This window comes from Pseudomonas sp. B611 (assembly GCF_055407965.1).
On record NZ_JBUZST010000012.1, the window covers coordinates 55,309 to 112,979 of the forward strand.

A 57,671-nucleotide genomic window follows, 5' to 3' on the forward strand; every position below is an offset into this window, starting at 1 on the left:
CTGCTCGCTGTCGCGCAGGGATTCGCTGGCTTCGATCTGGTCGGTGATGTCCTTGGCCACGCCGATGATACGCGTGACTTGCGCGGCCTTGTCACGGGCCAGGGCCTGCTCGCGGATATCGAAGCGACGCCACTGGTTATTGCGGTGACGAAAGCGCAGCTGGCATTGCAGTTGCGTCGAATAGCCGGCCTGGCGCTGCTGTTGGCGCAGGTCGTGGTAGTGCTCGGCGTCTTCGGGATGGAGCAGGATTTCCCAGAAGTACTCGCCCATTTGCTGCAATTCGGCCTTGTTATAGCCGAGGGTGTGGCCCAGGTGGTGGTTGCTGAAAATCATGCGCTGGCTGATCACATCCTGCACATACAGGTGGTCGGGCACGGTGCGCACCACGTCCGACCAGAAACTCTCGCGCTCCACCAGCGACAGCTCGATCAGCTTGCGGCTGGTGATGTCGCTGATGCTCAGGATCACGGCCTTGAAGTCGTCCTGCTGCTCCGGCAGGCGCATCACCAGCCACAGGTATTGTTCGTTGCCGGCGACGTCGTTGAGCTGGATTTCCAGCTCCAGTTGCTTTTGCTCGGTCAGGACCGCTTCGAGCACCTGGTAGCCGATGGCCGTGGCGTTGCGCGGGCAATCATCGATCAGGCGTTCCCAGGCCTCTTCGCACGAGCTGACGTTGAGCAGGCGCACCGCGACCTGGTTGACCTCGGTGATACGCAGCTCCCGCAGCAGTTGCTGGCGTTGCTCGCGGTTGCCTTGCAGCCAGTCGCGCAGTTGTTCGCGGGTCTGCAGCCGGGCCTTGTCGAAGAACGTGTTGAGCCCGGACAGGTCGAGCACGCACAGGGCCACGCCAGTGCCTTCGAAAATGTCCTGGTAGCGCCGCCGACCCTCGTGCACCTGGCGCTGGCGACGGCGCATGTTGACCAGCACGAACACCGGGATCAGCGAGAACGCCAGGCCCAGCAGGCACTTGCCGATGAACGCCGGCAGCAGTTCTTCCAGCACGGCGGTGCGGTCGAACAGCCCGCGCAATTGCCAGTCGCTTTTACTCAGGGGGGTGACCAGCACGCTTTTGTTCAGTTCGTCCGGGGTCAGCGCCGACGCCCATTGCGCCGGCATGCCGCTGTCACGGCTGACCACGCGGTGATTCAGGCGGTTCTCGATGGCCCACATCGGCCGCTGGCCCTGGCCGTCCTGGCGGGTCAGGTTGACCAGGTAGTTGGGCGCCAGGCGCAGCGCCCAGTAGACCCGCGAGCCGCCGCTGGGCTGGTGCAGCAACAGGTAGATGATCGTACCGTCGCTGCTGTTGCTCAGGTAATAAGGCTGGGAATGGCTGCGCTGCACCAGCTCTTCAAGCAAGGCTGCGTCCTGGCTGTCGCTGGCGCTGTCACTGATCATGGCGCCGCTGGGGGCGAGCAGGGCGATGCTGCGCAGTTCCGGCAGAGAGCGCTGCAGCGTGTGCATCAGCGCTTGCTGTTGTTCGTTGTTGCGCGGCGGCTCGACCATCGGCAGCAGATTCAGGGCGATTTTTGCGCTCAGGGCCATGTTCAGGCTGATCTGCTCAGCCAGGTCGGCGCTGTAGTCGATGGTGTATTGCTGCTGGTTTTTCTGGTTTTGCTGCAACTGGTCCAGCAACTGCCAGAACAATAAGGCGAGCAACATGAGGACAAGCGTCGCCAATGCGCCTTTCAAGGTGCCGTGCAGGGGTGCTCCCGGCGCTATGTGGGCAGCGCGCAGAGGAGTGGGCGGCGTGACTTTGGACAAGCTGTGATCCTGCGGGTTGGCTGGACTGGCGTGCGACACGCACTATAAGCCGGACGCCGAAGGGCGGCTAGCATGCCTTGAGTTGTGGCAAAGTGCCAGCCCCGCTTGGCTGGACTGACCAAGCGCATTCAGGTAGCTTTGCCGGTTACGCGAGGGCGTTCCAGCCCCAGACATTCAGGCTTTTTTCCGCACGCAGGCATTGATTATCGTCAACGGCCCGCGCGGCGCATGGCCTGACACGGGCTTCGCCCGCTTAATTCATCAGTCACTGACGCTAGGTTCACCATGGCTCAATACGTCTTCACCATGCATCGGCTGGGAAAAGTTGTTCCGCCGAAGCGGGAAATCCTGAAAAACATTTCGCTGTCCTTCTTCCCTGGCGCCAAGATCGGCGTGCTCGGCCTCAACGGTTCGGGTAAGTCCACGCTGCTGAAAATCATGGCCGGCGTCGATACCGAGTTCGAAGGCGAAGCCCGCCCGATGCCCGAGCTGAACATCGGCTACCTGCCGCAAGAGCCGATCCTGGACCCGACCAAGACCGTGCGCGAAGTGGTTGAAGAAGCCGTCGCCGTGATCAAGAACGCCCAGGCGCGCCTGGACGAGGTCTACGCGGCTTACGCTGACGAAGACGCCGACTTCGACAAACTGGCCGCTGAACAAGCCAAGCTCGAAGCCATCCTGCAGGCTGGCGATGGCCACAACCTGGAGCGCCAGCTGGAAGTGGCCGCCGACGCACTGCGCCTGCCGGCGTGGGACGCCAAGGTCGAATTCCTGTCCGGTGGTGAGAAGCGTCGTGTGGCCTTGTGCCGCCTGCTGCTGTCGGCCCCCGACATGCTGCTGCTCGACGAACCAACCAACCACTTGGACGCCGACTCCGTCGCTTGGCTGGAACACTTCCTTCACGACTTCCCGGGCACCGTGGTAGCGATCACGCACGACCGTTACTTCCTGGACAACGTTGCTGGCTGGATCCTCGAGCTCGACCGTGGCGCCGGTATCCCTTACGAGGGCAACTACTCCGGTTGGCTGGAAGCCAAGTCCGACCGTCTGGCTGCCGAATCCAAGCAGCAATCGGCCCACGAAAAAGCCATGAAGGAAGAACTGGAGTGGGTGCGCAAAGGCGCCAAGGCCCGCCAGTCGAAATCCAAGGCACGTCTGCAACGCTTCGAAGAAATGCAATCGCAGGAATTCCAGAAGCGTTCGGAAACCAACGAGATCTACATCCCGGCCGGTCCGCGCTTGGGTGACAAGGTCATCGAGTTCAAGAACGTTTCCAAGGGCTACGGCGACCGCGTGCTGATCGACAACCTGTCGTTCTCCATGCCAAAAGGCGCGATCGTCGGCGTTATTGGTGGTAACGGTGCGGGTAAGTCCACACTGTTCCGCATGCTGATGGGCAAGGAAACCCCGGACTCCGGCAGCATCGAGATCGGCGAAACCGTGCAACTGGCCTGTGTGGACCAGAGCCGCGAAGACCTCGACGGCAGCAAGACCGTGTTCCAGCAGATTTCCGACGGTTCCGACCAGATCCGCATCGGCAACTATGAAATCCCGTCGCGTACCTACGTCGGTCGTTTCAACTTCAAGGGCGGCGACCAGCAGAAGTTCGTCAAGGACCTGTCCGGTGGTGAGCGCGGTCGCTTGCACCTGGCCCTGACCTTGAAAGAGGGCGGCAACGTCCTGCTGCTCGACGAACCGTCCAACGACCTCGACGTTGAAACCCTGCGTTCCCTGGAAGAAGCCCTGCTGGACTTCCCGGGCGCCGCCATTGTGATCTCTCACGATCGGTGGTTCCTTGACCGCGTCGCGACCCACATCCTGGCGTACGAAGACGACTCGCAAGCGGTGTTCTTCGAAGGTAACTACACCGAGTACGAAGCGGACCGTAAAAAGCGCTTGGGCGATGCGGCTGCCCAGCCGCACCGCGTGCGTCACAAAAAACTGGCCTGATTCGGGTTGGTGGTTTGAAAAAGCGGAGCCTTCGGGCTCCGTTTTTTTTTGCTCGTTCCCACGCTCTGCGTGGGAATGCAGCCCTGGACGCTCCGCGTCTGCTGTTAGAGGTGTGACGCGGAGCGTCACAGGATGCATTCCCACGCGGAGCGTGGGAACGATCATTTGTGAACACAGTAAATGTGGGAGCTGGCTTGCCTGCGATGGCGGTCTATATGTTGGTGCATGCCTCGGGGTGAAATCCCTGTTTAAGGGCAAAAAAAGGCCTCTATTTATATCAAATGCACCATTTAAATTCACAAAGGCGACATTTTGCCCTGTCGCAGTGCGACATGAATTGATAAAGTCCGGCCCAATCTCATTTAAAAACAATCAATTTGCCGAGACTTTTCCATGATCGAATCCGTCGAATCCTTCCTTGCCCGCCTGAAGAAACGCGACCCGGACCAGCCAGAATTCCACCAGGCCGTAGAAGAAGTCCTACGCAGCCTGTGGCCGTTTCTCGAGTCCAATCCGCATTACCTGACCTCGGGTATCCTGGAACGCATCTGCGAGCCGGAACGTGCGATTACCTTCCGGGTGTCGTGGGTGGATGATCATGGCAAGGTCCAGGTCAATCGCGGCTTCCGCATCCAGATGAACAGCGCAATCGGCCCCTACAAAGGCGGCCTGCGCTTCCACCCGTCGGTGAACCTGGGCGTGCTGAAATTCCTCGCCTTCGAACAGACCTTCAAGAACTCCCTGACCTCGCTACCCATGGGCGGCGGCAAAGGCGGCTCGGACTTCGACCCCAAGGGCAAGAGCGACGCTGAAGTCATGCGCTTCTGCCAGTCCTTTATGAGTGAGCTGTACCGCCACATCGGCGCCGACGTTGATGTGCCGGCCGGCGATATCGGCGTGGGCGCCCGCGAGATCGGCTTCCTGTTCGGCCAGTACAAGCGCCTGAGCAACCAGTTCACCTCCGTGCTGACCGGCAAGGGCATGACCTACGGCGGCAGCCTGATCCGCCCGGAAGCCACCGGTTTCGGTTGCGTGTACTTCGCCGAAGAAATGCTCAAGCGCGACGGCCTGCGGGTTGAAGGCAAGCGCGTGGCGGTGTCCGGTTCCGGCAACGTGGCGCAATACGCGGCGCGCAAGGTCATGGACCTGGGCGGCAAGGTGATCTCCCTGTCTGACTCGGAAGGCACCCTGTACGCCGAAAGCGGTTTGACCGAAGAACAGTGGTCGGCCCTGCTGGAGCTGAAAAACGTCCAGCGCGGTCGCATCAGCGAACTGGCCGAGCGGTTCGGCCTGGAATTCCGCAAGGGTCAAACCCCCTGGGAACTGGCCTGCGACATCGCGCTGCCCTGCGCGACCCAGAACGAACTCGACGCCGACGCCGCCCGCACCTTGCTGCGCAACGGCTGCCTCTGCGTGGCCGAAGGCGCCAACATGCCGACCACGCTGGCGGCGGTGGATATCTTTATCGAAGCCGGCATTCTGTTCGCCCCGGGCAAGGCCTCCAACGCCGGTGGCGTGGCCGTGAGCGGCCTGGAAATGTCGCAGAATGCCATGCGCCTGTTGTGGACCGCCGGTGAGGTGGACAGCAAGCTGCACAACATCATGCAGTCGATCCACCACGCGTGCGTGCACTACGGCGAAGAAAACGGCCGGATCAACTACGTGAAGGGCGCGAACATCGCCGGCTTCGTGAAAGTGGCCGACGCGATGCTGGCTCAAGGCATCGTCTAACGCTGCAACCAGGGCCTATTGCGAACGATAGGCCCTGGCGGCATCGCGGTCTTTTTCATGTTGCCAGGCGCGCTCACGGTCGTCCCAGTGATTGTCCTTGTAGTCGCGCAGCTCTTCGTTTTCACGCATGGCCTTGCACTGGCGAAAGCCGTCTTCCCACCCTTCGGCGTACTCGCGATCTTTCAGATAACGCGGGACGTTCTTGCGAAACTCCCCGGTAATCACGCCCGCGGCCTGGCGACCGCTGCTGCAGCCGTCGTCAAAGCCATCGGCGAATGCTGGCGGATAACCTTTGGCCAATAAATCCTCATGGGTTGATTGGCAACCGGCCAGCCACATCACCGCGCACAGCAATACCGCATACCGCCACATGACAGACTCCCTGGCCGGCTACCGGCTGATGGGGAGAAGTCTAGATAGAGAATTGTCGGGCCGGCGTGAAAGGGACGTGAGAAAGGCGTTGGGTGCTAGGTGGACAGCGCCGCACTTGACCTTGATCGTTCCCACGCTCTGCGTGGGAATGCCGCCGGTGACGCTCCGCGTCACGCCTTCTAGAACGGACGCAGAGCGTCCAGGGATGCATTCCCACGCAGAGCGTGGGAACGATCAAGACAAAGCCGCATGCTCAGCCAATTCCTGCTGGATAAATGCCGCAATCATGGCGCGATAGACCTGTTCGGTGACGTCCGGGTTGGCGCCCACGGTATTGGACAGGTTGCGCACTTTGGCGATGACCTGTTCAACCCGCTGCGGGGCTTTGACGCTGTCGGCGTCTTTTTTGAAGCGCGCGGCTTGAGAAACGTATTGGCCGCGTTCGGCGAGCAGGGTGACGATTTGCTGGTCGAGGCGGTCGATGTTGCTGCGGACTTCGTCGAGGGTGGTGCAGGTAACGGCCATGTTGTTGGATCTCCTGAGGTATCTCTGAATAAACGCGGACCCAATGTGGGAGCGGGCTTGCTCGCGAATGCGGTGTGTCAGTCGCTGGAGATGTTGACTGAACTACCGCATTCGCGAGCAAGCCCGCTCCCACACAAGCCTGTTCCCACATTTGGATTTGCGGTGGGCCTTAGTAGTGATACCACTTCACTTCCAGCATCACTTCATTCACCGGCGTCGACAAGTGGCTGTACTCACGCTGCGCGCTCAAGCGTACGCCCAGGTTGCGCGACAATTCCCACTGCTGGTTCAGGCTGAGACTACGGCGCACTTCACCATTGGTGAAAAAATCCCCTTTGGCCTCCAGGCTCAAATTACCCAGTGGATTCCTCCACAGCACGCCGGTATTGAACCCTGCCGCCGGTGAGATGGCTTCGTTGAAGTCATTGTTGTGTTCCACGCGCACGGTGCCGAGGGCAAAGCCGAGCATGTCGTCGCGCAGTTGCCAGGTGCCGCCGGCGCCGCCGTTGACGTGGGCGACCAGGGTTTCGTCGTCGTGCTTGCCCGGTACGCGCTCCAGACCGCCGGTGACTTGCCAGGACAACGGTTGCAACAGGGCGTTGCGCGGCGTCAGGGAGCGGATGGTGGCCAGGTCCAGTTGCTGCAATTGCCAGTGGTTGCCTTCGTACTGGCGCAGTTTCATTTGCAGGATCTCGATCTGTGCGCCGAGGGGGAAGCCTTCGGCGTTGTCGTTGAGGTCGTGGTAGGCCATGCGCAGGCCGTATTCGCCAAAGGCCTTGTCGCCGCGGGTACCGATGCCGGCTTGCCAGGTGCGCGATTCATGGCCGTTTTCCGGCAGGCCGGGCGGGGTGATCTGGAGGTCGGGCGCGGGGTTCTGGTTGATTGCGCGCAACAGTTCGAAGCTGCGTTGGGAGCGGGCGGGGTCGCGTTCCAGTCCATTGGCGCGGTAACGGCCGAGGCGGTAGGCGGCGTCGATGATCAGGGCCTGGCGGTCTTTGGCGAGGGCCTTGAACGTCGGGTCTTGCAGTTGCTTCTGGTCATCGCTGACTTTCAGCACCCATTGCTGTTCATCACTGTCCAGCGGCTTGGCACGCTCCAGCAACTCGCGTTCGCGGGAAGGGCGGTAGTCGATCTTTTCAACTAGGCCAGCATCCTTGACGGCTTTTACGGTGTCGGTGGGGATCGCGGTCAGCGGGAACTGTTCGGTCAGGCGCAGGCCTGGACGCGCCACTTGCAGCAGTTCCAGCAGGCGGTAGGAGCAGTTTTCGTCGAAGAAGAAATAGTCGAACTTGATCTGCTTGAGCTCCCACACGTGCTCGACCATGCGCTCGGTCTCGACCTGTGTGAGGTTGAGGCGGTATTCCCACAGGTCGCGGTTCTCAAGGCTGCGGTATTCGGAGAGTTTTTCCTGGTACGGCACCAGCGCGAACAGGCCGGGGTAGCCGCCCATCAGGCCTTTCCAGGCGTAGAGGATGCTGTTGTCGGAACCCTCGATATAGGCGCCGAAGTTGATCGCGTAGCTGAGCAAGGCGGTGTTGTTGCTTTGCACGTCGGCCTGGTCGATACGCAGCAGGGTGTGGCCGAACATCGACGACGGGCTGTTGAGGTAGGCCGCGGGGAAGATCATCACCGCGCTGTGGGGGGCGACGTCCTTGAACCATTGCTTGAATTCTTTGCAGTCCACGGCGGGCAGGTCGGTTAGGTGCAACTGATCCTTGAGCCAGCGGGTACGTGCGGGGTAGACGCATTGGGCGTGTTTTTCGCCAAGGCTTGCCGGCGCGTACAGCGCGTCAACGGTGGCCTTGAGTTCGGCGTCGGGGTGGTGCGCGCCATCCGCGGCGAGGAAGAACTTCTGGTCGCTGACGTAACTGCGCCAGCCACTGATTTTGCCGGCTTCGTAATGGCCCAAAGACAGCCAGAACGGATCGTTGGCCAGTTGCTGCAAACGTTGATCATCAAGATGCGGGGCCGCGTACAGCGGGGCGCAGGCGAAGAGTGCCATCCAGGCAAAGCGTTTGAGCATAGGAGCAACTTAAGTCGGGAAAAGTGAGACCCAAAAGGGGGGCGGGTCCAAAAATACAGCCCGCGCCTGGGGAGGCGCGGGCTGGTCGAGCTTAAGCTTGGGTTGCGTATTTCGCCAAGCGGGCATCGCTTTTCAGTACAGACAGGGTGTTGTTGTGCACGTCGTCAGCGGTCACGTCAGCCTTGCTGAAGATTTGCTGGAAGTGCTCGTGGGTCACGGCCGCGAAGTGCTCGCGATCTTCCGGCGCCACGCCCAGTACCACCGCGTAGGTGGTCAGCGCTTCGCCATTGCCCTTGGCCATGTCTTCGGACAGCTCGTTCATCATGCCATTCATGGCAATCCAGGACTTGCCGCCGTAGGTCAGGGCGCTGTTGGTGCTGCAACCGTTGGTGCCCGAGGTCATGCCGAAGGTGGCGTTACCGGACGTGCCGTTGGTGGTGGAGGCCAGGAAGTGGGCTGGCGTGCCGCGCTGGCCTTCGAACAGCATGTTGCCCCAACCGCAGTTCGGGCCACCTGGCGATTCTGCCATTGCATTGAGGGAGACAACGGTGAAGAGAGTACCGAGAAGGATCCGTTTCATAGCTTTTTTCTCTTTGTGTGCAAACCAATGGACAAGGGTTCAGGCGCATCGCAGCGCCCTAGGGGCCAGTTATTAGTCCAACCCGCGCAATTTGGAGTTTAGGCAGGTTCAAGGGGTTCCGTGGTTTTTTATAAAACAATCAGAGATGTCGTGCTTTTTTTTGTAGGACCCGATCCGCGCCCAAGCTTTCCCAACGACGTGCCTTGCCAGAGCGCGCAAGCGAGAGCCAGAATGCCGACATCTGCCCCGCCTGATGTAAGGAAGCCCGATGCCTGATCCTGTTGCTGCCAGCTTGCGTCTAGCGCCCGAAGCGCTGACTCGCCCTTTCTCCGCTGAACAGTTCAGCTTCTCGACCACCAATGATTTGGAGCCCTTTCGCGGTGTGCTTGGCCAGGAACGTGCGGTTGAAGCCTTGCAGTTCGGTGTGGCCATGCCACGCCCCGGTTACAACGTGTTTGTCATGGGCGAGCCGGGCACCGGCCGCTTTTCGTTCGTCAAACGCTACCTGAAGGCTGAAGGTAAACGCCTGCAGACCCCGTCAGACTGGGTCTATGTGAACAATTTCGATGAGCCTCGCGAACCCCGCGCCCTGGAATTGCCAGGCGGCGCTGCGGCGTCGTTCATCAACGACATCAACGGGTTGGTCGACAACCTGACGGCCACCTTTCCGGCGGTCTTTGAACACCCCACTTACCAGCAGCGCAAAAGTGCCATCGACCGCGCTTTCAACCAGCGTTACGACAAGGCCCTGGACGTGATCGAGCGCCTGGCCCTGGAAAAGGACGTGGCGCTCTACCGCGACAGCTCCAACATCGCCTTTACGCCGATGCTCGACGGCAAGGCCTTGGACGAGGCGGAGTTCTCGCAGCTGCCGGAAGCCGACCGCGAGCGTTTCCACACGGATATTTCCGAGCTGGAAGAACGCCTCAACGAGGAATTGGCCAGCCTGCCGCAGTGGAAGCGTGAGTCGAACAACCAACTGCGGCAGTTCAACGAAGAAACCATCACCCTGGCCCTACAGCCTTTGCTCGCGCCGCTGTCGGAAAAATACGCGGAAAACGCCGCAGTCTGCGGTTACCTGCAAGCCATGCAGGTGTACCTGCTCAAGACCGTGGTCGAGCAATTGGTGGACGACGCCAAGACCGACGCCCAGGCGCGCAAGTTGCTCGAAGAGCAATACTGCCCAAGCCTGGTGGTGGGCCATCCGGTCAACGGCGGCGCGCCAGTGGTGTTCGAACCGCACCCGACCTACGACAACCTGTTTGGCCGTATCGAATACAGCACCGACCAGGGCGCGCTCTACACCACCTATCGCCAGTTGCGTCCTGGCGCATTGCACCGTGCCAATGGCGGCTTCCTGATCCTTGAAGCCGAGAAAATGCTCAGCGAGCCGTTTGTGTGGGACGCCCTCAAGCGCTCCCTGCAATCGCGCAAGCTGAAGATGGAATCGCCGTTGGGCGAGCTGGGCCGCCTGGCCACCGTGACCCTCAACCCGCAGATGATTCCGTTGCAGGTCAAGGTGATCATCATCGGCTCGCGCCAGTTGTACTACGCGTTGCAGGACGCCGACCCGGACTTCCAGGAGATGTTCCGCGTGCTGGTGGACTTCGACGAAGACATCCCGATGGTGGACGAAAGCCTGGAGCAGTTTGCCCAGTTGCTCAAGACCCGCACCTCGGAAGAAGGCATGGCGCCGCTGACCTCGGATGCGGTGGCGCGGTTGGCCACCTACAGCGCACGGTTGGCGGAGCATCAGGGCCGTTTGTCGGCGCGTATCGGTGATTTGTTTCAGCTGGTCAGCGAAGCGGACTTCATTCGCCACCTGGCCGGCGACGAGATGACCGACGCCGGGCATATCGAGCGAGCGCTCAAGGCCAAGGCCACCCGCACCGGGCGTGTGTCAGCGCGGATTCTCGACGACATGCTCGCCGGGGTGATCCTGATCGACACCGACGGTGCTGCCGTCGGCAAGTGCAACGGGCTGACGGTGCTGGAAGTCGGTGACTCGGCCTTTGGCGTACCGGCGCGGATTTCCGCCACGGTGTACCCGGGCGGCAGCGGCATTGTCGATATCGAGCGCGAGGTCAACCTCGGCCAGCCGATTCACTCCAAGGGCGTGATGATCCTCACCGGTTACCTGGGCAGCCGTTATGCCCAGGAATTCCCGCTGGCGATCTCGGCGAGCATCGCGCTGGAGCAGTCCTACGGTTACGTGGACGGTGACAGTGCGTCGCTGGGCGAGGCGTGCACCTTGATTTCGGCCCTGTCGAAGACGCCGCTCAAGCAGTGCTTTGCCATCACCGGTTCGATCAACCAGTTTGGTGAAGTGCAGGCAGTGGGTGGCGTCAACGAGAAGATCGAAGGTTTCTTCCGATTGTGCGAAGCCCGCGGTTTGACCGGCGAGCAGGGGGCAATCATTCCCCAGGCCAACGTTGCCACGCTGATGCTCGATGAGAAGGTGTTGCAGGCGGTACGCGCCGGGCAATTCCATATCTATGCGGTGCGCCAGGCGGATGAAGCCTTGAGCCTGCTGGTGGGCGAGCCGGCCGGTGCGCCGGATGACGAAGGGCAGTTCCCGGAAGGCTCGGTCAATGCGCGGGTGGTTGAGCGCCTGCGGGTGATTGCGGAGATGATCAGCGAGGAAGACCTGAAGGAAGCGGAGAAGGAGTTGGCGCAGCAGGCGCTGGCTGAAGCCAAGCCAACCTGAGGGGATTTTGGCGCCGACGCTGGTCCCCTGTGGGAGATGTCGAGCTTTAGCGAGACTTCGAAAGCGGTGTGTCAGTCAATACATTTGCTGGCCGAAACACCGCTTTCGCGAGCAAGCCCGCTCCCACATTGGACCTGCGTTTACATGTCATGAAATTGACTCGGGTTTGGGGCCAACGCCCGTTGGTCCCTACAACCTTGGTTTCTCGCGGTTTTCTTCTATTCTCTGCTCAAGGGATCTCCACAGGAGTCGCAGGATAGAAACAGCCTCGCCGAGCGTTGAGGTTGAACACCGATCTACCGAGGGTCGCCGCCATGCCGCGCAGCCTTTGCCTTACCCGCCAGTGCCTGGGCCTGGTCACCCGTATCGAATGTTCCATTCGCCCTCTCGCCGGGGATAACGGGCTGTGGACCTTGTTGTTTGCCGCCGGAATGACCGGTGAACAGCCGTCCACCATCAAGTCACAAGGCCCGTTTCATGGGCCGTTCGTGGCAGAAACCATGCTTGAATCAATCGTCGACAGCCTCACGCTGCATGGCTATGAGCAGGCCGGCGATCCGCAGATCTGGAGCCTGCACATGCAGGCCCATCTGCGACAGCTCAATGGCGACACCCATCACTGAGCGCTATTTGCTCTCGGGCTTGTCCAACTTGACCTCGAAACCGTACTGCACGGTGTCCAGGTCGGTGCGCTGGTAGCTTTCCAGGATAGTCGGCTGGCCGTAGAAATAGTGCACGTCAAACATCGCCGTGCCGTATTCCTCGGCGCGGTGGCTGACGCCGAGGATTTCCTTGAGGTAATTGCCGCTGGCGTCCTTGGCATAGAAGCGCCAGCTGTCGGCGGGAAACTCTTTCTGGTCAACCACCAGCGCGTTGTCCTTGAGCGACAGGCCTTTGGGCAGCTTGGCGGTGTCAATCGTGGCTTTCTCGATGGTGGCCAGGAACAGCGGGATCGAACCGACCACAAACGCCGGGTTTTCCGGGAACAGGTTGAGGTCATAGGTGAGGGTGCCGCGAGCCGGGTTGAGCTCGAAGGCTTCCGTCGGCAGCTCGATGGGCTCGCCGCGCTCGCCCTTGTCGTCGGCGGTGAAAAAGGTGATGGGCGCTTCGCTGCTGTTGCGTTCGGCGCCGACCAGGTCGTCATTGAAGGTGAACGGGTGGTCGAACACGATATGCGCAGCGCTGGCGTCTTCGGTGGACTGGCTGATGGTGACGCTGTTTTTCAGTTGGTCTTCGGTCAGGGTCGCGTCTTTCAGCCAACTCGCGGCACCGTCGTCGTATACCGTGACGGGCATTGGCAAGGCTTGCACGGTTTTTTGCAGGCTGTTCTTGTCGAAGCGCAGTACCGGCAGGTCGAGGTCTTTGCGGGTGAGCGTGGCCTTGGAAAAATCCAGCACGCTGATCTGCAGGTTATCGATCACGCCATTGAAGTAGACCTTGGCGTAATGGCTGCTCTGCTTGTGTTCGAAGTCTTTTTGTTGGTCGACGAGCTTTTTCTCGAAGGCCTCGGACCAGGCCGTCTGTTTTTGCATCTCGGCCAATTGTTTCTCGTAGAACGCCACCTGTGCGGCGCTTTCGTTGATCGAGCCCGAGCGTGTGAGAAATTGCCCGGTGCTGTCCCGCGCCTCGACCAGCAGCGGGTTGGGCGACTCGTCACCAACCTCCGGGGCCAGGGGCGCGCTGTTGCTCATCTCGATCTCGGCGTAGTTCTTTTCCAGCAACAGCAGCTTGAGGGTGACGGTGCCTTCGGTACGTGTGCGCCCGACGTCCTGTTTGCTCAGGTCAAAGTTCAGGACCTTGCCCGGCGCGACCACTTCCACCGTGCCTTTGAGGTTGACGGGCTGCGGTTGGCTTTTGTTTTCAGTCTCGATGCCGTCGATGAACGGGTAGGTGACGGTCAAGTCATCGGGGTTGGTCAGGTTGGAACTGCTGGGGCTCAACTGGATGCCGGGGTCGGTTTCTGACCATTCCGGCTGGAAGGGGATGACTTTGTTGTTGCTCAACGTTACCGACTGCCATTCCAGCCCATGGGGGAACGGGAACTGGTCCGGGCTGTTGAAGCTGAAGGGGAAGACCGGCTGCAAGTCCGTCAGGTAGTCGGAATGGGAGGCTTTGCGCAGTACGAAAAGGCCATTGATATAGGTGTCCACCAGCGCCTGGGGCGTAGGGTAATGCGTTAGCAGGGCGAGGGAGTTTTCACCGTATTCGGCTTCGATGGGCTTGTCGGCGAGTTTGACCCGCGCCCGTTCCAGCAACAGCAGCGAACCGCCAAGGTCGGCGATGGCGTCGCGCAGCTTGGGGTCCTGGATGCTGTCCAGGGATTGTTCGAACTTAGCGGTTTTCTCTTCGAGGGTGGCTTGCTTCTGCTCATCTTTGGGGGCGCAGCCGCTGGCCATCAGCAACACTGCACACAGGCCGAAGCTGGCCAAAGGCGTTCGCACATCCATCATCTGAGTTTTCCTGTCCGACGTCATCGAGCCGATTTAATGGCCTCGACACTAGCAGAAAAATTCTCTTACAGATGCGCTCAGGTCAGTTTTCTCGCGGTTACAGGTGTTTGGTAGCGGCTGGTATACTCGCCGTCATTTCTAGCCCCGCTGTGTGAGATCCCATGGAACGCTTTATCGAAAATACTATGTACGCCTCACGCTGGCTGCTGGCGCCGATCTACCTGGGGCTGTCCCTGGGCTTGCTGATCCTGGCGTTGAAGTTCTTCCAGGAAATCATCCACGTCATTCCTAATATTTTCACCATGCTGGAAGCAGAAGTGATCCTGCTGCTGCTGTCGTTGATCGACATGGCGCTGGTCGGTGGCCTGCTGGTGATGGTGATGATCTCGGGCTACGAGAACTTCGTCTCGCAGCTGGATATCGATGAAAACAAAGAAAAGCTCAACTGGTTGGGCACCATGGACTCTTCCTCGTTGAAGATGAAAGTGGCGGCGTCCATCGTGGCGATTTCCTCGATCCACCTGCTGCGCATCTTCATGGATGCCAAGAACGTCGATCCACAGCACCTGATGTGGTACGTGATCATTCACATGACCTTCGTCGTCTCGGCGTTTGCCATGGGTTACCTGGACAAGCTGACCAAGCACTGATGCACCGCGCCAGCCTTATTGCTCGACGAAGTAGTAAGGCTGGCGGCCGATCGCCATCTCCTTGATCACCTTCACCGGCTCATTCAGCCCTTTGGTGTGATCCGTCAACGCAACGTTGCCGGGTTTGGCGGTAAGGAATGCGCGCAACTCGGGCTCGGTTTGCAGGAGCGGCACGTAGCCCTGCATATAGAACACCCCGGCCCCGGCAATCCGCTCGTTCGGCTGAAATATCGCCACCTCTCGACCTTCTGCTTGCAACGCCTGGAGCTGGCTGATCACCGGCACGAACGACTCACGCTTGTCGGCTTTGGGCGCAAACACGCTTGCAGCGACCATATAGCTGGCAATCAGTACGGCGAATACACCGCCGATCGCCTGCCGATGGTAGCGGTACAGGCCAGGCTTGCGCGCTTTCAACCATTGCAGCAGGACGAGGCCATACTCCGCCGCCAGCACCGCGGCGGCCGGTGTGAGCGACATCAAGTACACGGTGCGTTTGCTGGAAGCCAGCGTCAGCAGGGTGAACTGCGCCACCAGCCAGATGCAGAAAAACAGGTGGTAGCGATTGCGCACCAGGCTCTTACGGAAATGCCACAGGCCCAGGTACACCAGGATATTCCACGGCAGGAACGCCTCGGGCAGCTTGGCGATGTAGTAGTAGAACGGCTCGTAGTGCCCGGCCTCGACAAACGAGCCACTGAAGCGACCGACGCTGTTGGTCCACAACACTTCGCCGACGGCCTGCATGCCGCCACGCTGGAACAGGAACGCCAGCCAGATCATCAGAGGCACCAAGGCCAGCAGGGTGAACCGCCCGGGCTTGAGCCAGTCGCCGATGCGCAGGCGCTTGTCCATCACACCTGTCACGGCCAAGTACACAAAAATCACAATGCCCGGCATCGCCAGGCCCAGTACACCTTTGCTCAGGGTGGCGATCACCATGCCAGCAGTGAACAGCGCCCATGCGCCGGCCTTGGAGCCCTGGTTTTCCGGGCGCATCGCTTGGTAGAACGCCAGCAGCGCGGTGGTCACGCCAAGGCTGAGCAGCGAGTCTTCACCCACGCCGCGCGCGTTGCTCCAATAACTGGCCATGGTTGCCAGGATCAACGCCGCGCAAAACGCCAAGGTCTGCGGCCGGCCGAACTTGCGCAGCATCCCGTAGAACAGCATCACGCTGAACAACCCGGCGAACGCCGAGGCCAGGCGCACCGCCCAAGTGGTGCCGCCAAACAGGCGAATCGCCCCGGCATCAAGCCACAGGCTCAGGGGCGGTTTTTCCAGGAAGGGCTCGCGAAACAACTGCGGTACCACCCAGTTGTTGTCCAGGTGCATGGCCATCGCAATCCCGGCGACGCGGGCTTCGGTGGAGCCTTGCAGCTCATGGCTGCCCAACGCAAAAAAGAACAACACACAGACAAGCAGAAGCAGCAGAGGAACAGGACGCGTCATGGATTCTGGCTACCAGGGCGGAGGAGCGCTCGGGGAGAGCGGTCATTGCAATGGGCTAGTATCGGTCGGCGATTCTGAATATTTCGTGAACGGATGGGGAAATAGTGAAGGGGCAGTCCCTGCGCCGATCTGGCAACGCAAACGTCAGATGGGCACCGTGCCTATGACAAAGATTCCCAGCGGCCCGCTGAGCTTTTCCACCCGTACCCAACCCTGACGATCAGCGCCGTTTGTGCCGCAGATTTTGATGTCTTTGTGCAATTCCGTATCGAATACGTGGATGCCTTTGCAACTGCGATGGCCTCCTGTTGCGTATTCGTAGGTTGTCGCGCAGCTGCTGAATGTTCTGCTTGTAAGAAGAACGACTACGGCAAGCAGTGCGGACATGACCATGCCACTGGCTATAAGTGAGGCGAAAACAAACTTCATCCGATCCAGCGGCTTTTTACGCAGCAATTCACTCCGCCTGGTGCGCCACTGGTGCAACAGCCAGGCGATTGCCAGCAATGGCGATGAGATCAGGCAGATTTTTTCGGTCACTGGTTTGAAGTGTGCGGAGGGCCAGACAATGAATACCAAGCTCACGATCAGCGCTGCAAGCAGTACGAGGCCAATCAGGTAGGTGTAGGAGTTTCTATTCAATGCGACGCTTGTCCTTGTCGTTAAAGCTTGCTGGCGTTGTGTTCTGGAGGCTGGGGTAATGGGGCTATTGCGGCGGGATATTCTGCGCTGGTGAAGTGGCTAATCCAAATGCGGTGTGGGGGGAATCGATTATCCGCTGAAAAGTGGCGCTCCAAGCCTGCGTAAATGGCCTGGAATAGGGGTGAGCACCGTGGATTATCAACTGACCGCTGGGCGAGAGCTTGGGCCGCTCGCGGAACTCGTGACCCAAGTGTGTCTGGGTCAGCACTACCGTACTCCCCCGCGCCTGATTGGCGCAGACGAACGGGCACCGGCTGGTCTATTTCTCGCTCAGAGTAGAAATCTTTGCGGGCGGGAAATAGAACCAGATTTTCCGCGAAGGACGGTTGTTGTACGGGCGGAGGATGCTTCGAGAATTTGACGATCGCGCGACGCGAGCTGTTTTTTGAATTGCCCCGGATGTCAGACACAAAAAAAGACGTCCGTGAGCGTCTTTTTTTGTTGAAGTGGTGGGCCTGGATAATCTGAGCTAGTTACTTAAGTAATTGATATATAATAGTTTTAACGGTTTATTTTTTTGCTTGGAATACTCTTTGGAATACTGAGCGCCGTTGCAATGATTTAAGGCGTCATAGGTGGAGCAGACGTGGTTCCTCCTGATCCGGAGGACTCAATCACATCCCTTTAACGTTGGGGTCGTTCAATCCCTCCTGCTCTATCAATTCGGCTCTATGTTAGCCCGGTTTGTGGGCGACGTTATTTGTAGGTTGTAGCCTTATTTTATTTGGGTTTCTCGTTGAGATAATTTTTATCCCCCCACTTGTCCCCCCATGTACGCGCTGCGCAGCATGACGCTCAGTACGACGGCCTATTTTAATCATTCGTAATGTAGTGCTTGGGTACAGACGTTAGCGGCTTGCGTTTACCGCGAGGCTTGGTTGGTGAAAAAACCTATTCTGCGGAATCGTCGACAGGCATCGGTGATGCTTTCCACGTTATCGACAAGGCCCAGCTGCGGCGTTGTCGGATCAGCCGTTTGTTCAGACTTACGTCCGAACAGGCAATGACGCAACAGCGCGCTTTTTCTCTTCAAGATGAACAATCCGGCCCTTGTGTGACTCGTCTGCCCCTGCGAGCGTTACGAGCAGCTCACGGGGCATACCGCATCGATCAATGGTGGCCATTGCTATCGAGTGGACCGCGACCGTGATCAATAAGTCCGACACCAGATTAATCCGGAACTTGGGCATAACCGGATTGATGTGGCGCTGTTCCTGAGCGGCGTACTGATCGGATTGAAGGCTACTCAGCAACGGCATCTGCGTCAGACTAGAATCATGCAGGGGGCCATTCCACAGCGATGGCAGCGAAACAACCCTTGGGCTTGGCAGTTCATGCATGTGTGCTGGCTCCTGAACTACTTTCTGAAGGGATATTCTGATTGCTACCGGCTCACGGCCCTACTAGTCTAGAAGCGATTCGTAAACTCCTGATAATTGCGGACTCGCCCCAACATTCAACCATAGGCGTTCGAAGCCAATGGTTACTTAATCAGTAGACCCGCCTCCAAGCTGATTTGATCTTTATCCTAACGCCGTCGCTTTCTTCCTGATTGTCAAGGAGGGCAACGGTTCGCACTACACGGATCTTGTAGGTGCTCGAAGTCCCATTCTTTGATAACTCCAGCTCCTCGCCTTCTCTAGCACCTACTTCGCGAAAGTATTTTGTCATGTAGGTAATGCGATACTCGTTACGGGTTCCGCCGTCATCATGGAGCTTGTTGTTGTAGTAAACGAATCGAAACTTTCGTACGGTGCCTGTTTCGTCCTCACACTCGATCCATATGTCGGGATTCTTGATAGTGGGGTCCAGATGGGGCAAGAACGTAAGTAACTCCCCTTCCGTTCTGGGAACGAGGATGCCGCCTTGATGGCCGCCGGTAGAGCCAACGTCATTGGCACTGAGTCTCTTGCTGAAGGTTCTGTTAGTCATGATCTTTCCGGAGTTATTTCTAAGGCCCGCTTCAAGTCGGTTGCATTTCTGGACGAAACTGGAACACTTTCGTTCGCCAATTCACTTTTCCAGAGTGATCTGTCAATCATCACTTCCTCTACGGTATCTTTGTAGAACAGGCGGTAGATGGTCACGGGCTGTGTCTGGCCACGACGGTGTGCCCTCGCACTTGCCTGGGCCTCCAACGCAGGGTTCCAAACTGGAGTGAAATGGATTACAACCGTAGCAGCAGTGATATTCAGACCGGCACCTGCGGCTTTAGGGTTCAGCACTAAACACCCGGGCCCGTCGTGATTTGTGAAATCGTCAATGATTGCCTGGCGATCTTGCTGGGGCGTCGAACCATTGATCGCCCCCCAGTAAGCATTGGGAAGACTTTGGACTGCCTCCATCAACAGGTCGCCTATCCTATTGAACAGTGCAAACACAATCACTTTTCGGCCGTTAGAGAATGCCTCACGAAGCAGGCTTACAGCACGCTCCATTTTTGGGGTCATGAGAGGGTGTCTGGCTGAGCGGAGGACGCCAGACTCATCACCCTCGTCGTCGTCCTCATCTCTCCGCAGCCAAGGATGTGCGCAGACCAGCTGCAGCTGCAGCGTCGCGACCAAAGCCCCCGCTACAGGGTACTTGGCCAACGTAGCGGCACGTACCATGAGATAATGATCGGCGAGCAAATCGTCTAACTCTAACGGCAGATCGATATTAATTCGTTCCGGAAGGTCACTCGCTACATCAGCCACTCTACGCTTGAGGATGATCTGATCCGTGAAATGTCCAATCGTCTGCGCCGACTCGAGGCTGTCCGGGTAAGTTGCCTCAAATTCTCGTCTCGATCCCAGCAAGCCAGGAATCGCGAAGTCAGCCAGTGACCACAAATCAAGAAGACTGTTTTCCACTGGCGTGCCAGTCATTGGAATGGTTCGCCGGCGCGGGATCGATATGGCTGCATTTCTGCGGTTCGAGTCCGGGTTTTTGATGGCTTGAGCCTCGTCACAAATTACCCAGGACCATTCAAACGACGAGAAAATCGAGATGTCATTGACCATGGTGTCGTAGGTTGTAACGACGATACTTGTCCGCTGGAGCTCTCGATAGATGCCGGCCCGGTTGGGCCCCCGGTGAACCATCACCGTTATTCCAGAGGCGAAGCGCTCGAATTCACGCACCCAGTTGGCAATCAGGCTGGTGGGACAGATTATCAGGGCTGGGGAGTCCGCCTTTGGCGGGTCCATCAGCAATAGGGCAATGATCTGAAGAGTTTTCCCCAGTCCCATTTCGTCTGCAAGGATCAACCCGCCCGTATGCCTTATGGTGTCCCACATCCAACGGACGCCACGCGACTGGTAAGGAAACAGCGTTGCCGTCAGCCCCGGGATTTTTATCTCGCTGTCAAGATTGTCGGCCGCGGCTCTGCCAGCTTGGAGAAATCCCTCGTCGACCTCTACCCGCATGGCTGCATTGGTGTCGCGGACAAGGCTCATTGCTTGGCTGTAAGAAAGGTTGTCGGGCGATGACCCACTCAGCATCTTCTCGAATAGGATGGCTGCATCTCGCGGAAGAGGCCGAACCGTGGTTCCGTCCATGACCCATGCATGGCGATTGCTGGGAGCACGATGCACATATCGGGTTCCTCCCAGCAGCCGCACACCACCAAGCCGCGCGACAATGCTATCCCCAGCCTTGCCGATGATGATTACGGGTTCGATCAGGCGCTCTGAAAGCATGAGGCCTTCCGGTGGGCTTGCCTGCAGTGATTCGAAGGTCTCTGGAAGCTCGACAGCCTTACTCATTACAGGCGCTCCTCAATTCCTTCAGTTCCTCGATGCCCAACGGTATCGGACGCCTTGTATGAAGCGCCCGATGACAGTTGGGGCAAAGTGGTACCAGATCGGTACATGGGTCATAGGGGCGTGGCTCAACAAGCAATGCAACCGGCTCAAGATGGTGGACCTCGATTATCGACCCCGCTTCCCCGTAAGCCCGACGCGGTTCGAGTCCGCAGACCGTGCAGCGCTCTCCGTGGATGCGAATGCACAGAAGCCTGTTGCGCGGATTTCGTTCCCTTCGCTGCACGACTGACTGAAGGATGGCACCTTCGAATGCCGGAACATCATCATTGACTTCCTCTTCGATGACGTCGTATCCGATGAGCTCGGCCATTGCAGCCATCATCGGAACGATCACGTCGCGACAGATGGCTATGATGGCAACGTCTTCATGTGGCTGGTCCTGATCCCGGATTCGTGCGGTCATCCGGAAAGAGCCGGAGGTGACGGTCCAATCGGAGATGTCCTGTCCGGAGATCTCCACCGCGATATCGGACCGAATCGAGGCGATCAGAGCGCGCGCCAGCTGCACGTCCTCCGAGGAAGCTCTGCGGATCTGGCCGATGATCTCTCCTGAGAAGCTGCCAAACGACAGACCGACACTGTGCCCCTTCAACCCGTAGGGCTTAAGCTCGGCAACCGGGCCGTGCTTCTGGTCAAGATCTCCGAACCAGATACGCAGCCCTGATCGACGCCCGCTTTTGTCGACTGCAGCGGCGATCGCAGCCCCGGTTCCTTCTTCCAGTTCCCTCAGGATCAGATCTTTCTTCCCGGCGATCATTCTCAGTTTTCTTCTTCGATTATCAGGTCAGCCGGGTCAGGGTCGGGGACATTGCGCAGGAGTTTGCGCAGGTTGTTCGATATCTCGCTGCGGATATCCTCGAAGATCGGTTCCAGCTCCTCGTTTGTGTTGTTCTGCTCTGCAGCGGCAAACGCCCATAGAAGCAGATCCATGCCCTCCACTGCGAAACCGTTGGAAGCGGCACGTTTGTAGATCTTCTGGTAGAAATCATGGTGCTTATTCAGCAGCACCGCTGGCATATGCCCGCTGTCCCCGGCACTGCGTAGCGCGGGCTGCCAAAGCTCTCCGGTATTGATATCTTCGACCGCATCTACATACACGGTGTCGGGGCTCACATTGCTTTGGACGGCAAGCTTGAGCTTGATCTTCGAGCCCATGTTGTTCGCGATGACTGCTGATTGGGTTGTAGTGTCGACTGATGTCACCTGAGCCTTGCTGGCGCTGCTAGTGTCTGCAATGTTCTTGTTTGCGCTCGTGTGGTCGATCTGACGGACATTGGTCTGCTCGCGATTCTGCCTTCTAGCACGTTTCTCCGCTTCTCTGTAGATCGGCTGCAACAGCTCTTTCAGGCCCTCTTCTAGATCCGGATGGAACAGGATGCGGGACTTCTTGACGTCGATCCGGAAGGCATCATCGAGCTCGTGGCCGAAGTCGAACTCGATCCGCAGCAGCGAGGTGTGCGGCTCATTTGCTCCGAAGACTTCCATCCAGCTGCCGTCCTGAATCAGGCGACCCTCACGGTAGACATAGAAACCTTGGGCTCGGTTGGATATGCGCGCATAGGTTTTTTCCTCATCCTTGGTCATTTCACTGCGGTGGGGCAGAATCCATGCTCGAATGTTCGCAACCTCTTCCAAGCCGTCAGGCATTTCCACCAGGAGCTTCTGCTTTTTCTCGGCAAGGACCTGCTCCGAGCGAGCAGGATAGAAAGGGTTCCAAGGATCGACTGGGATCTGGTTGACGAAAATGGATACGTTGCGCTCCCGATCGTCGGCCTTGTCAAGAAATCGGTGATAAACGAGCGAAAGGTGTTTGACTAGGCTTTGTGCAAGCCGATTGATCGCATCCCGTTCCTTAACGGAACCGGGCTCATAATCCTTGGTCAGGATCCTGTCGCACTTTTCCCAGATCAAAAGGGTCCCTTTGGCGCCGCACAGCTCCTCGAACATTTCCTGCTCATCTGGAGTGACCGGTTCCTTCAGCATCTCCCACTTTTTCTGCTGAGCAACGTGGTCAAGATCCCACGCAAGCTTTGCCAGTTCCTGGTCCGGCCCCTTGCGGGAAATCAGCGTGTACTTGAGGCAGACAGAGCTTGAAGCGGTCTTTAGACCAAGCCCGAACTTGCCGAGACTTTCCGGATTCTCACGTTCCGGGGCTCCGTAACGCATGGCCCGATGGATGCCCTGCGCATCCATGCCATCTCCATTGTCGCCGAAATAGACAAGCTTTCGGCCGTTTTGCCGCAGGGTGATCTCGACATTGACGTGGTCAGCCTTGGCGGCAATGGAATTGTCGATGATGTCTGCAGCCGCAGTCCTAAAGTTGTAGCCAGTATCCCTCAGACCGAAAATCAAGCGGGGTGCATCGGGCTCATTGATCAAATCGTTCACATCGAAATCCTTTTAATTTGCGCTTCTACCGTCAAGTCCCAGCGCCATGAGGATATGCACCAGACGACAATTCGACCCAGTATAATTGCACTCTGCCACTGCAGGCTAATTCACTCGCTTGGCTTTGCATGAAGATATCCTTCAAAGCAGGTGCCGGCTGACGGTGCGGTCGAATTCCCACGAGAAGCCTTACCGGACGACAACAGGCGGAGTTTCTGCTCCAGCCTGTTCAGCGTTTCGGGCTCCTTCTTCAGCTGGCATTCCCAGACAATCAGAACATTCCAGCCAGCAGCTTCGAGAGCATCGATGTGTGCGAGATCCCTCGCCACGTTCTTCTGAAATTTCTCGTTCCAGAATTCGGATCTCGTCTTCGGGGTCGTTGCGAAAGGGCAGCCTGTGTGACGGTGCCAAAAGCACCCATGAACAAAGATGCAGACCTTCAGACGAGGAATCACGATGTCCGGTTTGCCGGGAAGGTCCTTACGGTGAATGCGGTACCGATAACCTTGTCCGTGCAGGAAACGCCTTACGACCATTTCGGGGCCGGTGTCCTTGCCACGTATGGCAGACATCATCTTGGAGCGAGTAGCGGTATCCACCGTGTCCATTTCAGTACCGTACGTATGAAGAGATTTACATTCGGTCCCGCCCTTTCTGCATGGTTCAGGAAACCATGCAGGTAACTACGTAGCCGGCTTGGGTGAGGCACCAAATGAGATAATGGGCTAATTTGGCAAAAAAAGGTTTAGAGTTAAACACTGTATATATGGACAGCTAAAAGGTCTTTTAGGTATATCCTTATTGCCGAAGGTTTCTCCAAAAACTGCTTCACATTGAGCAATGTAGGGATAGAATGGTGATAACGCGTCACAGATATGACCCAGAAGAGTCTTTATGAATTTCGTCGAAAATGAACAAACTTCTTGCCGAGACACTTATAGCCCGCTGGCGGATCGATCCGCCAGCCAGGCCGGGAACGACCTGGTGCTGCTGCAGCAGCTGCTCGAAATCTATGACCAAGGCTTCTTGGCAGAAATACTCAACGAAGCGAGTCCAGGGCATTGGTGCCGCGAGACCATCAACCGATGGTACAAGGGTAAGGCATCGCCGAAGCTCTCGTACGTTGAGCACGCGAGACTGAGTGAGCTGCTGCCTAGAAAGGTCGAAGGCGAGCGCACCTTTACCTTCATCGATCTGTTTGCCGGTATCGGCGGTATTCGCAAGGGCTTCGAGGCGATCGGTGGGGAGTGCCTGTTTACCTCCGAATGGAACAAGTATGCGGTCCGGACTTACAAAGCCAACCACTACTGCGATCCAGCTCGGCATCGTTTCAATCTAGACATCCGGTCGGTGACACTATCTGACAGACCAGATGTCAGCGAGGACGAGGCATACCACAATATTGATATCGAAATACCTGATCATGATGTACTGCTGGCAGGCTTTCCTTGTCAGCCGTTCTCCCTGGCGGGCGTATCAAAAAAGAACTCGCTAGGTCGCAAGCATGGGTTTGAGTGCGAGACTCAAGGTACGCTTTTCTTCGATGTTGCCCGAATAATCGCGGCCAAGCGTCCTGCAGCGTTTCTTCTCGAAAACGTGAAGAACCTCAAGAGTCACGACAAGGGCAATACATTCCGGATTATCTGTGAGGCGTTGGACGAGCTCGGCTACGAAGTGGCTGATGTAAATAGCCTCAAGGGCGCCGATCCAAAGGTCATTGATGCCATGAGATTTTTGCCTCAGCACCGCGAGCGGATAGTACTGGTAGGCTTCAGGCGTGATCTAAACGTCCATCAGGGCTTTACGCTCAAGGACATCGTCAAGCACCAGCCAGCGCAACGACCCTCGTTTGGGGACCTCCTGGACAAGGATGTCGACAGTAAGTATATCCTCACACCCAAGCTATGGGAGTACCTCTACAAGTACGCCCAGAAGCACAAGGAGAAGGGCAACGGTTTCGGTTTCGGCCTGACCGGCCCCAACAGCGTGGCGCGTACGCTGTCCGCCCGCTACCACAAGGACGGCTCCGAAATCCTGGTTGATCGCGGATTCTCGGACAAACTTGAGTTTCATGGTGAGTTGAACCACATGAACCGACCGCGCCGACTCACACCACATGAATGTGCGCGCTTGATGGGGTTCGACAAACCAGGTGAAAGCAACTTTGTGATCCCTGTCTCGGACACTCAGGCCTACCGTCAATTTGGCAACTCCGTAGCGGTTCCTGTTTTCGAGGCGGTAGCACGAATGATGAAGGACCGCATCTTGGCGGCGAGGGCAAAAGTTCAAGACGTGGAGAGGCCGCAGCTGGAGATGGCGCTTCCGGGTTAACTGTCACTGTTTGAGGGCTGGAGTCGTCCATGAAGGGAGTATCAGGAGCTATGCTCCCACGCCGATTCGGGCGCTTCGGTTGGATGGATGCTGCCTTGCCCGCAGTGCACGATTGACCCCGCCGCCGCACTTGCCCGACTAGCTCCTCCACAAGCCATTACCAGAGTTGGATCGTGGCTGTTTAAGTGTGTCAGCGTTGTGCTGGAAGCGGGGATCAAGTACGTGCCAGCGGCGACATGTATATCCACAGGCTCTATAGCAGAAGCGAATATTCATCCGTATATATAAGATTCGCCCTATAGGTGAGATGCGCCCATTGGGGCGCACCACACCTATAGGTCAGTGATCGCGTATCCACTTGTTGATTTTGATTCGGTGAGGCTCATCTTCGTCCCGATATCCAATGCTTCGATATTTTTCTAGTGTCCTGAGCGCGAAGATACACTGTTTTTCGGATGGTAAACGGTTTGGAATAACAGTGCAGGCTTTCAAGATTCCATCTTCCTTTATAGAGATAAGAGCTTTGTCTCGGGCCCAAGCCCTCAATCGCCCCCAGTATTCTCCCCCTAAAGATATTACCTGTGATTGCGCCTCGATACCGGAAATCATGGTTGCTTCTCGCTTTTGCTCCTGCTCTGCGGACCTTAGCTCGGCTAGAGTTACAGTGCACCGCGCGAGAGGAGAACCATAAGCGACTGCCGTTGTTCTAAGAGTCTCCCAACAAGCTTGTTTCTTTGCCCACTCGCTGATATTTGTCAACCCATGTACGGGATGCATGATTACAGCTGTTGCAAATTTAGCGGTGAATAACAATGCGCCTTCTAAGTCTGACGAGACACTATGACTGCGCCATACGGAGTCAAGGTCTATCGCAAGTCCTTTTTCTGCAACATCTGACGACAACTTCGAGACGGCATAGGTAACAATATTCGCGCGATAGCCACCAGGATACCACTCCTGCCTTGGAACTAGCTTTTCCATGTGTCTAAAAATAATTAATTTCGCTATCAAGCGCTTGTACCACAATTCATCAAAAGCTCCGTCCCCTTTGAGCCATTGCGCACCAATATCTTTGGCGAAATCAGCGAAGTTCTTTTGAGCGCCTTTACTTACAATATGCGGAAGCGCCTGGAAGCTAAACTCTACTTTCGCCAAATCAGTTTTGGTAAAAAACTGGTTTTTTGGGTACTCGATATCAAAGCGCCTTCTTTCTGCGTCAGATCGCTTTGCTCGCTCCACGAGATACTGTCCACGAGCGCGCTCATAAAACCATTTCGTATCACGAGACTCACTCTCGACAGGAGTGATAGTTCGCCTAGAGTAATCTTCCATGCGGATGTGGAAGGGGTGGTTTGAAAAGAAATCGGCAGCGCTTACTTTATTTTGGCTATTCGCAAATTCGGAAATTTTAGGTACCAGTTCTTCAGCCCTTGCAGGCGGAACAACTGTAAGCTTCATCTGAACATATACTTCTTTTAACGCATCAGGATTTATGCGTTTTGCAGCATGAATCGAAGCGGTCGTCTGCCCTCCGTTCACGATCTGCAGATTTTTTATTGATACTACTTGAGTTCCGCCGGGCTCGGAACTCTCAAGCTCTAAACTGTCAGCGGTGGCCGACAAACCATTGTTATATGAGAAAAACAGCGCAGGATCGGTGTTGATAGTGTCTCGAATGCTCTTGTTTACTTTGCCCTTTGCCTGCAAAAAGCTTCTGACATTAGACTCCAGTAATCTTGCGCCCCATTTGTCATAAATGTCCGCAAGCTGAATGCCTGGGATTACCATCAGGTAGCTGTCTAACTCTCCGCCATCTTTGGATGCCGCCAAAGCTGGTATCGATCCGCCAAACGTGTCGCGAAAATTTATATTCAATACCTCTCGTGCCTGCAGAGAGTTTTCGTAACGATAAAACCTGGATAAATCCCAAACATTATAAGTAGCTGGAACACCTCCGATTTCCCCTGCAGTCACAGCATCCGTGCGAGCACTGTAATTTGCATTGGTCACGTAAATGAGTTTGATCTTTGTTGTCGCACCCCATGCATCGGCTATCATAGATGCAAGCCCGGCAACTGGGCTGCCGGTGGGTAGCGACGTACGGAAATCTGACTTCCATGATGAGGTAATGAAGTTTCTTAAATATCCGAAGATCCGCTTTGCGTCCTGTGCATTAATCGTCTTCAGTTCGCTTCCATGAAATTCCGACACGATCAGGCTCAAAACACCATCGGTATCTCTTGGATCACCGCCACTGCCGTCCACTCTGATCGTCTTGTTGCTGACCACAACATCAACGTATGCACGCTCGGATGTCTCGATCTCTCCGACCGCCTCAAGACGTTCTGTCATCAGGTAGAAGAACGCATCTCTTTCTAGATCGGTTTCGCCACTACCGTCAGTATCACGCTGAACATCTGCGTAAATACTTAAATTAAATTCAGTTAACTCATTTTTTGCAGACGCTAATATCTCTTTTATAAATTCAATGCTCGATGAAGATGACTCTGAAACTACCCCGTCCGCACCTGAAAGATTCTCCATTTACATAATCCCTGCATATCGAGCCAGCAAATAATAGTTGTGTGAATATTCGATCGCTATACTGCTATGGCCTACTTGTCGATAAGCTAATAGCAAATTGCCAGACTAGGTTATATGGATCGGAAATTCAACAGCTTTTACTGGGATCAAGAACCCTGTTATGCCTAGGCTCAGCCTTCCTGTTGGCGTTTATGATTTTTCGACTTAAACTGCCGAATTCATTGAGCCAGTCCAAAATTCAGTCAGCGATTACAAGGCCGCCTTGGTGTCACGATCCTCTATTGGAGTGGCATCGGCAACGAAGCCGTTTGAACGTATCGGTAGTAGGGTGCATTACGACCAACACCCGCTCGATCAGTAACTCACCCAGCACGATTAATTGTTGGCTATCCAAAAGCTTCTGACGGTTTTCGCCTTCGAGTTCGAAGGCCAGATCGGTGGTGATAGCGTTAAGCGAGGCCAGAGTTTCGCTGGCTTGAATCAGCAGGGTTTCGGGGTCGATGTTTTGAGCGACCTCTAAAAGATTTGTCGGGGGATTGGGGGGGATTTTTTTCATGATGAGGCTCCCACACTGTTTAAGGAGCTGCCGGCCCCTGCTGTCAAACAGGATTGGGTGGCAGCTGTACGCAGGTTGACAGACCGAAAGTGTAGGAACCCGGCGCACCCGAAGATGCCCCACGCACAGCCGCCATGAACGACACGGGATGCGTGAAGCATGCCGTTAAATCATGGGGGGGGGTGAAAGGTTACACTTTTCGGCCTGTCAAAGCCGGTCGCTGATGAGCAACGACGGGCGAACATTAGCGTTGTGGTTGGGGTTGCGCCAGTTCACCAACGGCGTGACATCTTGAAGGAAAAATCCGAAGGCCCGCCGGCTGGGCTTTCTAGCCCTCAGAAACTACAAAACCCGCACTTGGCGGGTTTTGTCGATGGTTCGAATTGGTGGAGCCGGGGGGATTTGAACCCCCGTCCGCCAGTACTCCGCTGTCGGTACTACATGCGTAGCCGTTTCTATTAAGTTAACCCTCAGCGACCCGAAGGGCAGGGTGCTTTGGGCGAGTTGTGTAAGTTTTAGCCGCTTCGTCCACAACGTACTGCACGGCGATTCTGTTCTATATGACAATCACTTTGGGTTTACAGACATCCCCTGGTGATTGCTGGACCCGAAGGTACCAGAAGCTCAGGTCTAAGGCTGCTTACGCAGCGATAGCGAATTCCTGGCCGTAGTTTTCGTCATTGGCAACTATAAGAAGTTGCAACAGTGGATTTACGAGTTCTGTTACCAACTCGGCATGCACCTAAAGTTTCGCAACCGGCGTCGAATCCTAAACGGCCCCGTGCTTGTAACTCGTTGTTTCATAGTGAGTGACAAGCCTGTGCAGTGTACGCCAAACCGTCACGGAAGGCCAACCCGAAGGTTGGCCTCGAGCGGGTGAGGCGCCTATTGGCCGCCTTTCTCGCTGTTCTGCAGATCTTGCAGGGCCTTGGAGGTGATCTCGATGCACTTTTTGTCATCACCTGCGGCATGGGCGGCCTTGGCCGAGGCGACGGCCGTGTCGATCTCACCACTTTTGCCAGTGCTGTCGGTGGCGAGCGTCGCTTTACCGTCATTGATTCTGTTGAGGTTGATCTCGCAGAGGTCTTTGTCACCGGCAGCAAAAACCGGGGAGGCCAGCATCGCAGCGGTGATGAACAAGCCAGCAAGAGCGGAACGCTTCATAGGGTATCTCCTTGCGCAAAAGGGCTCGACGCTGCTGGCGTTCACGGGCTGCCAGCGACATCACTGAGGGGCCTCGTTTGCCGAGGCCTATGCAGATGACTGCGCTGGGGCGCAGGGGTTCGGTTTTTTTGCTGGATCAGTGGGCGCGGGCCTGGGTGACGCGGTCCACGAGGTAGACCAGCCCGTGGTAATCAATGCCGCCATGCTGGCTCAGGCCGATTTCGCAGGTGCGGCTGGTGGAGATGCCTTCGCTGCAATATTGCACGGCGTCCTTGAGGGAGCGCAGTGAGTGGGCGTTGAGTTGCGGCGTGGTAAAGCCTTTGTCGCCGGCAAAGCCGCAGCAATGGATGCCTTCCGGGATGACCACGGTTTTTGCGCAGCGGCGGGCTAGGTCGATCAAGGCCTGGCTTTCGCCCAGGTGCTGGGTGCTGCAGGTCACGTGGACGGCGATGGGGGCTTCCTGCGGTGTGAAGTCGAGGCGGTCCATCAGGTGGGTGCGGATAAAACGCACGGGGTCGTAAAGGTCCAGGCGTGTGTTGCCCAGGTCTTGCACCAGGCGCAGGGTGCAGGGGCTGGTGTCGCAATAGATCGGGTCGAGGCCGCCACGGCTGGCGTGGAGCAGGGCGCCGATCAGTTCCTGGCGCTTGTGTTCGGCTTGTTCGGCGTAGCCTTTGGAGGCAAAGGGCTGACCGCAGCAGAGGTTGTCCAGGTTGTCGGGAGAGACGACTTGATAGCCGGCCTTTTCCAGCAGACCACGGGTTTTGTCGTACAGCGACATTTGCTCTTTATCCCCGGCTGCCGGGCCCATGGTGCGTGAGACGCAGGCGGCCAGGTAGACCACACGTGGCCGCTCGTCGGTCACGGGGGGGCTGAAACGGATGGCTTTTTCCGGCTGGGGCATGGCGTTGGACCATTGCGGGATCTGCCCCTTGGACAGTTTGGTGACCGTGGCTGACAGCTTCGCCAGGCGGGGCGCGCCCAACAGCATCCGTGCCCCATTGGCCACGTGCAGGGTAAAGCGTGCGCCTTGCAGTGCGGTGGCGAAGTGGGTGGCCAACCATTCGGCGGTTTTCGTACGGTTGGCGTCGCGGCTACGCAGTTTTTTCACCAGGTCGCCGGTGTTGATTCCTACGGGGCAGCGTTGGGCGCATAGGCCGGTGGCGGCGCACGTCTCGATGCCTTGGTAGTGATAGGCCGCTTCCAGTTCGGTGGTGTCGATGCCGGCGCGTCGCTTCGCTTGGATGTCGCGCCAGATCACAATGCGCTGGCGCGGGCTTAGCGTCAGCCCTTTGGACGGGCACACCGGCTCGCAAAAGCCGCATTCGATGCACTTATCCACCAGCTCGTCGGCAGCGGGTAGTGGCTTGAGATGCTTAAGGTGGATTTGTGGGTCTTCGCTGAGGATCACGTCCGGGTTGAGGATGCCGTTGGGGTCGAGCAGGCGCTTGAGTTGCCACATCAGCTGATAGGCATCGCTGCCCCATTCCAGCTCGACAAATGGCGCCATGTTGCGGCCCGTGCCGTGTTCGGCCTTCAGCGAGCCGCCAAATTCCACGGCCACCAACTGTGCCACGTCGTCCATGAACGCCTGGTAGCGTGTGACTTCTTGCGCGCTGTTAAAGCCTTGGGTGAACACAAAGTGCAGATTGCCTTCCAGGGCGTGTCCGAAAAGGATGGCTTCGTCGTAGTGATGTTTGTCGAAGAGTTCGATCAAACGGTTGACGCCGATGGCCAACTGTTCGACCGGAAACGTCACGTCTTCGATAATTACCGTGGTGCCGGTTTTACGCACGGCGCCGACAGCCGGGAAGGTGTCTTTGCGGATGGCCCACAGGCGCGCGTTTTCCAGCGGGTCTTCGGTGAAGTCGACCTGTTTTTCCACGGGAAACGCCGCCAGGGACGCCATGATCAGTGCCAGTTGTTCTTGCAGCAGCGAAGACGACGCCGCGCGGGATTCGATCAGCAGTGCGCAGGCATTTTCCGACAAGTGCTGTACGAATGCGGGCATGCCGGGTTTGTTTTGCACCGAACGCATGCTGCGTCGATCCAGCAGTTCGACGGCGGAGACGGGCTGGGTTTTCAGCACTGTCACTGCGTTGCAGCACGTCTCGACGTCCGGGAACACGATCAGGGCCGAGGCCTTGTTCGGGTGGTCGATCACCGTGTCGTAGGTCACGGCGCTGATAAACCCCAGGGTGCCCTCGGAGCCCACCAGCAGGTGGCTTAGGATTTCCAGCGGGTCATCGAAATCCACCAGGGCGTTGAGGGACAGGCCGGTGGTATTTTTCAGACGGTATTTGTGGCGGATCTTGGCCGCCAATTCAGCATTTGCCCGCGTCTCGCGACCGAGTGTCGCCAGGCGTTCAAGTAGCGGGCCTTGCTGTTCACGAAAGGCCGCAACGCTTGCAGCGTCTTCGGTATCCAGGCGGCTGCCGTCAGCCAGGACCAAGCGGATACCCGCGAGGGTGTGATAGGTGTTTTGCGCCGTACCGCAGCACATGCCGCTGGCGTTGTTGGCGACGATGCCGCCAATTTTGCAGGCGTTGATCGACGCCGGGTCTGGTCCGATCTTGCGCCCGAATGGTGCCAGCCACGCGTTGGCTTGGGCGCCAATCACGCCGGGCTGCAGGCGGATCTGCGTACCTTGCCCGCGAATCTCGCGGCCATTCCAGTTATCGCCCAGTACGATCAGCACGGAGTCGCTGATGGCTTGCCCTGACAGGCTGGTACCGGCTGCACGGAAGGTCACCGGAACGTGATCACGCTGGGCCAGTTGCAGCAGGGCGACGACCTCGTCTTCTGACTCCACGCGGATAACCAACTGTGGGACAAGTCGGTAAAAGCTGGCGTCGGTGCCGAATGCGAGGGTGGAAAGCGGGTCGTCGAAGCGCCGATCGTTCGGGATCAGGTGTGCGACGTCGTGCAGGAAAGCAGCAGGCAGGCTCATCGGTCCTCCAGAAATAGCTGACGCCGGAATCGTGGTCCGGCGTCGATTCTTACTCTATTGCGTGCAGGCCTTAGTGCACCAGCATACCGGTGAACCAGTAGGCCTGGGCCAGGGTGATCAGGCCGACGATGGTGGCAAAGAACAGGCTGTGCTTGAGTGTGAAGCGGAACAGGTCCGATTCCTTGCCGACCAGGCCAGTGGCTGCGCACGCCACGGCGATTGATTGCGGCGAGATCATCTTGCCGGTCACGCCGCCGCTGGTGTTTGCCGCGACCAGCAGGGTGTCATTGACGCCGATCTGGTGCGCAGTGGTGGCTTGCAACGAGCTGAACAGGGCGTTGGACGAGGTGTCCGAGCCTGTCAGGAAAACCCCCAGCCAGCCGAGGAAAGGCGAGAAGAACGGGAAGGCTGCGCCCGTGCCGGCCAATACCAGCGCCATGGTGGACGACATGCCGGAGTAGTTGGTGACGAAGGCAAAGGCCAGCACCATGCCGATGGACAGGATCGGCCAGCGCAGCTCGTAGAAAGTTTCTTTTAAAGTGGTCAGACCAGTTTTGATGTCGATTTTCAGCACCAGCATCGAGATCAGTGCGGAGAAGAAAATCGCTGTGCCGGTTGCGGAGATCGGGTCCAGCTTGAATACGGCCGGAATCGCCGTCGGGTTGGTCACGATCGGGGCCACCTTGACCACCAACTGGTCCAGGTGCGGGATCGCGAAGTTGAACACCCAGCTGTACATCGAGCCGCCAGCGGCGAACATGGCCTTGAACGGCTTGAGGGTCCAGATGGTGACCAGCACGGTCAGGATCAGGAAGGGCGACCAGGCCTTGAAAATTTCCCCCAGGCTGTAAGGCGACGCCACGGTGCTGCGGGGCAGGCCGAAGCCGCCGGCACTGGCGGTCACGGCGGCACTGGTGGTCGCGCCGGCAATCTGTGCGCCTGCGGTGCGCTTGGGTTGCCAGACTTTCAGGAACAGGGTCAGGGAAATCAGGCTGGCCAGGGCCGAGGTGATATCCGGCAGTTCCGGGCCAATGAAGTTGGACGTGAAGTACTGCGTGATGGCGAAGCTCAGGCCCGCGACCAGTGCGGCCGGCCAGGTTTCACGAACGCCGCGCAGGCCGTCCATCATGAACACCAGCCAGAACGGTACGAACAGCGACAGCAGCGGCAGTTGGCGGCCGGTCATGGCGCCAATCTTGAACGCGTCGATGCCGGTCACTTGGCCAGCAACGATGATCGGGATGCCCAGGGCGCCGAACGCCACCGGTGCGGTGTTGGCGATCAGGCACAGGCCGGCGGCGTACAGCGGGTTGAAACCCAGGCCCACCAACAGCGCGGCGGTGATCGCCACAGGGGCGCCAAAGCCGGCAGCACCTTCGAGGAAGGCGCCGAAGCAGAAGCCAATCAACAACACTTGCAGGCGTTGATCGTCAGTGATCGACAGGACCGAGCTGCGGATGACTTCGAACTGGCCGCTCTTGACGGTCAATTTGTAGAGGAATACGGCGGCAACGATGATCCACGCGATGGGCCACAGGCCGTAGGCAAAACCGTAGCCGGCGGCGGCAAGCGCCATGTCCACAGGCATCTGGAAGGCAAAGATCGCCACCAGGATCGAAAGGGCCAACGTGATGCTGCCGGCCACGTGGCCTTTGAGGCGGAACACGGCCAGGGCCAGAAAGAAGAACACGATGGGGATGACGGCGGCCAGTGCGGACAGGCCAAGGCTGCCGAGAGGGCTGTAGAGCTGTTGCCAGGTTTGCATATGGGGTGGCCCCTAATTGTTGTTGGTCATGCATTTTTTGTTAGCTTGGTTAATTGGTAATACCAATTTACAATCGCTGTTGGCTAGGTTAAGAGTCTTCGGGGTGGTGTGTCAATTTGCCGCCCGCGATACTTTCGTCGTAGGTCGGTGGGTGAGGGGATCTGAGCGGGTAAAACCAGGGTGCTCTGATAGGTGCTGCAAGCGCTGCGATAGGCGAGAATAGAGGGCCCGGCGAGTGGTCGGGATGGTGGAGAGTGAGTTATGGGGTTTGATCAGGTGCGTCAGCGCCGTTTGTCCGACGATATTGTCGAGCAGCTTGAGGGCATGATCCTTGAGGGCACGCTGAAGTCGGGCGAGCGCTTGCCGGCCGAGCGCGCATTGGCGGAGCAGTTTGGTGTGTCGCGCCCGTCATTGCGTGAGGCGATCCAGAAATTGGCGGCCAAGGGCTTGCTGGTCAGTCGCCAGGGCGGGGGTAACTACGTCGTTGATTCGTTAGGGTCTACGTTCAGCGACCCGTTGCTGCACCTGTTGGAAAACAATCCCGAGGCGCAGCGTGATCTGTTGGAGTTTCGTCAGACCCTTGAAGCGTCATGCGCTTATTACGCGGCGTTACGCGCCACCGAGGTTGATCGTGAGCGGCTGACCGCGGCGTTCGAGGCGCTGCAGGACTGCTATACGCGTGTCGATGAGGTCAGTCGGGCGGAGGAAGGTGCGGCCGATGCGAGCTTTCACCTGGCGATTGCCGAGGCCAGCCATAACGCCGTGTTGCTGCATACCATTCGTGGGCTGTTCGATTTGCTCAAGCGTAATGTGGTGACCAACATTGGTGGCATGTATCAGCAGCGTACGGAAACCCGCGACATGCTGATCAGTCAGCATCGGGATTTGTACCTGGCGATTATCGAAGGGCGGGCGGAGGAGGCGCGCGAGGTCTCCACACGTCATTTGCAGTATGTGCAGGAAGTGTTGGAGGAAGTGCGTCAGGAGGTTCAGCGCGTGGCGCGGGCGGAGCGGCGTAAGGGCATGTAGCCAAGGGTGACTCACCCAAGGCTACAGCGCGGCAAGGATTATTCCTCCTTGCCTTTGTTGCGCACGGCGCGATGCAGCTCGCGATTGGAGTCGCGCTCGCGCTCGGTATCGCGTTTGTCGTATTCCTTCTTGCCCTTGCCCAGTGCGATTTCGCACTTGACCAGGTGCTTGCTCCAGTACCAGGACAGGCAGACGCAGGCATAGCCTTTCTGCTGTACGGCAGCGGCGAGTTTTTCCAGCTCGCGCGCATTGAGCAATAGCTTGCGTGTACGCACCGGGTCGGCAATCACATGGGTGCTCGCGGTGGTCAGCGGGGTGATATGACTGCCCAGCAGCCACGCCTCGCCATCCTTGAGCAGCACGTAGCTGTCAACCAGTTGCAGCTTGCTGGCACGCAGACTCTTTACTTCCCAGCCGGCCAGGACCAAGCCAGCCTCGAACCGATGTTCGATGAAGTAATCGTGTCGCGCCTTTTTGTTTTGCGCGATGGTCCCTGTGGGGTGTTTCTTTTGTTTAGCCATAGGGGCGGCATTATAGGGAGTTGCGAGCGTGTCGGCTACGGTCAACCTGCGTGCTTGAGCGTGTTGGATGAATCCCGGACAATACGGGCAGTTCTTTGGTTTTTTTCTCTCGCGGATCGGCCTGTTGTTTCGCGATGTTTTGCCTCAGCAGTGGAAATAACGCTCACATGACGACGCACATTCAACGTTCGGCCCTGCTGCCCTATCCGGCGCAGGCGCTCTATGACCTGGTCAACGACGTGGCGCGTTACCCGGAATTCTTGCCGTGGTGCTCGGCCGCCGAAGTGCTGGAAAGCAGTGATGAGCACATGGTGGCCAGTGTCGGCGTGGCGAAGGGCGGGATTGGCCAGCACTTTGTTACGCGTAATGTCCTGGTGCCTGGGAAGTCCATCGAGATGAATCTGCAGGAAGGGCCGTTTACCCAGCTTCACGGTGTGTGGGTGTTCAAGGCGCTGACTGACAAGGCTTGCAAGATCAGCCTGGATCTCTCTTTTGATTACGCCGGCCCGCTTGTGCGCGCGACGTTGGGGCCTTTGTTCAATCAGGCGGCCAATACCCTGGTGGACGCGTTCTGCCAGCGCGCCAAGCAACTGCATGGTTGAGATTGAAGTGGTGTATGCCGCCGAGGATCGCCAGGTGTTGCGAGTGGTGGCGGTACCGTCGGGCACCAGCCTGCGGGCGGCAGTGCAGGCATCGGGGATAGCGGCGCAGTTTCCCGGGGTGGCGCTGGCGGAGTGTCCGTTGGGGATATTTGGCAAGGTGGTTGCCGACCCTGAGGTTCGGGCTGTGCAAGCGGGAGATCGGATTGAGATCTACCGGCCCTTGCAGGCTGATCCAAAGGAGGTGCGCCGGTTGCGTGCCGCCAAGGCTGCCTTGGCCAGGCAACAGAATTCCTAGGCTTGCCAAATGGCAGGCAACAAAAAGCCCGGCATGCCGGGCTTTTTGTTGAGCGCCGCAAACTTACTGCGGGCTGGTGTCCAGCGGTTGCGGCGTTGGGACTGGAACAGTCTCCACGCCGTCGACGTCTTTCTGGATCTTGTCGAGCAGGGAACCTGGCTTGGCAGGAACTTCGGACTTCGGCTTCTCGGCTTCCTGCGCTGGCGCAGTCACGTCGGTGCCGTTGTCCTTGCCGAGCAAGGCTTCATCGCGGCTTACGCCAGGCATGAAGTCACCGGACAGGCTCACAAGCTGGTCATTGCCATTAAAAATGACGCTGACGCGTTCCTGTTGGCGTTCACCGCCACCAGGCTGGATGCTGTAGAGATAATCCCAGCGATCAGCATGGAAAGTGTCGGTCAGCAGGGGGTTGCCCATGATAAACCGTACTTGCCGTCGGGTCATTCCCGGGCGTAACTGGTCTATCATGTCCTGCGTGACGACATTGCCCTGCTGGATGTCGATTTTGTAAACCCCGGGGAATGAACAACCGGCGAGTGCGAGCAGTCCCACAAAGGTGAAACTGGTTAGCAAGAGCTTGGTGTTTTGCATCGGTGGGCGACTTCCACTATCTTGGCTGGGACAACGTAAACGCCGATCATACCCGTATTAAGAGAAGCTGCGAAGCAGCATCCGCGAGAAAGCTAACCATGGTTGAAAATAGCGAACTACGCAAAGCCGGTCTTAAAGTGACTCTGCCACGAGTCAAGATTCTACAAATGCTCGATTCTGCTGAGCAGCGCCACATGAGTGCCGAAGATGTCTACAAGGCGCTGATGGACTCGAACGAAGACGTTGGCCTGGCCACGGTTTACCGTGTACTGACCCAGTTTGAGGCCGCAGGGCTGGTGGTTCGTCACAATTTCGACGGTGGCCATGCGGTGTTTGAACTGGCTGACGGTGGTCATCATGACCACATGGTTGACCTGGATACCAATGAGGTTATCGAGTTCACCAGCCCAGAGATCGAGGCGCTGCAGCATAAGATTGCTGAGGACCATGGCTTCGATTTGGTTGACCACAATCTCGTGTTGTACATCCGTAAGAAAAAGTAAAAACAGCGCAGATTTGCCCTGTGAAACGATCGAAGGCGACCCTAGGGTCGCCTTCGTGCTTTCTATATGAGGGTGAAAATGGCAGATCAGGCCTTCGACGCCACTACCATTTTCTTCGCATGTGCCAGCGACTCTTTGGTCAGGTCGATGCCACCGAGCATCCGCGCTACCTCTTCCACGCGTTCCGACTTATTCAGCTTGGATACGGCCGTGTGGGTCGCATCGCTCCCGCGCACTTTATGTACAAACAGGTGTTGATGCCCTTGGGCCGCTACCTGTGGCAAGTGCGTGACCGTCAGTACCTGGCCGCGATCCCCCAGGCGACGTAGCAGTTGGCCGACAATTTCCGCGGTCGGCCCGCCAATGCCCACGTCTACTTCATCGAATACCAGCGTTGGCACGCGCGACGTTTGCGCGGTAATGACCTGGATCGCCAGGCTGATCCGCGACAGCTCACCACCGGACGCCACTTTTGCCAGTGCCTTTAGCGGTTGCCCGGGGTTGGCGCTGACCAGCAGCTCGACGTGTTCGAGGCCGTGGGGTTGCAGTTCGTTGTTGGCATTGGCGCGCAACTCAATGGTGAAACGTCCGCCAGGCATACCCAGTCGCTGGATTTCCTGTTCCACGGCGCTGGCAAGGCCGCTGGCAGCCTGTTGGCGCAGGTCGCTCAGCTCTCGTGCTTTCTCCTGGTAGTGCCTGGCAAAAGCAGCAAGCTCATCGGCAAGGCGCTCAATGGATTCGTCATTGGCGTTCAGGGTTTCGATTTCATCCAGCAGTTTCTGCTGCATCGTCGCCACTTCGGTCGGCTGGATTCGATGCTTGCGCGCCAGGGTATAGATAGTGTCCAGGCGCTCTTCGATTTCCTGCAGGCGTGCCGGGTCGGCATCGAAGTGGTCCAGAAAGCGATTCAGCTCGCCGACGGCTTCCTCGACCTGGATCTGCGCGCTGGTCAGCAGAGTGGTCGCTTCGTTCAAGGAGCCTGCGGCATTGTTCACGCTGGAGAGGCGATTGAGGCTGGCGGTCAGCGCATTGAGCACATTGCCTGAATCGCTCTCGCTGCATTGCTCGACCACCTGGCGGCAGATGCCCAGCAGGGTTTCGGCGTTGGTGAGGTTCTTGTGTTCCTGCTCAAGTTGCTCCAGCTCGGTTTCGCCCAGGCCCAGGCTTTCGAGTTCTTCGAGTTGATAGCTGAGCAATTGGTGGCGAGCGCGCTGCTCGTCACCGGAATTGGACAGGCGTTCCAGTTCCTGGCGCGTCTGGCGCCAGCGCTGGGCTGCCAACTGCACTTGGCGCGCAAGGTCGGTGGCGCCGGCGTACTCGTCGAGCAGGCGGCGGTGAGTGTCGGTTTTCAGCAGGGACTGGTGTTCGTGCTGGCTGTGGATATCGATCAGCAACTCGCCCAGGGCTTTCAGGTCGCCAAGGGGGCAGGGCGTGCCGTTGATATAGCCGCGTGAGCGGCCTTCGGCAGTGATGACCCGGCGCAGGATGCACGGGCCGTCGTTATTCAGGTCGCGTTCGGCGAGCCAGGCTTCGGCTTCTGGAATGTCCGCCAGGTCGAAGGTCGCCAGGATGTCGGCCTTGTCTGCGCCTGGGCGCACAACGCCGCTGTCGGCGCGGTCGCCGAGGGTAAGGCCCAGGGCGTCGAGCATGATCGACTTGCCGGCGCCGGTTTCGCCTGTGATTACGCTCATCCCGCGATCCAGTTCGAGATCCAGGTGTTCAACGATGGCGTAGTTATGTACAGACAGGTGCACGAGCATGACGGCCGCTCCCAGGCGTTAGGTCTGGTTATTTATACAGTGTTTTGTTCTGAGCTGACAATCCTGACGCTTAGCTCGATTTGCTTGAATGGCTTGTTTTTTTAGCGCAATCAGGAATGACTGCCCAGGAATTGATCCCGGACACACGAAAGACTTTTGGTAATGCTCGCGCCCTTGAACCTGGAAATTGTGGCCCCATATACCGGAACAGAAGCGCGAGTTGAGTTCGCGCATGATTTTGAAAGGAGAAAACTATGGCTGACGAACAGACGCAGGATACGCAAACTCCAGACGCTAATGCGGCTGCCGGCGATGACATGGCAACTCGTGTGCAAGTGCTCGAAGAGCAATTGGCCGCTGCGAATGATCAGGCTTTGCGTGTTGCCGCCGATCTGCAGAACGTCCGCCGCCGTGCCGAGCAGGATGTAGAAAAGGCTCACAAGTTCGCACTGGAAAAATTCGCCGGTGACTTGCTGCCGATCATCGACAGCCTGGAACGTGGTCTTGAGTTGTCCAACGCGGAAGACGAAAACATCCGGCCAATGCGCGAAGGGATCGAACTGACCCTGAAAATGTTCCAGGACACCCTGAAGCGTTATCAGTTGGAAGCGGTTGATCCACAAGGCGGCGAGCCGTTCAACGCTGACCATCACCAGGCCATGGCCATGCAGGAAAGCCATGATCTTGAGCCGAACAGCGTGCTGAAGACGTTCCAGAAGGGTTACCTGCTCAACGGTCGCTTGCTGCGCCCGGCAATGGTGGTAGTGAGCAAGGCTCCTGCACCCGTTGCACCTTCTATTGATGAGCAGGCTTGAAATTCGCCGCAAGGCCCCCATCTATAAGTCAAGCGTTTAAGTGCTACCGCAGTTAGCCACAACTGCTGCGGCAACCAAATTCAAGTTTCGGGAGAGTAAATCATGGGCAAAATTATCGGTATCGACCTGGGGACCACCAACTCGTGTGTCTCCGTTCTGGAAAACGGTAAAGCTAAAGTTATCGAAAACGCCGAAGGCGCGCGTACTACGCCGTCGATCATTGCTTACGCCAATGACGGTGAGATTCTTGTGGGTCAGTCGGCCAAGCGCCAGGCTGTAACCAACCCGCACAACACCCTGTACGCAGTAAAACGTCTGATCGGTCGTAAGTTCGACGAAGAAGTCGTACAGAAAGACATCAAGATGGTTCCGTACAAAATCGCCAAGGCTGACAACGGTGACGCCTGGGTTGAAGTGAACGGCCAGAAAATGTCCGCTCCACAGATCTCGGCTGAAGTCTTGAAAAAGATGAAGAAGACTGCCGAAGACTACCTCGGTGAGCCAGTGACTGAAGCGGTGATCACCGTTCCAGCCTACTTCAACGACAGCCAGCGCCAGGCGACCAAAGACGCCGGCCGCATTGCGGGCCTGGACGTAAAACGTATCATCAACGAACCAACCGCAGCTGCTCTGGCTTACGGTATGGACAAGGCCAAAGGCGACCACACTGTGATCGTTTATGACCTGGGTGGTGGTACTTTCGACGTCTCCGTGATCGAGATCGCTGAAGTTGACGGCGAGCACCAGTTTGAAGTGTTGGCCACCAACGGTGACACCTTCCTGGGCGGTGAAGACTTTGACATTCGTCTGATCGACTACCTCGTCGACGAATTCAAGAAAGAAAGCGGCATGAACCTCAAAGGTGACCCGCTGGCGATGCAGCGCCTGAAAGAAGCCGCTGAGAAAGCCAAGATCGAACTGTCGTCCAGCAATGCGACCGACGTGAACCTGCCGTACATCACTGCAGATGCCACCGGTCCTAAGCACTTGAACGTGAAGATTTCTCGCGCCAAGTTGGAATCGCTGGTCGAAGACCTGGTTCAGCGCACCATCGAGCCTTGCCGCATTGCTCTGAAAGACGCCGGTATCGACGTTGGCGCGATCAACGACGTGATCCTGGTGGGCGGTCAGACCCGTATGCCATTGGTTCAGCAGAAAGTTACCGAGTTCTTCGGCAAGGAAGCACGTAAAGACGTGAACCCGGACGAAGCGGTTGCCATGGGTGCTGCTATCCAGGGCGCGGTATTGGCCGGCGACGTGAAAGACGTGCTGCTGCTGGACGTCAGCCCGCTGACCCTGGGTATCGAAACCATGGGCGGCGTGATGACCGCGCTGATCGAGAAAAACACCACGATTCCTACCAAGAAATCGCAAGTGTTCTCGACTGCCGATGACAACCAGGGCGCTGTGACCATTCACGTGCTGCAAGGTGAGCGCAAACAGGCTGCTCAGAACAAGTCCCTGGGCAAGTTCGACCTGGCCGAGATTCCACCAGCACCACGTGGCGTGCCACAAATCGAAGTGACCTTCGACATCGACGCCAACGGCATCCTGCACGTCGGCGCGAAAGACAAGGCGACTGGCAAAGAGCAGAAGATCACGATCAAGGCCAACTCCGGTCTGTCTGATGAAGAAATTCAACAGATGATTCGTGATGCGGAAGCCAACGCTGATGCGGATGCCAAGTTTGCAGAATTGGCTGGCGCCCGTAACCAAGGTGATGCCCTGGTTCACTCGACGCGCAAAATGGTTGCTGATGCAGGCGACAAGGTGACTGACGAAGAGAAGACCGCAATCGAAGCTGCCGTGGTTGCCCTGGAAGCCGCTATCAAAGGCGACGACAAGGCTGCCATCGATGCCAAGGTTGAGGAGCTGTCGAAAGTCTCCGCGCCGGTTGCTCAGAAGATGTACGCCGAACAAGGTCAGCCAGCGGACGGTGCAGCGCAACAGGCAGAGCCTGAAGCCAAGCACGACGACGTTGTCGATGCCGAGTTCGAAGAAGTAAAAGACCAGAAGTAAGTTGGTCGCCCGGTTGACCGCTATCAAGCGGTGACTGGTAGGATGTCGCCGCGCGGGAGCTTGCTCCCGCGTTGGCGTGTCTGGGGTATACGAATTTTTACAGCATGCGACAGCGTTCGGGTGCTGGCGGTGTGATCGGGAATGCTCCTGCTTTCCGAGCAGTAATTACCGCATTTTTGGCCGGGTACCTGGCTAAAAGTAGTAATGACCAGGATCGTTGAATTGACGTGAGTTGGGTCCGGGCCTGTATTGGGGCTCAACGAGTTTGGCAGGGCTCAGGAGGGTCTGGCCGAACGTCCTTAAGAGTGCAAAGACTTATGGCAAAGCGTGACTATTACATTGTGTTGGGTGTGGAGCGCAGCTCCAGCGAGGCGGACCTGAAGAAGGCTTACCGTCGCCTGGCGATGAAGCATCACCCGGACCGTAACCCGGATAGCAAAGAATCCGAAGAACTGTTCAAAGAGGCCAACGAGGCCTACGAATGCTTGTCTGATCCCAACAAGCGTGCGGCCTACGACCAGTACGGCCATGCCGGTGTCGATCCGAGCATGGGTGGCGGTGGCGCCGGTTTTGGCGGTCAGAACTTCTCCGATATCTTCGGCGATGTCTTCAGTGACTTCTTCGGCGGTGGCCGTGGTGGCCAGCGTGGTGGTGCCCAGCGTGGCAGCGACTTGCGCTACACCCTGGAGCTGAACCTGGAAGAAGCCGTGCGCGGCACCAGCGTCAACATCCGCGTGCCGACGCTGGTCAACTGCACGCCGTGCGATGGTTCGGGCGCGAAGAAAGGCTCCTCGCCGATCACCTGCCCGACGTGTGGCGGTATTGGTCAGGTCCGTATGCAGCAGGGCTTTTTCTCGGTGCAGCAGACCTGCCCGCGTTGCCATGGTCAGGGCAAGATCATTTCCGATCCGTGCGATTCCTGCCACGGCGAAGGCCGTGTCGAAGAGTACAAGACCCTTTCGGTGAAAGTGCCGGCGGGCGTCGATACCGGTGATCGCATCCGCCTGTCGGGCGAAGGCGAGGCGGGTACCCAGGGCGGGCCTACGGGCGACCTGTACGTGGTGATCAATGTGCGTGAGCACTCGATCTTCCAGCGTGACGGCAAGCACCTGTTCTGCGAAGTGCCGATCAGCTTTGTTGATGCGGCCTTGGGCGGCGAGTTGGAGATTCCGACCCTTGACGGTCGAGTGAAGCTCAAGATTCCAGAAGGGACCCAGACCGGCAAGCAGTTCCGTATCCGCGGCAAAGGCGTTGCGCCGGTGCGCGGTGGCGGTGCTGGCGACCTGATGTGCCGTGTGGCGATCGAGACGCCGGTCAACCTGAACCGTCGCCAGCGCGAACTGCTTGAGGAATTCCGCAGCTCCCTGGCAGGTGATGACTCCCACTCGCCAAAGACCACGGGCTTTTTCGATGGCGTGAAGCGCTTCTTCGGCGATCTGTAAGGAATGAATATGCGACGTATAGCCGTAATGGGCGCTGCCGGGCGCATGGGCAAGACGCTGATCGAGGCGGTGCAGCAGCGCTCGCCGGTTTCTGGGCTGACGGCGGCGATCGTTCGCCCCGGCAGCACGTTGATCGGTGCGGACGCCGGTGAGTTGGCCTCGTTGGGGCGTATCGGTGTTCCGATGTCGGGCGACCTGGAGCAGGTAGCCGATAAGTTCGACGTGCTGATCGACTTCACGCTGCCGGACGTAATGCTGAAGAACCTGGCGTTCTGTCGCAAGGCGGGCAAGGCCATGGTTATCGGCACTACGGGCTTGAGTGCTGAGCAGAAGCAGTTGCTGGTGGAGGCGGGCAAGGAGATTCCTGTCGTGTTCGCTGCCAACTTCAGTGTCGGCGTGAATCTGTCGCTCAAGCTGCTGGATCTGGCTGCTCGTGTGCTGGGTGATGAAGCGGATATCGAGATTATCGAAACCCATCACCGTCACAAGATCGACGCACCGTCGGGCACTGCGCTGCGCATGGGTGAGGCGATTGCCGATGCGCTGGGCCGTGATCTGTCGAAGGTGGCGGTTTACGGCCGTGAAGGCCATACCGGTGAGCGTGCGCGTGACACCATTGGGTTTGCGACCGTGCGCGGTGGTGATGTGGTGGGTGATCACACGGTGCTGTTCGCCACTGAAGGTGAGCGCCTGGAAATCACGCACAAGGCGTCCAGTCGCATGACCTTTGCCAAGGGTGCGGTACGTGCCGCGCTGTGGTTGGAAGGTCGTACGCCTGGTCTGTACGACATGCGCGATGTGCTGGATCTGCACTAATCAGTAGCTAAAACGGGGCCTCAGGATTATCCTAAGGCCCCGTTTTTACCCGCTAAGCGACGTCCTGTCGCATTCCCCTGCCTTTTCGGCTCATTAGCGGTGGACCAAAAAAGCCTTTTTCTGTAAGCTACAGCTTTAGTGTGTCCACTAAAAGCGCGCAGAATAATTCAGTGAAGAAGCGGGGTGACGTGTCCATACGTCACTCCGCTTTTTTACAACCTGCGATCGCCCTTTCAGGCTTTATTTACGGGAGGTCTTCTTGACTAAGCCAGCCATACTCGCCCTTGCTGATGGCAGCATTTTTCGCGGCGAAGCCATTGGAGCCGACGGTCAGACCGTTGGAGAGGTGGTGTTCAACACCGCCATGACCGGCTATCAGGAAATCCTTACCGATCCTTCCTACGCCCAACAGATCGTTACCCTGACCTATCCGCACATCGGCAACACCGGTACTACACCGGAAGACATCGAGTCCGATCGCGTCTGGTCCGCTGGCCTGGTGATTCGTGACCTGCCACTGGTTGCGAGCAACTGGCGTAACACGATGTCGCTGTCCGATTACCTGAAAGCCAACAACGTTGTGGCAATCGCCGGTATCGATACGCGCCGCCTGACACGCATCCTGCGTGAAAAAGGCTCGCAGAACGGCTGCATCATGGTCGGTGACAACATTTCCGAAGCCGCGGCGATTGCTGCAGCGCAGGGCTTCCCTGGCCTGAAGGGCATGGACCTGGCGAAAGTCGTCAGCACCAAGGAATCGTACGAGTGGCGCTCTACTGTCTGGGACTTGAAGACCGACAGCCACGCGACCATCGAAGCCGCTGACCTGCCATACCACGTCGTGGCCTACGACTACGGCGTCAAGTACAACATCCTGCGCATGCTGGTCGAGCGCGGTTGCCGCGTGACCGTGGTGCCGGCGCAAACCCCTGCCAGCGACGTGCTCGCCCTGCAACCGGACGGCGTGTTCCTGTCCAACGGCCCAGGTGATCCGGAACCGTGCGACTACGCCATCCAGGCGATCAAGGAAGTGCTGGAGACCGAGATTCCGGTATTCGGTATCTGCCTTGGTCACCAACTGCTGGCTCTGGCCTCCGGCGCCAAGACCCTGAAAATGGGTCACGGCCATCACGGTGCCAACCACCCTGTGCAGGACCTGGACACTGGCGTCGTCATGATCACCAGCCAGAACCACGGTTTTGCGGTGGATGAAGCGACCTTGCCGGGCAACGTCCGCGCAATTCACAAGTCGCTGTTCGACGGTTCCCTGCAAGGCATCGAGCGCACTGACAAGAGCGCGTTCAGCTTCCAGGGCCACCCTGAAGCCAGCCCGGGCCCGAACGACGTAGCGCCGCTGTTCGACCGTTTCATCAATGAGATGGCCAAGCGACGCTGACTGAGCGGCCTGCGGGCGGCCCCGAATTTCGGTGGCCCCCGCAGGCACTTCAAGGATTGTTCAAGACGGCTTGCCGACTGACCTGCGGATTTGAGTGACAAACCCATGCCAAAACGTACAGACATAAAAAGCATCCTGATTCTCGGCGCTGGCCCGATCGTAATCGGCCAGGCCTGCGAATTCGACTACTCCGGCGCCCAGGCCTGCAAAGCCCTGCGCGAAGAGGGTTACCGCGTCATCCTGGTGAACTCCAACCCGGCCACCATCATGACCGACCCGGACATGGCCGACGCCACCTACATCGAGCCGATCAAATGGCAGACCGTTGCCAAGATCATCGAGAAGGAGCGCCCGGACGCGCTGCTGCCAACCATGGGCGGCCAGACCGCTCTGAACTGCGCCCTGGACCTGGAGCGCGAAGGCGTCCTGGAGAAGTTCGGCGTAGAGATGATCGGTGCCAACGCCGACACCATCGACAAGGCTGAAGACCGCTCGCGTTTCGACAAGGCCATGAAGTCCATCGGCCTGGCGTGCCCGCGTTCCGGCATCGCCCACAGCATGGAAGAAGCGAATGCGGTCCTCGAGACCCTGGGCTTCCCGTGCATCATTCGTCCGTCCTTCACCATGGGCGGCACCGGTGGTGGTATCGCGTACAACCGTGAAGAGTTCGAAGAAATCTGCGCCCGTGGCCTGGACCTGTCGCCGACCAAAGAGCTGCTGATCGACGAATCCCTGATCGGCTGGAAAGAATATGAGATGGAGGTTGTCCGCGATAAGAAGGACAACTGCATCATCGTCTGCTCCATCGAAAACTTCGACCCGATGGGCGTGCACACCGGTGACTCGATCACCGTGGCGCCAGCACAGACCCTGACCGACAAGGAATACCAGATCCTGCGTAACGCCTCCCTGGCGGTATTGCGCGAGATCGGCGTGGAGACCGGCGGTTCCAACGTTCAGTTCGGCATCTGCCCGGACACCGGCCGCATGGTCGTGATCGAAATGAACCCACGTGTATCCCGTTCGTCGGCCCTGGCTTCGAAAGCCACCGGCTTCCCGATCGCCAAGGTCGCGGCCAAGCTGGCAGTGGGTTACACCCTGGACGAGCTGTCGAACGACATCACCGGTGGCAAGACCCCGGCGTCCTTCGAACCGTCCATCGACTACGTTGTGACCAAGCTGCCACGTTTCGCCTTCGAGAAGTTCGCCAAGGCTGACGCGCGCCTGACCACCCAGATGAAGTCCGTGGGCGAAGTCATGGCCATCGGCCGGACTTTCCAGGAATCCTTGCAGAAAGCCTTGCGCGGCCTGGAAGTGGGCGTTTGCGGCCTGGACGAGAAGCTCGACCTGAGCAACCCGGAAAGCATGAGCGTGCTCAAGCGCGAGCTGACCGTGCCGGGTGCCGAGCGTATCTGGTACGTGGCTGACGCCTTCCGTGCCGGCATGACCGTCGAAGATATCTTCGGCATGAACATGATCGACCCGTGGTTCCTGGTACAGATCGAAGATCTGATCAAGGAAGAAGAGAAGGTCAAGACTTTGGGTCTGGCCAGCATCGACCGCGACATGATGTTCCGCCTCAAGCGCAAAGGTTTCTCCGACCAGCGTCTGGCCAAGCTGCTGGGTGTGACCGAGAAGAACCTGCGCACGCATCGCCACAAGCTGGAGATCTTCCCGGTCTACAAGCGCGTTGACACCTGCGCCGCCGAGTTCTCCACCGACACCGCTTACCTGTACTCCACCTACGAGGAAGAGTGCGAAGCTGCGCCGTCGGGTCGCGACAAGATCATGATCCTGGGCGGCGGTCCGAACCGTATTGGCCAGGGCATCGAGTTCGACTACTGCTGCGTACACGCCGCTCTGGCTCTGCGCGCAGACGGGTACGAGACCATCATGGTCAACTGCAACCCGGAAACTGTTTCCACTGACTACGACACCTCTGATCGCCTGTACTTCGAACCAGTCACCCTGGAAGACGTGCTGGAAATCGTGCGCGTCGAGAAGCCGAAAGGCGTGATCGTCCAGTACGGTGGCCAAACCCCGTTGAAACTGGCTCGCGCCCTTGAAGCCGCTGGCGTACCGATCATCGGCACCAGCCCTGACGCCATCGACCGTGCCGAAGACCGCGAACGCTTCCAGCAAATGGTTGAGCGCCTGAACCTGCGTCAGCCGCCAAACGCCACCGTGCGCAGCGAAGACGAAGCCATTCGTGCGGCCAGCAAGATCGGCTACCCGTTGGTGGTGCGTCCGTCCTACGTGCTGGGCGGTCGTGCGATGGAAATCGTCTACGAAGAAGAAGAGCTCAAGCGTTACCTGCGTGATGCGGTGAAAGTGTCCAACGACAGCCCGGTGCTGCTGGACCACTTCCTCAACTGCGCCATTGAAATGGATGTGGACGCTGTCTGCGACGGTACTGATGTAGTGATCGGCGCGATCATGCAGCACATCGAACAGGCGGGCGTTCACTCCGGTGACTCCGCGTGCTCGCTGCCGCCGTACTCGCTGCCGCTGCACATCCAGGACGAGATGCGCGAACAGGTCAAGAAAATGGCCCTGGAGCTGGGCGTGGTCGGCCTGATGAACGTACAGTTGGCGCTGCAAGGCGAAGACATCTACGTCATCGAAGTCAACCCGCGCGCTTCGCGTACCGTACCGTTTGTTTCCAAGTGCATCGGTGTGTCCCTGGCCATGATCGCTGCTCGCGTGATGGCCGGTAAGACCCTGAAGGAAATCGGCTTCACCAAGGAAATCATCCCGAACTTCTACAGTGTGAAAGAGGCGGTGTTCCCATTCGCCAAGTTCCCTGGTGTGGACCCGATCCTGGGCCCAGAGATGAAGTCCACCGGTGAAGTGATGGGCGTGGGCGATACCTTCGGCGAAGCGTTCGCCAAGGCCCAGATGGGCGCCAGTGAAGTGCTGCCGACCGGCGGTACTGCGTTCATCAGCGTGCGTGACGACGACAAACCTCTGGTTGCAGGCGTAGCTCGTGATCTGATCAACTTGGGCTTCGAAGTCGTGGCCACTGCCGGGACCGCCAAGCTGATCGAAGCTGCCGGCCTGAAAGTGCGTCGCGTGAACAAGGTGACGGAAGGCCGTCCGCATGTGGTTGATATGATCAAGAATGACGAAGTCACCCTGATCATCAACACCACCGAAGGTCGCCAGTCGATCGCGGATTCCTACTCCATTCGCCGTAACGCCTTGCAGCACAAGATCTACTGCACCACCACCATTGCTGCTGGCGAAGCCATCTGCGAAGCGCTCAAGTTCGGTCCTGAAAAAACCGTACGCCGCTTGCAGGATCTACACGCAGGATTGAAGGCATGACCAAATACCCAATGACCGTCCAGGGCTTCAAGGCCCTGGAAGAGGAGCACGCCCACCTGACCAAGGTCGTACGTCCAAAGCTGAGCCAGGACATCGGTACGGCCCGCGAGCTGGGTGACTTGAAGGAAAACGCCGAATACCACGCTGCCCGTGAGCAACAGGGTATGGTTGAGGCGCGGATCCGTGACATCGAAGGCCGCCTGCAGAACTCGGTGGTCATCGATGTGACGACCATTCCGAAGACTGGCAAGGTGATTTTCGGCACCACCGTGGAAATCGCCAACGTCGAGACTGACGAAAGTGTGGTTTACCACATCGTTGGTGAAGATGAAGCTGACTTCAAGCTCGGCAAAATCTCCGTCGGCTCTCCGCTTGCCCGCGCCTTGATTGCCAAGGAAGAGGGTGATGTGGTTGCCGTCAAGACGCCGGGTGGCGTGATCGAGTACGAGATTGTTGAAGTTCGTCACGTCTGAAAGGCGGCGCCCGCTCCGTGCGGGCGCTATGCTTTGGCAGCTCTCCCAGATGCTCTGGGTGGGCGGCCTGTGGCTGTTGCACATTGGTGTTTTGCCGGCGCTGGGCCTGGTTGGCCTGGCACCGTTGCTGATCGATGAGGTCGGCGGATTACTGAGTGCGCTGCTGGTGGGTTTTGCGGCGGCGTGCGTGACACTCCAGGCGCTGGTGCTGATCAAGGCCGAAGGCTGGGGGAGTTTGTGGCGGGATATTCGCGGCCAACTGCTGTTGATGGCGCTCTATGCGTGTGCAATGTTCTGCATCGTGCATGTGTGGCTGCCGGAAGCGTTGCGCTGGCAGTTGTTCAGCTATCTTGTACTGGGGTTCTCTGGCTTGGTGCTGGTTGTACAGCCTGCGCCGGGGTGGAGTGGCAGGGCGCGCGAAGCACGCCCGTGACCCTTTGAATCATTTGAAGCGATGAACGTTCGACAGTTGCTTGTTGACGCTGAAATTCTTGCGATACAGCAGCGCCATCTTGCCGATGACCTGAACCAGGTCCGCTTTGCCCACCTTGCACAGTTCTGCAATGGCGGCCAGGCGCGCTTCGCGGTCAAGGATGTTGACCTTGATCTTGATCAGTTCGTGATCGCCCAATGCGCGTTCAAGTTCGGCTAACACACCTTCAGTCAAACCGTTGTCTGCCACAATCAGAACTGGTTTCAGATGGTGGCCAATGGATTTGTACTGTTTCTTCTGCTCTTGAGTGAGCGGCATAATCTGACCCCTGCGTCTGATCTTGTAAAAAGCGGCGGCCAGTTTACCCGAGCGAGTCCGGGACCGCCCAGTTAATCACGACCCGTTTTATTTTCGAGGTGGCCCGTGGCCCGTTCCAAAACTAGCCTTAAGTGGCTGCAAGAGCATTTCAACGACCCTTACGTCAAAAAGGCGCAGAAGGACGGCTACCGTTCCCGCGCCAGCTACAAGCTGCTGGAGATCCAGGATAAGGACAAGCTGATTCGTCCAGGCATGAGCGTTATCGACCTTGGTGCCGCCCCCGGTGGTTGGTCCCAGGTGACCAGTCGTCTGATTGGTGGGCAAGGTCGCCTTATCGCTTCCGACATCCTTGAGATGGACAGCATCCCGGATGTGACCTTTGTTCATGGCGACTTTACCCAGGACACGGTGCTCGCCGAAATCCTGGAGGCTGTGGGAAATTCGCAGGTAGACCTTGTGATTTCCGACATGGCCCCCAATATGAGTGGATTACCGGCCGTCGATATGCCGCGTGCGATGTTCCTTTGCGAACTGGCGCTGGATTTGGCGGGGCGGGTATTGCGCCCTGGTGGCGATTTCCTGGTGAAAGTCTTCCAGGGCGAAGGTTTCGACGAGTACCACAAGAACATACGCAAGTTGTTCGATAAGGTGCAGACACGTAAGCCAGACTCGTCCCGGGACCGGTCCAGGGAACAATACCTGCTGTGCCGCGGCTTCCGTGGCGTCGAAGGTGCGACGAGCGAAGAGCGTTTTTAAGAAAGCCGAGGAGGGCGATAGGTTTTTTTATGTCGCTTTCGTCACGAAGCTTTACGAATATTGTGTAGTCAAAGTTTCACAAAGGGTTACAGACGGCGCCTGCCAGAGTTGTAGGTAATGTAGTAAGTTAGGCCGGTGAATATCATGCGAAGCGCGCGCCAGTAGCGGAGCTTGCTTCAGAGGGTAGTTAATTGAACGATATGGCAAAGAATCTGATCCTGTGGTTGATCATCGCAGCTGTCCTGGTGACGGTGATGAACAACTTCTCCAGCCCTAACGAGCCGCAGACCCTCAACTATTCCGACTTCATCCAGCAGGTCAAGGATGGCAAGGTCGAGCGTGTAGCGATTGATGGCTTTGTGATCAGCGGCAAGCGCAGCGATGGCGACAGCTTCAAGACCATTCGCCCGAATATCCCGGACAACGGCCTGATTGGCGACCTGGTGGACAACCACGTCGTTGTCGAAGGCAAGCAGCCAGAGCAGCAGAGCATCTGGACGCAGCTCCTGGTAGCCAGTTTCCCGATCCTGGTGATTATCGCCGTGTTCATGTTCTTCATGCGCCAGATGCAGGGTGGTGCTGGAGGCAAGGGCGGGCCGATGAGCTTTGGCAAGAGCAAGGCGCGCCTGCTGTCCGAAGACCAGGTGAAGACTACCCTGGCTGACGTCGCAGGCTGCGATGAAGCCAAGGAAGAAGTGGGTGAGCTGGTTGAGTTCCTGCGCGATCCGGGCAAGTTCCAGCGCCTGGGTGGCCGTATTCCTCGCGGCGTGCTGATGGTGGGCCCGCCGGGTACCGGTAAAACCTTGCTGGCCAAGGCGATTGCCGGCGAAGCCAAGGTGCCTTTCTTCACTATTTCCGGTTCTGACTTCGTCGAGATGTTCGTCGGCGTGGGTGCCAGCCGTGTTCGCGACATGTTTGAACAGGCCAAGAAGCACGCGCCTTGCATCATCTTCATCGATGAAATCGACGCCGTTGGTCGCCATCGTGGCGCCGGCATGGGTGGCGGTCACGATGAGCGTGAGCAGACACTCAACCAGTTGCTGGTAGAGATGGACGGTTTCGAGATGAATGACGGCATCATCGTCATCGCCGCAACCAACCGTCCTGACGTATTGGACCCTGCATTGCTGCGTCCAGGCCGTTTCGACCGCCAGGTGGTGGTCGGCTTGCCGGACATCCGTGGTCGCGAGCAGATCCTCAAAGTGCACATGCGCAAAGTGCCAATGGGCGACGACGTGGCTCCGGCCGTGATTGCCCGTGGTACCCCAGGCTTCTCCGGTGCCGACTTGGCCAACCTGGTGAACGAGGCTTCGCTGTTTGCGGCCCGTACCGGCAAGCGCATCGTGGAAATGAAAGAATTCGAACTGGCGAAAGACAAGATCATGATGGGCGCCGAGCGCAAATCCATGGTCATGTCCGAGAAAGAGAAGCAGAACACCGCTTACCACGAAGCCGGTCACGCCATTGTGGGTCGCGTTGTGCCTGAGCATGATCCGGTCTACAAGGTGTCGATCATTCCTCGCGGTCGGGCATTGGGTGTCACCATGTTCTTGCCGGAAGAGGATCGCTACAGCCTTTCCAAGCGTGCGCTGATCAGCCAGATCTGCTCGTTGTACGGCGGTCGTATTGCTGAAGAGATGACACTGGGCTTTGACGGTGTGACCACTGGTGCTTCCAACGACATCATGCGTGCCAGCCAGATTGCACGAAACATGGTGACCAAGTGGGGTCTGTCGGAAAAGCTCGGTCCGTTGATGTATGCCGAGGAAGAAGGTGAAGTGTTCCTGGGTCGTGGCGGTGGCGGTCAAAGCGCCAGTTTCTCCGGCGAGACAGCCAAGCTGATCGATTCCGAAGTGCGCAGCATCATTGACCAGTGCTACGGCACGGCCAAGCAGATCCTGACCGATAACCGCGACAAGCTGGATGCGATGGCTGACGCGTTGATGAAGTATGAAACCATCGATGCCGACCAGATCGATGACATCATGGCTGGCCGCGCCCCGCGTGAACCGCGCGATTGGGAAGGTGGCTCGGGTACTTCGGGTACTCCGCCAGTGGCTCAGAATGAACGCCCGGAAACCCCGATCGGCGGCCCTGCGGCTGACCATTAAGGTTTGAAATGACTTCTGTGTTGTCCTCCACCCGGTTGCCTTGCGGCAACCGGGTTCTTGATTTGGCCCATACGCACGTGATGGGCATTCTTAATGTAACCCCCGACTCCTTTTCCGACGGTGGCCGCTTCAGTCAGCTTGATGCTGCCTTGCGCCATGCCGAGGCGATGGTGGCGGCTGGGGCTACGTTGATTGATGTGGGTGGTGAATCCACCCGTCCCGGGGCTCGTGTGGTTTCTCCGTTGGAGGAGCTGGAGCGGGTTGCGCCGATTGTTGAGCGCATCGCCCGTGAGCTGGATGTGATTATCTCGGTTGATACGTCTACCCCGGCGGTGATGCGTGAAACTGCGCGCCTTGGGGCTGGGCTGATCAACGATGTGCGCTCATTGCAGCGTGATGGTGCCCTGGATGCGGCGGCAGCTACCGGTTTGCCGGTGTGCCTGATGCATATGCTGGGGGAGCCTGGGAATATGCAGGACAGCCCGCATTACGACGACTTGGTTGGCGAGGTGAGTGGTTTCCTGGCTGAAAGGGTCGCTCAGTGCGCCAGTGCAGGGATTTCCGCCGAGAAGATCATCCTTGATCCCGGGTTTGGTTTTGCCAAGACCCTGCAACATAATCTGAGTCTGTTTAAGCACATGGAGTCCCTCCATGATCTTGGTCGCCCCCTGTTGGTTGGGGTTTCGCGCAAGAGCATGATAGGGCTGGCATTGAATCGTCCAGTGGGTGAGCGGTTGTATGGTGGCCTTGCGCTTGCGGCGCTTGCCGTGACCAAGGGCGCGCGCATCTTGCGCGTACATGACGTCGCTGAGACGGTCGATGTGGTACGCATGCTTGCCGCTGTAGAATCCGCCGAATAAGAATGATGGAGCACTTATGACTAAAAAATACTTTGGCACCGACGGTATCCGTGGTCGGGTCGGCGAGTTTCCGATTACCCCTGATTTCATGCTCAAGCTGGGTTGGGCGGCAGGTATGGCGTTCCGCAGCATGGGCGCGTGCCGCATCCTCGTGGGCAAGGACACTCGGATTTCGGGCTATATGTTTGAGTCTGCGCTGGAGGCGGGTTTGTCTGCCGCCGGTGCTGACGTGATGTTGCTGGGGCCGATGCCGACGCCTGCGATCGCCTACCTGACGCGTACCTTCCACGCTGAAGCCGGTATCGTGATCAGTGCTTCGCACAATCCCCATGATGACAACGGCATCAAGTTCTTCTCCGGTCAGGGCACCAAGTTGCCTGATGAGATCGAACTGATGATCGAAGAATTGCTGGATGCGCCGATGACTGTGGTCGAGTCCAGCAAATTGGGCAAGGTGTCGCGAATCAACGACGCTTCAGGTCGCTACATCGAGTTCTGCAAGAGCAGCGTGCCTACCAGTACCAATTTTGCCGGGCTGAAAATCGTCGTCGATTGCGCCCATGGTGCGACCTACAAGGTGGCGCCAAGCGTCTTCAAGGAGCTGGGCGCGGATGTCACCGTGTTGTCGGCTCAGCCTGATGGTTTGAATATCAACGAAAACTGCGGCTCGACTCATATGGAGCAGTTGCAGGCCGCCGTTCTGGCCAAGCATGCCGACCTCGGGATTGCCTTTGATGGCGATGGCGACCGCGTGCTGATGGTCGATCACACGGGGGCCGTGGTTGATGGCGATGATCTGTTGTTCATCATTGCGCGGGACTTGCATGAGCGTAACAAGCTGCAAGGTGGTGTTGTCGGTACGCTGATGAGTAATCTGGGGCTGGAGCTGGCGTTGGCTGATCTCGGCATACCTTTCGTTCGCGCCAACGTGGGTGACCGTTATGTGATCGCCGAGTTGCTGGAGCGTAATTGGCAGGTCGGTGGCGAGAACTCCGGACACGTGGTTTGCTTCCAGCACACCACCACAGGCGACGCGATTATCGCTGCGCTGCAGGTCTTGCTGTCGTTGCGCCGCCGTGAAGAGAGTCTCGCCCAGGCGCGTCAGGCGCTGCGCAAGTGTCCGCAGGTGCTCCTCAACGTGCGCTTCTCGGGCGGCGAAAACCCGATCGAGCACCCGGCTGTCAAAGAGGCGTGCGAGCGCGCAACGCTAGCAATGGCGGGGCGTGGGCGCGTGTTGCTGCGCAAGTCCGGTACAGAGCCGCTGGTGCGTGTCATGGTCGAAGGTGACGATGAAACACAGGTTCGCGAGCATGCCGAAAGCCTGGCAAAACTGGTAAGTGAAGTTTGCGCCTGAATTCGGCTTGCCAGTGATGATGTGGTTGGGTAACATCTGCGCCCACTTTGACCGACGAGGTACAGCATGCGTCGCACTATGGTAGCTGGTAACTGGAAGATGCACGGTACCCGCGCCAGTGTCGCTGAGCTGGTAAATGGCCTTCGTCACTTGGCCTTGCCTAGCGGTGTTGATATCGCTGTATTTCCGCCTTGCTTGCATATCACCCAAGTGGTTGATGGCCTGAAAGGCAAGTCGATTCAGGTCGGCGCGCAGAACTCTGCGGTGGAAGCGATGCAAGGTGCGTTGACCGGTGAGATTTCGCCGAGTCAGCTGGTTGATGCGGGTTGTTCCTATGTGCTTGTTGGGCACTCCGAGCGTCGTCAGATGATGGGCGAGCGTGATGGGACACTCAATCGCAAGTTCGCAGCGGCACAGGCTTGTGGCTTGATTCCAGTGTTGTGCATAGGGGAGACCCTGGAGCAGCGTGAATCGGGCAAGACTCTTGAAGTTGTCTCGCGTCAGCTAGGCAGCATCATCGAGGAGCTGGGTGTTGGTGCGTTTGCAAAGGCAGTAATTGCTTACGAGCCGGTCTGGGCCATTGGTACCGGGCTGACTGCTACACCGCAACAGGCGCAGGATGTGCACGCAGCCATCCGCGCGCAGTTGGCGGCAGAGAATTCTGAAGTCGCACAAGGTGTGCGGCTTCTATACGGCGGCAGCGTGAAGGCGGCCAATGCGGTCGAACTGTTCGGCATGCCGGATATCGATGGGGGGCTCATTGGTGGAGCTTCCCTGAATGCAGATGAGTTCGGTGCGATCTGTCGCGCCGCGGGAAACTGAAAAAATGCTGGAAACAGTCGTAGTCGTTTTTCATCTGTTGGCTGCCCTGGGCGTAGTTGCCCTGGTTTTGTTGCAACAGGGTAAAGGTGCGGATGCTGGTGCGTCTTTCGGTGCAGGTGCTTCAAATACTGTGTTCGGAAGCCAAGGTTCCTCTACCTTTCTTAGTAAGTTTACTGCTATACTTGCCGCAGGTTTTTTCATAACCAGCTTAGGGTTAGGTTACTTTGCTAAAGAGAAAGCTCATGTGCTGACTCAAGTAGGTTTGCCAAACCCAGCAGTGTTGGAAGTACCAAAAGCAAAACCGGCTTCTGATGATGTCCCGGTGCTTCAAGAGCAAAAGTCGGCTACTCCAGCGACTGACGTACCTCCAGCTCAAGAGCAGAAGTAAGAAGGGTTGTAAACGCTGTATTGCCGAGGTGGTGGAATTGGTAGACACGCAACCTTGAGGTGGTTGTGCCCATAGGGTGTAGGGGTTCGAGTCCCCTTCTCGGTACCAATTATCAGGAGAGCCCGCTGTTGCGGGCTTTCTTGTAGGTGGAAGGTTACATTGACCCTGCAAGGGATCGGTCGTATACTTCCGCCCCAGCTTTGTCGCGGGGTGGAGCAGTCTGGTAGCTCGTCGGGCTCATAACCCGAAGGTCGTCGGTTCAAATCCGGCCCCCGCAACCAGTTTTAGCGGAGCCCCTTTTAAGGGGCTTTTTGTTAGCTGGACACTTTCAACGCCGCTGTTCGACGGCGTTTCAAGGATGGGCGTTTCGCCCATTTTTTTATTTTGCACAGCATGCACATACATGCACGAGGGGGTTCAGGTGTCGAGCAAGCTAGAAGAGTTGCAGGCCTTGCTGGCCCCGGTGGTCGTGGCCCTAGGCTATGAATGCTGGGGTATTGAGTTTTCGGCTCAAGGTCGCCACTCAATGTTGCGCGTTTATATCGATAAAGAGGGCGGTGTGCTGGTGGACGATTGCGCCATTGTCAGCCGTCAGATCAGCGGTGTCCTGGATGTTGAAGATCCAATCTCCGTTGAATA

General features: G+C 57.8%; 48 protein-coding genes, 2 tRNA genes and 1 other RNA gene (2 of these 51 only partly in view). 28 read left to right on the forward strand and 23 right to left on the reverse strand.

The window, feature by feature from the left end; all coding sequences use genetic code 11:
- Window positions 1-1,761, reverse strand: partial view of a sensor domain-containing protein gene (locus ACZRMO_RS21795; protein ID WP_463974188.1) — the beginning only. 2,091 nt of this gene lie to the left of the window's left edge; the window shows 1,761 of its 3,852 coding nt (coding positions 1-1,761); the start codon lies at window positions 1,759-1,761; its stop codon lies off the left edge, out of view.
- Between the two features lie 285 nt (window positions 1,762-2,046).
- Here ACZRMO_RS21795 and ettA point away from each other — a divergent pair, with 285 nt between their 5' ends.
- Both ettA and gdhA read left to right on the forward strand, forming a co-directional pair.
- Window positions 2,047-3,711, forward strand: a complete 1,665-nt coding sequence (gene ettA, locus ACZRMO_RS21800; RefSeq protein WP_017737425.1) for an energy-dependent translational throttle protein EttA — start codon at window positions 2,047-2,049, stop codon at window positions 3,709-3,711.
- Window positions 3,712-4,104: 393 nt separating this feature from the next.
- Window positions 4,105-5,442: an NADP-specific glutamate dehydrogenase gene (gene gdhA, locus ACZRMO_RS21805; protein ID WP_257783141.1), complete on the forward strand. Its 1,338-nt coding sequence runs from the start codon at window positions 4,105-4,107 to the stop codon at window positions 5,440-5,442.
- Window positions 5,443-5,457: 15 nt separating this feature from the next.
- Here the strand turns inward: gdhA and ACZRMO_RS21810 are convergent, their stop codons facing one another.
- From ACZRMO_RS21810 to ACZRMO_RS21825, 4 genes are all read right to left on the reverse strand, one after another.
- Complete coding sequence (locus ACZRMO_RS21810; protein ID WP_463974189.1) at window positions 5,458-5,814, reverse strand: hypothetical protein; 357 nt, start codon at window positions 5,812-5,814, stop codon at window positions 5,458-5,460.
- A 234-nt stretch (window positions 5,815-6,048) separates the two neighbouring features.
- Window positions 6,049-6,339, reverse strand: coding sequence for a chorismate mutase (locus ACZRMO_RS21815; protein ID WP_463974190.1), 291 nt, complete (start codon window positions 6,337-6,339; stop codon window positions 6,049-6,051).
- A gap of 169 nt (window positions 6,340-6,508) precedes the next feature.
- Complete coding sequence (locus ACZRMO_RS21820) at window positions 6,509-8,362, reverse strand: Lnb N-terminal periplasmic domain-containing protein (protein WP_463974191.1); 1,854 nt, start codon at window positions 8,360-8,362, stop codon at window positions 6,509-6,511.
- Window positions 8,363-8,453: 91 nt separating this feature from the next.
- Window positions 8,454-8,942 carry a DUF3015 domain-containing protein gene (locus tag ACZRMO_RS21825; protein ID WP_026137099.1) on the reverse strand — a complete coding sequence of 163 codons (489 nt, stop codon included), beginning with the start codon at window positions 8,940-8,942 and terminating at the stop codon, window positions 8,454-8,456.
- Between the two features lie 268 nt (window positions 8,943-9,210).
- Between ACZRMO_RS21825 and ACZRMO_RS21830 the strand changes: the two genes are divergently transcribed.
- Complete coding sequence (locus tag ACZRMO_RS21830) at window positions 9,211-11,649, forward strand: Lon protease family protein (protein ID WP_463974192.1); 2,439 nt, start codon at window positions 9,211-9,213, stop codon at window positions 11,647-11,649.
- Between the two features lie 314 nt (window positions 11,650-11,963).
- Entirely contained in the window at window positions 11,964-12,272 is a 309-nt protein-coding gene (locus tag ACZRMO_RS21835; protein ID WP_124527788.1) for a PA4575 family protein, read from the forward strand.
- Between the two features lie 3 nt (window positions 12,273-12,275).
- Here the strand turns inward: ACZRMO_RS21835 and ACZRMO_RS21840 are convergent, their stop codons facing one another.
- Complete coding sequence (locus tag ACZRMO_RS21840; protein WP_463974193.1) at window positions 12,276-14,099, reverse strand: hypothetical protein; 1,824 nt, start codon at window positions 14,097-14,099, stop codon at window positions 12,276-12,278.
- Between the two features lie 161 nt (window positions 14,100-14,260).
- On the opposite strand from ACZRMO_RS21840, the gene ACZRMO_RS21845 reads away from it, so the two are divergent.
- Window positions 14,261-14,749, forward strand: a complete 489-nt coding sequence (locus tag ACZRMO_RS21845) for a TIGR00645 family protein (protein ID WP_005791582.1) — start codon at window positions 14,261-14,263, stop codon at window positions 14,747-14,749.
- Window positions 14,750-14,764: 15 nt separating this feature from the next.
- On the opposite strand, the gene ACZRMO_RS21850 is transcribed toward ACZRMO_RS21845, so the two are convergent.
- Window positions 14,765-16,198 carry an ArnT family glycosyltransferase gene (locus ACZRMO_RS21850; protein WP_463974194.1) on the reverse strand — a complete coding sequence of 478 codons (1,434 nt, stop codon included), beginning with the start codon at window positions 16,196-16,198 and terminating at the stop codon, window positions 14,765-14,767.
- Window positions 16,199-16,342: 144 nt separating this feature from the next.
- The gene (locus tag ACZRMO_RS21855; protein ID WP_463974195.1) at window positions 16,343-16,840 is read right to left on the reverse strand and encodes a hypothetical protein; all 498 of its coding nucleotides are present in this window, start codon (window positions 16,838-16,840) and stop codon (window positions 16,343-16,345) included.
- 1,256 nt (window positions 16,841-18,096) lie between these two features.
- On the opposite strand from ACZRMO_RS21855, the gene ACZRMO_RS21860 reads away from it, so the two are divergent.
- A complete protein-coding gene (locus ACZRMO_RS21860) occupies window positions 18,097-18,312 on the forward strand; it encodes a hypothetical protein (RefSeq protein ID WP_463974226.1) in 216 nt (71 codons plus the stop codon).
- A 79-nt stretch (window positions 18,313-18,391) separates the two neighbouring features.
- Here ACZRMO_RS21860 and ACZRMO_RS21865 read toward each other — a convergent pair whose 3' ends face one another.
- From ACZRMO_RS21865 to ACZRMO_RS21885, 5 genes are all read right to left on the reverse strand, one after another.
- Window positions 18,392-18,832: an EcoRII N-terminal effector-binding domain-containing protein gene (locus ACZRMO_RS21865; RefSeq protein ID WP_463974196.1), complete on the reverse strand. Its 441-nt coding sequence runs from the start codon at window positions 18,830-18,832 to the stop codon at window positions 18,392-18,394.
- The gene (locus tag ACZRMO_RS21870; protein ID WP_463974197.1) at window positions 18,829-20,646 is read right to left on the reverse strand and encodes a DEAD/DEAH box helicase; all 1,818 of its coding nucleotides are present in this window, start codon (window positions 20,644-20,646) and stop codon (window positions 18,829-18,831) included. Before ACZRMO_RS21870 ends, ACZRMO_RS21865 begins: the two co-directional genes overlap by 4 nt.
- Window positions 20,639-21,463: an HNH endonuclease gene (locus tag ACZRMO_RS21875; RefSeq protein WP_463974198.1), complete on the reverse strand. Its 825-nt coding sequence runs from the start codon at window positions 21,461-21,463 to the stop codon at window positions 20,639-20,641. Before ACZRMO_RS21875 ends, ACZRMO_RS21870 begins: the two co-directional genes overlap by 8 nt.
- Window positions 21,464-21,465: 2 nt before the next feature.
- Window positions 21,466-23,094, reverse strand: a complete 1,629-nt coding sequence (locus ACZRMO_RS21880; protein ID WP_463974199.1) for an ATP-binding protein — start codon at window positions 23,092-23,094, stop codon at window positions 21,466-21,468.
- A gap of 110 nt (window positions 23,095-23,204) precedes the next feature.
- Entirely contained in the window at window positions 23,205-23,702 is a 498-nt protein-coding gene (locus ACZRMO_RS21885; RefSeq protein WP_463974200.1) for a very short patch repair endonuclease, read from the reverse strand.
- Between the two features lie 286 nt (window positions 23,703-23,988).
- Between ACZRMO_RS21885 and dcm the strand changes: the two genes are divergently transcribed.
- Complete coding sequence (gene dcm / locus ACZRMO_RS21890; protein WP_463974201.1) at window positions 23,989-25,425, forward strand: DNA (cytosine-5-)-methyltransferase; 1,437 nt, start codon at window positions 23,989-23,991, stop codon at window positions 25,423-25,425.
- A gap of 339 nt (window positions 25,426-25,764) precedes the next feature.
- Here the strand turns inward: dcm and ACZRMO_RS21895 are convergent, their stop codons facing one another.
- From ACZRMO_RS21895 to ACZRMO_RS21920, 6 genes are all read right to left on the reverse strand, one after another.
- The gene (locus ACZRMO_RS21895; RefSeq protein ID WP_463974202.1) at window positions 25,765-27,969 is read right to left on the reverse strand and encodes an AIPR family protein; all 2,205 of its coding nucleotides are present in this window, start codon (window positions 27,967-27,969) and stop codon (window positions 25,765-25,767) included.
- 268 nt (window positions 27,970-28,237) lie between these two features.
- Window positions 28,238-28,525 carry a DUF6124 family protein gene (locus ACZRMO_RS21900; RefSeq protein WP_463974203.1) on the reverse strand — a complete coding sequence of 96 codons (288 nt, stop codon included), beginning with the start codon at window positions 28,523-28,525 and terminating at the stop codon, window positions 28,238-28,240.
- Between the two features lie 384 nt (window positions 28,526-28,909).
- Window positions 28,910-29,306, reverse strand: a transfer-messenger RNA (tmRNA) gene (gene ssrA / locus ACZRMO_RS21905).
- A 104-nt stretch (window positions 29,307-29,410) separates the two neighbouring features.
- Window positions 29,411-29,689 (reverse strand): hypothetical protein, encoded by a 279-nt coding sequence (locus ACZRMO_RS21910; RefSeq protein ID WP_463974204.1) that lies wholly within the window; start codon window positions 29,687-29,689, stop codon window positions 29,411-29,413.
- Between the two features lie 136 nt (window positions 29,690-29,825).
- The gene (locus tag ACZRMO_RS21915) at window positions 29,826-32,636 is read right to left on the reverse strand and encodes an FAD-binding and (Fe-S)-binding domain-containing protein (protein WP_463974205.1); all 2,811 of its coding nucleotides are present in this window, start codon (window positions 32,634-32,636) and stop codon (window positions 29,826-29,828) included.
- A gap of 70 nt (window positions 32,637-32,706) precedes the next feature.
- Window positions 32,707-34,401, reverse strand: coding sequence for a lactate permease LctP family transporter (locus tag ACZRMO_RS21920; protein ID WP_017735531.1), 1,695 nt, complete (start codon window positions 34,399-34,401; stop codon window positions 32,707-32,709).
- A 261-nt stretch (window positions 34,402-34,662) separates the two neighbouring features.
- Between ACZRMO_RS21920 and ACZRMO_RS21925 the strand changes: the two genes are divergently transcribed.
- Window positions 34,663-35,430 (forward strand): GntR family transcriptional regulator, encoded by a 768-nt coding sequence (locus tag ACZRMO_RS21925; protein ID WP_463974206.1) that lies wholly within the window; start codon window positions 34,663-34,665, stop codon window positions 35,428-35,430.
- A 38-nt stretch (window positions 35,431-35,468) separates the two neighbouring features.
- Here the strand turns inward: ACZRMO_RS21925 and smpB are convergent, their stop codons facing one another.
- Window positions 35,469-35,951, reverse strand: a complete 483-nt coding sequence (gene smpB, locus ACZRMO_RS21930) for an SsrA-binding protein SmpB (RefSeq protein ID WP_014719962.1) — start codon at window positions 35,949-35,951, stop codon at window positions 35,469-35,471.
- A 167-nt stretch (window positions 35,952-36,118) separates the two neighbouring features.
- Here smpB and ACZRMO_RS21935 point away from each other — a divergent pair, with 167 nt between their 5' ends.
- Both ACZRMO_RS21935 and ACZRMO_RS21940 read left to right on the forward strand, forming a co-directional pair.
- Window positions 36,119-36,553: a type II toxin-antitoxin system RatA family toxin gene (locus ACZRMO_RS21935; RefSeq protein WP_017735533.1), complete on the forward strand. Its 435-nt coding sequence runs from the start codon at window positions 36,119-36,121 to the stop codon at window positions 36,551-36,553.
- Window positions 36,546-36,848: an RnfH family protein gene (locus ACZRMO_RS21940; RefSeq protein ID WP_124527770.1), complete on the forward strand. Its 303-nt coding sequence runs from the start codon at window positions 36,546-36,548 to the stop codon at window positions 36,846-36,848. Before ACZRMO_RS21935 ends, ACZRMO_RS21940 begins: the two co-directional genes overlap by 8 nt.
- 63 nt (window positions 36,849-36,911) lie before the next feature.
- Here ACZRMO_RS21940 and ACZRMO_RS21945 read toward each other — a convergent pair whose 3' ends face one another.
- Entirely contained in the window at window positions 36,912-37,439 is a 528-nt protein-coding gene (locus ACZRMO_RS21945) for an outer membrane protein assembly factor BamE (protein WP_463974207.1), read from the reverse strand.
- 98 nt (window positions 37,440-37,537) lie between these two features.
- Between ACZRMO_RS21945 and fur the strand changes: the two genes are divergently transcribed.
- A complete protein-coding gene (gene fur / locus ACZRMO_RS21950; RefSeq protein WP_207045611.1) occupies window positions 37,538-37,942 on the forward strand; it encodes a ferric iron uptake transcriptional regulator in 405 nt (134 codons plus the stop codon).
- An 86-nt stretch (window positions 37,943-38,028) separates the two neighbouring features.
- On the opposite strand, the gene recN is transcribed toward fur, so the two are convergent.
- On the reverse strand, window positions 38,029-39,702 hold the full coding sequence (gene recN / locus ACZRMO_RS21955; RefSeq protein ID WP_124527767.1) for a DNA repair protein RecN: 1,674 nt from the start codon (window positions 39,700-39,702) through the stop codon (window positions 38,029-38,031).
- Window positions 39,703-39,956: 254 nt separating this feature from the next.
- Between recN and grpE the strand changes: the two genes are divergently transcribed.
- From grpE to ACZRMO_RS21995, 8 genes are all read left to right on the forward strand, one after another.
- Window positions 39,957-40,517 (forward strand): nucleotide exchange factor GrpE, encoded by a 561-nt coding sequence (gene grpE, locus ACZRMO_RS21960; protein WP_463974208.1) that lies wholly within the window; start codon window positions 39,957-39,959, stop codon window positions 40,515-40,517.
- A 102-nt stretch (window positions 40,518-40,619) separates the two neighbouring features.
- Window positions 40,620-42,536 (forward strand): molecular chaperone DnaK, encoded by a 1,917-nt coding sequence (dnaK, locus tag ACZRMO_RS21965; RefSeq protein ID WP_463974209.1) that lies wholly within the window; start codon window positions 40,620-40,622, stop codon window positions 42,534-42,536.
- A gap of 317 nt (window positions 42,537-42,853) precedes the next feature.
- The gene (dnaJ, locus tag ACZRMO_RS21970) at window positions 42,854-43,978 is read left to right on the forward strand and encodes a molecular chaperone DnaJ (RefSeq protein ID WP_124527764.1); all 1,125 of its coding nucleotides are present in this window, start codon (window positions 42,854-42,856) and stop codon (window positions 43,976-43,978) included.
- Window positions 43,979-43,987: 9 nt separating this feature from the next.
- Window positions 43,988-44,794, forward strand: a complete 807-nt coding sequence (dapB, locus tag ACZRMO_RS21975; protein WP_463974210.1) for a 4-hydroxy-tetrahydrodipicolinate reductase — start codon at window positions 43,988-43,990, stop codon at window positions 44,792-44,794.
- Window positions 44,795-45,053: 259 nt separating this feature from the next.
- On the forward strand, window positions 45,054-46,190 hold the full coding sequence (gene carA, locus ACZRMO_RS21980; RefSeq protein WP_207045553.1) for a glutamine-hydrolyzing carbamoyl-phosphate synthase small subunit: 1,137 nt from the start codon (window positions 45,054-45,056) through the stop codon (window positions 46,188-46,190).
- Window positions 46,191-46,295: 105 nt separating this feature from the next.
- Window positions 46,296-49,517: a carbamoyl-phosphate synthase large subunit gene (gene carB / locus ACZRMO_RS21985; RefSeq protein ID WP_124527761.1), complete on the forward strand. Its 3,222-nt coding sequence runs from the start codon at window positions 46,296-46,298 to the stop codon at window positions 49,515-49,517.
- Window positions 49,514-49,990, forward strand: a complete 477-nt coding sequence (gene greA / locus ACZRMO_RS21990) for a transcription elongation factor GreA (RefSeq protein WP_003235048.1) — start codon at window positions 49,514-49,516, stop codon at window positions 49,988-49,990. Before carB ends, greA begins: the two co-directional genes overlap by 4 nt.
- A gap of 28 nt (window positions 49,991-50,018) precedes the next feature.
- Window positions 50,019-50,423 (forward strand): MFS transporter, encoded by a 405-nt coding sequence (locus tag ACZRMO_RS21995; RefSeq protein WP_463974211.1) that lies wholly within the window; start codon window positions 50,019-50,021, stop codon window positions 50,421-50,423.
- 9 nt (window positions 50,424-50,432) lie between these two features.
- Here the strand turns inward: ACZRMO_RS21995 and ACZRMO_RS22000 are convergent, their stop codons facing one another.
- The gene (locus ACZRMO_RS22000) at window positions 50,433-50,741 is read right to left on the reverse strand and encodes a YhbY family RNA-binding protein (RefSeq protein ID WP_017139256.1); all 309 of its coding nucleotides are present in this window, start codon (window positions 50,739-50,741) and stop codon (window positions 50,433-50,435) included.
- 105 nt (window positions 50,742-50,846) lie between these two features.
- Here ACZRMO_RS22000 and rlmE point away from each other — a divergent pair, with 105 nt between their 5' ends.
- The 9 genes from rlmE to rimP form a co-directional block, all read left to right on the forward strand.
- Window positions 50,847-51,497 carry a 23S rRNA (uridine(2552)-2'-O)-methyltransferase RlmE gene (gene rlmE, locus ACZRMO_RS22005; RefSeq protein WP_017735545.1) on the forward strand — a complete coding sequence of 217 codons (651 nt, stop codon included), beginning with the start codon at window positions 50,847-50,849 and terminating at the stop codon, window positions 51,495-51,497.
- 200 nt (window positions 51,498-51,697) lie between these two features.
- Window positions 51,698-53,608 carry an ATP-dependent zinc metalloprotease FtsH gene (gene ftsH, locus ACZRMO_RS22010; RefSeq protein WP_207045555.1) on the forward strand — a complete coding sequence of 637 codons (1,911 nt, stop codon included), beginning with the start codon at window positions 51,698-51,700 and terminating at the stop codon, window positions 53,606-53,608.
- 8 nt (window positions 53,609-53,616) lie between these two features.
- A complete protein-coding gene (gene folP, locus ACZRMO_RS22015) occupies window positions 53,617-54,468 on the forward strand; it encodes a dihydropteroate synthase (protein ID WP_463974212.1) in 852 nt (283 codons plus the stop codon).
- Between the two features lie 16 nt (window positions 54,469-54,484).
- Window positions 54,485-55,822, forward strand: coding sequence for a phosphoglucosamine mutase (gene glmM / locus ACZRMO_RS22020; protein WP_124527757.1), 1,338 nt, complete (start codon window positions 54,485-54,487; stop codon window positions 55,820-55,822).
- A gap of 66 nt (window positions 55,823-55,888) precedes the next feature.
- Window positions 55,889-56,644 (forward strand): triose-phosphate isomerase, encoded by a 756-nt coding sequence (gene tpiA / locus ACZRMO_RS22025; protein WP_124527756.1) that lies wholly within the window; start codon window positions 55,889-55,891, stop codon window positions 56,642-56,644.
- A 4-nt stretch (window positions 56,645-56,648) separates the two neighbouring features.
- Window positions 56,649-57,032 carry a preprotein translocase subunit SecG gene (gene secG, locus ACZRMO_RS22030; RefSeq protein ID WP_010206600.1) on the forward strand — a complete coding sequence of 128 codons (384 nt, stop codon included), beginning with the start codon at window positions 56,649-56,651 and terminating at the stop codon, window positions 57,030-57,032.
- A gap of 22 nt (window positions 57,033-57,054) precedes the next feature.
- A tRNA-Leu gene (locus ACZRMO_RS22035) sits at window positions 57,055-57,140 on the forward strand.
- 96 nt (window positions 57,141-57,236) lie between these two features.
- Window positions 57,237-57,313, forward strand: a tRNA-Met gene (locus ACZRMO_RS22040).
- Between the two features lie 140 nt (window positions 57,314-57,453).
- Window positions 57,454-57,671, forward strand: partial view of a ribosome maturation factor RimP gene (gene rimP, locus ACZRMO_RS22045; protein WP_032864760.1) — the start only. Its footprint extends 241 nt past the window's final position; 218 of the gene's 459 nt are visible here — the first part of the coding sequence; the start codon lies at window positions 57,454-57,456; its stop codon lies beyond the right edge, outside the window.

Bases quoted from the DNA above. Each gene is read 5' to 3' on its own strand.
- ettA (WP_017737425.1), top strand. From the start codon at position 2,047: ATGGCTCAATACGTCTTCACCATGCATCGGCTGGGAAAAGTTGTTCCG.
- gdhA (WP_257783141.1), top strand. From the start codon at position 4,105: ATGATCGAATCCGTCGAATCCTTCCTTGCCCGCCTGAAGAAACGCGAC.
- ACZRMO_RS21810 (WP_463974189.1), bottom strand. From the start codon at position 5,814: ATGTGGCGGTATGCGGTATTGCTGTGCGCGGTGATGTGGCTGGCCGGT.
- ACZRMO_RS21815 (WP_463974190.1), bottom strand. From the start codon at position 6,339: ATGGCCGTTACCTGCACCACCCTCGACGAAGTCCGCAGCAACATCGAC.
- ACZRMO_RS21820 (WP_463974191.1), bottom strand. From the start codon at position 8,362: ATGCTCAAACGCTTTGCCTGGATGGCACTCTTCGCCTGCGCCCCGCTG.
- ACZRMO_RS21825 (WP_026137099.1), bottom strand. From the start codon at position 8,942: ATGAAACGGATCCTTCTCGGTACTCTCTTCACCGTTGTCTCCCTCAAT.
- ACZRMO_RS21830 (WP_463974192.1), top strand. From the start codon at position 9,211: ATGCCTGATCCTGTTGCTGCCAGCTTGCGTCTAGCGCCCGAAGCGCTG.
- ACZRMO_RS21835 (WP_124527788.1), top strand. From the start codon at position 11,964: ATGCCGCGCAGCCTTTGCCTTACCCGCCAGTGCCTGGGCCTGGTCACC.
- ACZRMO_RS21840 (WP_463974193.1), bottom strand. From the start codon at position 14,099: ATGATGGATGTGCGAACGCCTTTGGCCAGCTTCGGCCTGTGTGCAGTG.
- ACZRMO_RS21845 (WP_005791582.1), top strand. From the start codon at position 14,261: ATGGAACGCTTTATCGAAAATACTATGTACGCCTCACGCTGGCTGCTG.
- ACZRMO_RS21850 (WP_463974194.1), bottom strand. From the start codon at position 16,198: ATGACGCGTCCTGTTCCTCTGCTGCTTCTGCTTGTCTGTGTGTTGTTC.
- ACZRMO_RS21865 (WP_463974196.1), bottom strand. From the start codon at position 18,832: ATGACTAACAGAACCTTCAGCAAGAGACTCAGTGCCAATGACGTTGGC.
- ACZRMO_RS21870 (WP_463974197.1), bottom strand. From the start codon at position 20,646: ATGAGTAAGGCTGTCGAGCTTCCAGAGACCTTCGAATCACTGCAGGCA.
- ACZRMO_RS21875 (WP_463974198.1), bottom strand. From the start codon at position 21,463: ATGATCGCCGGGAAGAAAGATCTGATCCTGAGGGAACTGGAAGAAGGA.
- ACZRMO_RS21885 (WP_463974200.1), bottom strand. From the start codon at position 23,702: ATGGACACGGTGGATACCGCTACTCGCTCCAAGATGATGTCTGCCATA.
- dcm (WP_463974201.1), top strand. From the start codon at position 23,989: ATGAATTTCGTCGAAAATGAACAAACTTCTTGCCGAGACACTTATAGC.
- ACZRMO_RS21895 (WP_463974202.1), bottom strand. From the start codon at position 27,969: ATGGAGAATCTTTCAGGTGCGGACGGGGTAGTTTCAGAGTCATCTTCA.
- ACZRMO_RS21900 (WP_463974203.1), bottom strand. From the start codon at position 28,525: ATGAAAAAAATCCCCCCCAATCCCCCGACAAATCTTTTAGAGGTCGCT.
- ACZRMO_RS21910 (WP_463974204.1), bottom strand. From the start codon at position 29,689: ATGAAGCGTTCCGCTCTTGCTGGCTTGTTCATCACCGCTGCGATGCTG.
- ACZRMO_RS21915 (WP_463974205.1), bottom strand. From the start codon at position 32,636: ATGAGCCTGCCTGCTGCTTTCCTGCACGACGTCGCACACCTGATCCCG.
- ACZRMO_RS21920 (WP_017735531.1), bottom strand. From the start codon at position 34,401: ATGCAAACCTGGCAACAGCTCTACAGCCCTCTCGGCAGCCTTGGCCTG.
- ACZRMO_RS21925 (WP_463974206.1), top strand. From the start codon at position 34,663: ATGGGGTTTGATCAGGTGCGTCAGCGCCGTTTGTCCGACGATATTGTC.
- smpB (WP_014719962.1), bottom strand. From the start codon at position 35,951: ATGGCTAAACAAAAGAAACACCCCACAGGGACCATCGCGCAAAACAAA.
- ACZRMO_RS21935 (WP_017735533.1), top strand. From the start codon at position 36,119: ATGACGACGCACATTCAACGTTCGGCCCTGCTGCCCTATCCGGCGCAG.
- ACZRMO_RS21940 (WP_124527770.1), top strand. From the start codon at position 36,546: ATGGTTGAGATTGAAGTGGTGTATGCCGCCGAGGATCGCCAGGTGTTG.
- ACZRMO_RS21945 (WP_463974207.1), bottom strand. From the start codon at position 37,439: ATGCAAAACACCAAGCTCTTGCTAACCAGTTTCACCTTTGTGGGACTG.
- fur (WP_207045611.1), top strand. From the start codon at position 37,538: ATGGTTGAAAATAGCGAACTACGCAAAGCCGGTCTTAAAGTGACTCTG.
- recN (WP_124527767.1), bottom strand. From the start codon at position 39,702: ATGCTCGTGCACCTGTCTGTACATAACTACGCCATCGTTGAACACCTG.
- grpE (WP_463974208.1), top strand. From the start codon at position 39,957: ATGGCTGACGAACAGACGCAGGATACGCAAACTCCAGACGCTAATGCG.
- dnaK (WP_463974209.1), top strand. From the start codon at position 40,620: ATGGGCAAAATTATCGGTATCGACCTGGGGACCACCAACTCGTGTGTC.
- dnaJ (WP_124527764.1), top strand. From the start codon at position 42,854: ATGGCAAAGCGTGACTATTACATTGTGTTGGGTGTGGAGCGCAGCTCC.
- dapB (WP_463974210.1), top strand. From the start codon at position 43,988: ATGCGACGTATAGCCGTAATGGGCGCTGCCGGGCGCATGGGCAAGACG.
- carB (WP_124527761.1), top strand. From the start codon at position 46,296: ATGCCAAAACGTACAGACATAAAAAGCATCCTGATTCTCGGCGCTGGC.
- greA (WP_003235048.1), top strand. From the start codon at position 49,514: ATGACCAAATACCCAATGACCGTCCAGGGCTTCAAGGCCCTGGAAGAG.
- ACZRMO_RS21995 (WP_463974211.1), top strand. From the start codon at position 50,019: ATGCTTTGGCAGCTCTCCCAGATGCTCTGGGTGGGCGGCCTGTGGCTG.
- ACZRMO_RS22000 (WP_017139256.1), bottom strand. From the start codon at position 50,741: ATGCCGCTCACTCAAGAGCAGAAGAAACAGTACAAATCCATTGGCCAC.
- ftsH (WP_207045555.1), top strand. From the start codon at position 51,698: ATGGCAAAGAATCTGATCCTGTGGTTGATCATCGCAGCTGTCCTGGTG.
- folP (WP_463974212.1), top strand. From the start codon at position 53,617: ATGACTTCTGTGTTGTCCTCCACCCGGTTGCCTTGCGGCAACCGGGTT.
- glmM (WP_124527757.1), top strand. From the start codon at position 54,485: ATGACTAAAAAATACTTTGGCACCGACGGTATCCGTGGTCGGGTCGGC.
- tpiA (WP_124527756.1), top strand. From the start codon at position 55,889: ATGCGTCGCACTATGGTAGCTGGTAACTGGAAGATGCACGGTACCCGC.
- secG (WP_010206600.1), top strand. From the start codon at position 56,649: ATGCTGGAAACAGTCGTAGTCGTTTTTCATCTGTTGGCTGCCCTGGGC.